This is a genomic window from Amycolatopsis dendrobii, assembly GCF_014145675.1.
Taxonomy (GTDB): Bacteria; Actinomycetota; Actinomycetes; order Mycobacteriales; family Pseudonocardiaceae; genus Amycolatopsis; species Amycolatopsis dendrobii.
Genome location: NZ_JACGZW010000002.1, coordinates 623,837 through 680,521, shown reverse-complemented (window position 1 = coordinate 680,521; position 56,685 = coordinate 623,837). Strand labels below are relative to the sequence as shown.

Here is a 56,685-nt window from a genome sequence, read left to right as displayed (position 1 = left end):
TGACGATCGACGTCACCGGCTGGTGTTCGGCGAACGCGCGCACCGGTCCGGGCATCGTGCCGGTCGGCACGAAGGCCGAGCTGACGAACGGCAGGAAGATGAGCGGGTACGAGAACGCACTCGCGCCGTCCGCGGATTTGGCGGTCAGGCCCGGGATCACCGCGATCCAGGTCAGCGCCAGGGTGAACAGCACCAGTATGCCGAGCACCGCGAGCCACGCCAGCGGTCCCGCGCTGGTGCGGAATCCCATCGCGAACGCCACGAGCACCACGACGGCCACCGAGATCAGGTTCGCGATCACCGAGGTGAGCACGTGCGCCCACAGCACCGCCGAGCGCGCGATCGGCATGGACTGGAAACGCTCGAAAATGCCGCCCTTCATGTCCAGGAAGAGCCGGAACGCGGTGTAGGCGATCCCGGAGGCGATGGTGATCAGGAGAATGCCGGGCAGCAGGTAGGTCACGTACGACTCGGAGCCGGAGTTGATCGCGCCGCCGAAGACGTAGGTGAAGAGCAGCAGCATCGCGATCGGCGTGACCGTCGTCGTGATGATCGTGTCCAGGCTGCGGGTGATGTGCCGCAGTGACCGTCCTAACAGGACCGAACTGTCGGCGACGAAGTGGCCGCTCATTGCCCGTCCCCCTTGCTTCCGGTGCCGACGAGGGAAAAGAAGACGTCTTCCAGCGTCGGCTGCTTCTCGACGTACTCGACCTTGGCGGGCGGAAGAAGCTGCTTCAACTCGTCCAGCGTGCCGTTGACGAGCACCCGCCCCTCGTGCAGGATCGCGATCCGGTCGGCGAGGTGTTCGGCCTCGTCCAGGTACTGGGTGGTGAGCAGCACTGTCGCGCCCTGCTCAGCGAGTTCCTCGACCGCGCGCCAGACGTCGTTGCGCGCCTGCGGATCGAGCCCCGTCGTCGGCTCGTCGAGAAAGATGACCCGCGGGTCCCCGATCAGGCTCATCGCGATGTCAAGACGACGGCGCATGCCACCGGAGTACGTCGACACCTTGCGCGATCCAGCGTCGGTCAACGCGAACCTCCGCAACAACCCGTCCGCGATCACGCCCGGATCCTTGAGATGCCGCAACTTGGCCACCAGCACCAGATTTTCGCGTCCGGTAAGGATTTCATCGACGGCCGCGAACTGACCGGTGAGACTGATCGACTCGCGGACGTCCGCCCCCTGGCTCGCCACCGCGAACCCGTTGACCTCCGCCTCTCCCGCGTCAGCCTTGAGCAACGTGGACAAGATCCGCACGACCGTCGTCTTGCCCGCCCCGTTCGACCCGAGCAACGCGAAAATACTGCCGCGCCCTACCTCGAAATCCACGCCGCGCAACACTTCCAGCTTGCCGTAGGACTTTCGCAAGCCCCGCACTCGTATCGCCGGCGCCGTCATACCGCACCGCCCGCCGCGCGGTCGATGGATTCGGTCAGCCGCGTCCGCTCTCGGGAAATCCAGTTCCCCTCGGGATAACTCCGGAGAAACTCCTCCGCGAATTCGACCGGCTCGTCACCGACAATGCCGCGAACCGAAGTCCCGTTCGCCACGCTCTGCTCGAACAGGTCGATGAGATCGTCCAGCATCCGCAGGTGGCTCTCCGCCGTCCCCGGCCCGAAGTACTGCAGATACCGGTGCAACGCCTTGATCGCCGTCCGATAGTCCGGCGGCAGCTCCTCGACGCGCGCCTTGTACCGCCGGTACCGCTTCTTGTCCTCCAGCGGCCCGGTGACTACTTCCAGATAATGCAGATACTTGCTTTTTCCGTCATTCCCCATGATCGATTCCCTCCTTGCGCAGCTGTTCGAGCCGGTCCGAGAGAAACCGCCAGTTCCGCCAGAACTCGGCAAGACTCGCGCGCCCCGGCTCGTTCAGCGTGTAAACCTTCCGCGGCGGCCCTTTCTCGGACGGCACTTTCTCGACGTCGACGAGCCCGCGCTGCTCGATCCGCACGAGCAGCGCGTAAACGGTGCCCTCGGCGAGATCGGTGAACCCCCGCTCGCGCAGCCAGGAGGTGATCTCGTACCCGTAGGCGGGCCGCCCGGCAAGAATCGCGAGGACGATGCCCTCCAAGGTCCCCTTGAGCATCTCCGTCGCCTGCTTGCCCATCGAACGCCCTTCAGCTAGTCAGTGTTGCTGAGTACCGGTAGATAGTAACACTGACTACCGGCGACAGCGAGGGGCTTCGGCGACTCCCCCTTGACAGGAAGGCGAGCGGGACCGCACTCACGCACCTGGGCGCGGCTCAGCCCCGCTGATCCGTTCGACGAGCTTGTCGCGGCACTCCCCGCCGCTGGGAACTTCGGTTCGTCGCCGTGCGCGTCTGCCTGACGCGCCACTCTATGGGCGAGCCGGAAAACCCCGCGATCTCCGAGGATCCGCGCCGGCGCGGTTCAGGGCAGTTCGCGCCAGCGGAGGTCGCCCCAGCCGACGGAGGCGACGTCGGCCAGTTCGGCCCAGCGGGTGGTCCCGGGTCGGACGTGCGTGTCCGAGCCGATGGACCACTCGGGCGCTTCCGGCTCGACGTGCTCGAACTCCTCGATGCAGGACGGGGTCCGCCACACCGCGGTGCAGGAATCGCACATCAGGACGACCTTGCCGTGTTCGGTGACAAGCGGGCGGATCAAACCCTGGTCCCAGAACGACGGACATTCGACCAGCCACATCGCGTCACCACCGCCTCGCGCCTCGAAAATCGCTGCGGCCGGGTGAGGCCGCAGCCTTTCGACAGCACAACACCGGTCAGTGAACGAGTCGCTACGCAGATCCCAACTCAGCCGTAACAGGCGCGGACGTCCTTGCACCGCGCCGCCCAAGCGAGTGGCCTGGGCCGCTGCCTGCCGCGGTTGCCGCTCACCGGCTCGCCCGGAAAGCACCCGCGCGCCCAATTGCCGCCCGGCAAGCCCTCGGCGCGAAACCTGTTACGCCGCACCCGGCACACCACCCCGCCACGCGAGCCGGAGCCGCCCGCCTAGCTAGACGGCCACCCTCACCCGCAGTACCCCGCCGTCTCCAACGCTTTCCGGCAGGCAGCCACCGCAGCCAGATCAGCGTCCGGACCTCCAGCCCGCGCAGGCAGCATCGCCAGCACCGAAGCTTCCTTCGCGCGCACCGTCGGGTGGATGCGTGCCGCCTTGGCCAGCAACTGCGACGGCCCCGTCTCCACCAGCACCCGCCGTCCCTCAATCGGGAGTGGTGACTCCGGGCCCAGCAGCGTGCCCAAAGCCGGCCAGAACCGCACTGGTTCGACGGGGTGAGAAGCCCAGTAGGAAGGGTCCGTCGCCTCCGAATCGCTGAGCACGCGGCCGGTATAGCCCGAGACCATCGGGATCTTCGGGGGCGACGGCTGCGCGGCGGCAACTGACGGGAGGCACCGGGCGGCAGCCTCGGCCAAGGCGGGGCTGTGGAAGGCCGACGTCGCGGGGACACGGAGGCAAGTCCGTCCGTCGGCGCGCAACTTCGCCGAGGCCTCCGCCAAGGGGGCTTCCGGGCCGGAGAGGATCAACTGGCGCGGGGCGTTGATCGCGCCGATCACGACTTCATCCGTGAGGACCGCGGCGACATCGTCGACGGTCGCGGCCACGGCGAGCATTCCGCCTGCGGGGGCGGACGCCAGTTCCTGCACCCGGTTCCACATCAGTTCGGCCGCGGCGGGGACTTCGAAGACGCCGGCGAGAGTCGCGGCGGCTACCTCGCCGACGCTGTGACCCAGCAGGGCGGCCGGTTCCACGCCCCAGGAAAGGATCATCCGGCCCAGCGCGTGGCCCACGGTGAACAGCAGGATTTGCGAGCGGGTGACGTGGTCCAGGGCAACAGCGGGCGAGTCGGTCAGCCAGTCGGCGCGGATGGCGGGGCCGTCGGGGCCCAACGCGGCGAAGACTTCGTCGACGGCATCGGTGAACGCCTCGTCGTGACCGTACAGGCCGGCGGCCATTCGGACATGCTGCGAACCCTGGCCCGGGAACAGCAGTGCGACCTCGGTCATTGACGAAACTCCTTCCGCCGGGAAGCACCGGAACCGAACCGGATCGTCGGGCACGGCGGTCGACGGCTGCTCGACCCCTGCTGGACCGCCAGGTCGAGTCCGTTCCCACAGGCTGTCGAGAGCCCGCCGGAAGGGTGGCGGCATGAGATTCGACGGGCTGTACCTCGCCGGGCTCGGCAGTTGGCTGCCACCGGCGACGACGACCGCCGAAGCGGTGCGGAGCGGGCAGTGCTCGGCCGAGACGGCGCGCAAAAGCGAGATGGAATCGGTCCTTGTCGCGCCCGAAGGGATCGCGCCGCCGGAGATGGCGGCTCGGGCCGCGCGAGTCGCCTTGGAGCGGTCCGGGGTGGCGCGCGGGGACATCGCGGTGCTGCTGCACGCGACGTTGTTCCATCAAGGCTACGACTTGTGGTCGCCGGCCGCGTACGTCCAGCGGGCAGCGGTCGGCGGGACCTGTCCGGCGATCGAGGTGCGGCAGGTTTCCAACGGCGGCATGGCAGCACTCGACCTCGCGGCCAGTTACCTTCTCGCGGACCCGGCGCGGCAGGCGGCGTTGATCACCGCGGCGGACCGCTTTGACGGGCCCGATTTCGACCGCTGGCACAGCGACCCGGGCACGGCGTACGCAGATGGCGGAACGGCGATGGTGCTGTCCAGCGTCGGCGGATTCGCGCGGTTGCGCAGCCTGGCGGTGGTCGGCGGGCCGGAACTGGAAGGCATGCACCGTGCGGGAGCGGCGTTCGGTGAGGTCGAGATGAGCACTCGGCAGCTGGTCGATCTGGACGCGCACAAACGATCATACGTGGCTGAGGCCGGAATGTCCCAGACGCTCGCGGCCATTCTCGACGGGCAGCGCGAGGCGTTGAAACGCGCGCTGAGCGACGCCGAACTGGAACTGTCCGATGTGGACCGGCTGGTGCTGCCGCACTTCGGGAGGCGGCGGCTGGTGTCGAACTACCTGCGGCACATGGACGTTCCGCTCGAACGGACCACGTGGGATTTCGACAGCAAGATCGGCCATCTCGGCGCGGGCGACCACATCGTCAGCTTGGAACACCTGGTGCGAACCGGCGGGTTGCGGCCCGGACAGACGTGTCTGCTGATGGGCGTCGGCGCGGGATTCTCGTGGAGCAGTGCGGTGATCGAGCTGATCGAAAAACCCGAGTGGGCTGACTAGAGCAAACGAGGAAAGGCCCCGCGAGAGGAGGAGTCGCGGGGCCTTTTCTCGTGCGGAAGCTACTCGACGATAGCGACCGCGCGAGCCCATCCGGCACCGGCGCCGGCCAGTTTCACCGGGAAGCACGACAGCGTGAAACCGTGCGCCCGCGGCAGTTCGGCGAGATTCGCCAGCCGTTCGATCTGGCAATACTCCCGGTCGCGGCCGCGCATGTGCGCCGGCCACAGCACCGACTTGTCGCCGGTCCGCTGGTAGGTCTCGATGATGTGCGTGAAGGGCGCGTCGAGGCTGAACGCGTCCGTGCCGATCACGCGGACGCCGAAGTCCAGCAACAGATCCAGCCCGGACTGGTCGAGGCCGACGAACTCGGTGAAGTACTTCGGCGTACCGGCGTGCTGGTCGGCTCCGGTGTGGAGCAGGACGATGTCCAGTTCCTTCGGCTGATAGTCGACCCGGGACAGTTCCGCGCGCACATCGTCGGCGGTGATGACCCCCGGCGCGCGGCCGGTGAAGTCCAGGACCACGGCGGGACGGTGGAACCAGTCGACCGGCATCTGGTCGATCGTGCGCGGGGCCGAACCGTACGACGTGGCGTCGCCGTAGTGCGCCGGCGCGTCGATGTGCGTGCCGGTGTGCGTGGTCAGCGACACCGTGTCGTTCGTCAGGAACTCGGCGTCCCGCAGCACTTCCGGGTCGAGGTCCATGCCGAAGTGCTCGCGCATTTCCGACACCAGGTGCTTGGCCCCGTCCTGTGCGGACATGGTGACCAGCGACAGCGGCTCGGGCTCCCAGCCTTCCGGGTCGATCGGGGAGGACAGGTCAATCAGCTGCAACGGAGTTCTCCTTCTCAGTCAAGAACGCAGGCCGAGGCCGCCGTCCGCGGTGATCACCTGGCCGTGGATCCAGCCGGCTTCGGGTGCGCTCAGCAGCGCGACGACATCGGCGACGTCGGCGGGCGTGCTCAGCCGGCCGGCGGGGGTGCGGGCCGCCAGCACCTGCACCATCTCGGGCTGGGTGGTCTCGTCGCCCTTGTCCAGCTTCGCGGTCGTGACGGCGTTGACCGTGATCCCGCGCGGGGCCAGCTCAACCGCCAGGTAGCGCACCAGCGATTCGAGCGCGGCCTTCGCGACGCCGAGCGCGACATAGCGCGGGATGACGCGCTGCGCACCAGAGCTGGAAACGGCGAGCACCCGGCTGCCCGGCTTCAAGTGTTCGAGAAGCGCGGGAACCAAGCGCAGCAACGGATCCAGTGCGGCGGCCACGTCGGTGTGCAGGTCGGCGACCGACGCTCCGGCAGCGGGCATCGGATGCCACGACGCGGCGTTGTGCACCAAGACGTCCAGGCCCCGGCCGGCCGCCGAAACAGCGGCGGCCAGCTGCGCGGCACCGTCCTCAGTGGACGGATCGGCGCGGATCAGGGACGCCGAACCGGGCAGTCCCTCCAGGCTCGCGAGGGCGGCTTTGGCGGCTTCGTCGTCGTGCGCGTAGTCGAGCAGCACGTACGCGCCGCTCTCGCAGAACTTCCGGGCGATGGCCAGCCCCAGCCCCTTGGTGGCGCCGACCACCAGGACGCTGCGGCCGGCCAGGCCGAGATCGCTCACGCCGACGCCTCGGAGACCGTCGAGTACAGGTCCGCCTCGACGTCGACCAGCTCGACGAACTTCTTCACGTGTGCCTGGAACTCGGGGCTGGTCACGACGGCCTTGTGCGCGTTCGCGTCGACCCACTGGCCGATGTTCAGGTACACCTTGGGATCACGCAGCGACCGCACCATCTGGTAGGCGACGAACCCGGGCTGCTCGGCCATGTACTGCGCGTGCTCGGTGAAGACCTTCTCGAACTCTTCCGGCTCGCCCTTGACGGTGAACTTGCTGATGAACGTGACCACGGTATCGGCTCCTAGCAGTGCGGTTCCGGGATTCTGGGCGCCGCGCACGGAGGACAGCGCCTCGCGCAGCTCGCGGCGGACGAGCTTGCCGTTGGGCGAACGCGGGATCGCCCTGGTCAGCTCGACGTGCTCGATGTGCTTGTAGTACGGCTGGGCGGCGTTGATCTCCGCGGCGATCTCGCCCGCACGCGGAACCCATTCGTCGCCCGCCGGGACGATCAGCGCGGCCGCCACCGCGCCGGCGAACTCGTCCGGCTGATCGACCACCGCGCAGTCGGCCACGCCGGGGTGACGCAGCAGCTCGGCCTCGATCTCGGTGGGCGAGATCAGCCAGTTGTCGCGTTTGAAGACGTCCTTGATGCGGTCGGCCAGGAACAGGTACCCGTCCTCGTCCAGGCAGCCGACGTCGCCGGTCGGCAGCCAGCCCTCCGCGCCGATGCCGTCGCCGTCCGGGCGGCCGAGATAGCCGCGCATCACCTGCGGGCCGCGCACCTCGACCTCGCCGCGTTCGCCGACCGGAAGCGGCTCCCGGGTCGACAGATCGACGACGCGCACCTCGGTGTCGCGCACGACCTGGCCGACCGAGCCCGGACGCGGCGCCGCCGGACCGTCGGAGAGGACCAGCGGTGCGGTTTCGGCGAGGCCGTAACCCTGCACGACCGGGATGCCGAACTGCGCGCGGAGGATTTCCGCGTGCACCGGGGACAACGCCGAGCCACCGGACAGGATGACCTCGCAGCCGGGCAGCTTCAGGTCCGCCAGCCGCGGGTCGGTGGCGAGCCGGGCCAGGCGGAACGGCATCGAGTAGTAGTGCGTCACGCCCGCCGCGAGAGCGATCGTGGCCACCGGGTCCGGCGCCAGGCAGAGCACCTGGGTGGCTCCGGCGATCAGCCCGGAGTTCAGGTGCATCGGGTGGTAGCTGGGCAGGTGGTTGAACGTCACCGACGTTCCGGTCACCCCGTGCGCCTCGGCGACCTGCACCGCGTTGACCGCGATGTTGCGGTGGGTGAGCCGCACGCCCTTCGACTGTCCGGTCGTGCCGCTGGTGAAGTGGATGCACGCGACGGCGTCCGGCTCCAGCTCCACCGGCTCGCCGGCCGGGCCCGCCGCCAATGCGGCAACCGAGGCAGCCCGGTCCGGGTTCCCGAAGCACAGCAGGTGTTCCGGCGTCGCGGAGGCCCGAGCGACCGCCGCGGTCATCGAATCGTTCAGCACCGCGGCCGCGGCCGAAGACTCGGTCAGCACCCGGCCGAGGTCGCCTTCCCGCAGCAGCGGGCTCAACGGCAGCACGACGTTTCCGCTGCGCAAAGTGCCGTAGTAGGCGATCGCGAATTCCGGGTGCAGCACCGACGACATCGCGACGACCGAACCAGCCGACCCGATCCGATCCGCCAGCGCCGCAGCGAACCCGGATGCGGCACGGTCGAGTTCGGCGAACGTCAGGACCGCCTCGCCGAGCCGTACCGCGACCTGGTTCGGGCTGTTCTCCGCGAGGATGCGCAACGCGTCCGGCAGCAGCGGTGTGTCGAGCAGCGACGCGACCGGGAGGACACCGTCAGCCATCGGCCCGTTCCTCCGCCCAAGCCTTGGCGAGGTTCAGCGTCGCGGTGCTGTTGGTGCCCAGCGCATTGCGCACGAACGCCTTCGCGTCCTCGACGGTCTTGCCTTCGCCGAGGATCTTCTCCACCGCGTCGCGCTTGATCACCACGGTGTGCTCGGACGTCGCCCGCACCCCGCCGCCCGGCTGCGGCACGATCGTCCACAGTCCGTTGTGGACGGTCAGGAGCGCGGGCAGCACCTGCTGCTTGTACGCGATGGCGTGCTCGTCGTCGAAGCACACGCGCACCGACTTCGTGGTGTGCACGGCGCCGGTCGCGGTCTTGGTGTCCATCTCCATGACCTGCAGACCCGGGGTTTCCTCAGTCAGGTCGAGCCGCTGGACGTGCGGCAGCCGTTCCGGCCACAGGTCCGACCGGTAGAGGAACTCGTAAACCACCGCCGCGTCCCCATTGATGTCGACGCTGTCGGCGAACACCGTGGTGAGTTCTTCGGTCTCGGCGAGGCCTTCCGCGATGCCGCGGAGGTTCTCCAGTTCGTGCTCGCTGTTGCGGTCGACCGCCTTGCTCACCCACTCGACGTTCTCCGGCAGGTCGCGCACCGCGCTGAACGCGTGTTCCAGGACGACGGTGCACGAGTCCGGGCCGCCGGGCTGGATGTTCCACGCCCCGGTCATCGACGCGACCGGATGCTGCGAGACCTCCTGGCGGAAGTCGATGCGCAGGCCGTCCTCGTCGAGGTCCCGGCGCGAGGTCCAGGTCTTGGGCTCGTCGTTCGCGGTGGCCCACAACCGGATGCGCTCGGTGGTGCCGTCGCGTTCGAGCTGGCGCGCGTGAACCGTCGGTCCGAAGTAGACCGGCCAGCGGGTCACGTCGGCCAGCAGCGCGTACACGGCCGAGGCGGGCGCGGCGACGTCGATCTTGTGTTCGGTCTCGTAGATCCGGAGTGGTGCAGCCACGTGCTCGGTCCTCTCAGTAGTTGCCAAGCCCGCCGCAGACGTTGATCGCCTGCCCGGTCATGGACGCCGCGGTGTCGGTGACGAGGTAGCCGACGAGGCCCGCCACCTCCTCCGGAGTGGAGTACCGGCCGAGCGGGATCTTCGCGGTGAACTTCTCCAGCACGGCTTCCTCGGTGGTGTTCCAGGCCGCCGCGTACCGGCCGCGGATCGCCTGCGCCATCGGGGTTTCCACGTAACCGGGGCACACCGCGTTGACCGTCACGCCGGTCTTGCCGAGCTCGAATCCGAGTGCCTTGGTGAAGCCGACGACACCGTGCTTGGACGCCGAGTACGGCGCGCCGAGCACCACGCCCTGTTTGCCCGCGGTGGACGCGATGTTGATGACCCGGCCCTTGTCCTTGGCCAGCATGCCGCCCTTGGTGAGCACCTCGCGGGTCATCAGGAACACGCTGTTGAGGTTCGTGTTGATCACGTCGAACCACAGCTCGTCCGGGATCTCCGCGGTCTGCCCGCCGCCGCTGCGGCCCGCGTTGTTGACCAGGACGTCGATCGGGCCGTACCGGTCGACCGCGGCCGCGACCAGCGCCTGGATGTCGTCCTTCTCCCGGACGTCGCAGGTGCTGCCGTCCACGTCCAAGCCCTCGGCGCGCAGGTCCCGCACCGTGTCGTCGACGGATCCCTGGGTGCGGGCGCAGAAGTACACCTGGTAGCCCTGCTGCGCCAGCGATCGGGTCACCGCGAGCCCGATCCCGCTGGTGCCGCCGGTGACCAGCGCTACGCCCCGGCTCTGTTCGGTCATCGTGTCCCTCCTGGGTTGCTCGGCGCGCGGAACAGGTCCGCGCGCACGTCGCGCGGGCGAGCTCCGAACGCGACGAGATTGAGGATCTTGCGGAAGATCGGGGTGTGCGGCAGCAGCTTCGCGAGCACCGGCCGCACGGCGTCCACGACCCGGCCGGAGGACAGCATTCCCTTGTTCTGCCTCGACTGGAGCGTGAACACGGTGTCCACCGCGGCGCGTCGCTCGGCCTCGAAGCCGGCGAGCGCGGCGGGCCTGTTGTCTTTCGCGGCTACGGCCGCGACCAGCTCGGGGTGCAGCGCGACGGCGTCCGCGATGGCCAGGTTGATGCCCTGCGCGCCGATCGGGCTGTGCGTGTGCGCCGCGTCGCCGATGAGCACGAGCCCCGGCCGGACCCATTCCCGCGCACGGCCGGAAAACACGTCCAGCGGCGACAGTTCGGACAACGCGGTCACTTGCTCGCGAATCAGGTCGGCGTGCTGCGGGACCGCGGCGATCAGCTGTGCCCGGATGTGCTCGATGCCCTTGGCGGCCACCGTTTTGTAGCTGCCCTTCGCCAGCGTCCAGCCGATCTGGACGCGGTCCGGGTAGGAATCGTGCACCAGCACCGGATCGGCGGCGGTGCGGTGGATGCGGACCGCGTTGGTGCGCCGCTCCGGGGCGATCAGCTTGAACCACACGACGTCGTGCTCGAACTTCTCGAACTTGTCGTAGCCGATCCCGGCGAGCGAACGAGTCTTCGAATACCGGCCGTCCGCGGCGACCACCCAGCGGGCGCGCACCTGCGTCTCGCCGTCGCCGGAACCGCAGCGGATCCCGGTCACCGCGCCGTCCTCCTCCAGCAGCGCCCGGGTCGAGCAGCCGCTGAGCAGCCGGAAGCCTGGTGTCGCCTTGCATTCGTCGAGCAGGCGCTCCAGCAGCAGCCGCTGCGGCAGGCTGAGCAAATGGTCGTACGGCGCGGGAAGCGTCGTGTAGTCGATGTCCAGCAGCGTGCGTTCCCCTTGCACCAGCTGGAAATGCCGCATCGGGTACCCGCCGATGCCGTCGAGCACGCCGAGCTGGTCAAGCGTGCGCAGCGCACCGGGCTGGATGATCTCGCCGCGGTACTCACGGTCCAGTGACGCGCTCCGCTCCGCGACGACGACGTCCACTCCGGACCGGGCGAGCAGCAGCGCCAGCACCAGACCCGCCGGTCCGCCGCCGGACACGCACACGTCCGCTTCGATCTCGCGCACTCGATCCCTCCCGCCGTCGCACCGCCTCGGCACACCCTCCAGCGGACCGGTCCAAAACGGCTCGACGCACAGTCGGCCGTCCCGCGCGAGTGGTCCACGAGGGGACTTTGAGCCGGCCGCGCGACTGTCGGACGACACGCGGCCGACGAGGAGGAAACGGTGGCGACAACCGCGCACCCGCGGGTGGGAATGGAGCTGTACCACCAGGTGCAGGCCTTTTACGCCAAGCAGATGCAGCTGATGGACGACGGCGAAGTGGAACCGTGGGCGGAGACGTTCACCGCGGACGCCACTATCGCGAACAACGCCAACCCGGCGCCGGCTACCGGGCGGGAGCTGATTTTGAAGGTGGCTCGGAAGCTAGCCGCCGACGTTGTTTCGCGAGGGGTTCAGCATCGGCATTGGACTGGGATGCTGGTGGTCACAGAGGACAGTGCGGATCAGGTGCGGACGCAGTTGTACGCGATGGTCGCCGAGATTCCCGCTGGGGGCGAGGCCCGGTTGTGGCGTAGCACGTTTTGCCGGGACACGTTGGTTCGCGGCGACGACGGGTGGCAGGTCGCCCGGCGTGTGGTGACTCATGACGATATTCAGGGTTCTGGAGCGGAGGAGCAAGCGTGACTGTGTCGGGCGAGTTGTATCAGGAGATTCAGCAGTACTACGCGTGGCAGATGCAGTTGCTTGACCAGGCTCGGACTGACGAGTGGGCGGAGACGTTCACTGAGGACGGGGTTTTCGCGGCTAATGCCGCGCCGGCGCCGGTTAAGGGGCGGGCTGCGATTGCGGCGGCTTCGGCGGCTACGCATCGGCAGTTGGCTGAGGTGCATGAGTTGCGGCGGCATTGGTTGGGGATGTTGACTGTTTCCCCTGGGGCTACCGCGGATGAATTGTCTACTCGGTGTTATGCGTTGATTATTGCTACGCGTAAGGGTGGGGAGCCTCGGATTCACTGCAGCACGTTGTGTGAGGATCAGCTGGTGCGGGTGGGAGACACTTGGCAGGTTAAGTACCGGACTGTGTCCCGGGACGATATTCGGTGAGCTGACCGGCCTACGGGCGGAAAAAGAGAAGAGGGTTGCGTTGGGGCACCCCGAAGCTTGAGTGCGACTACGCGCGGAGAGGCTTGTCGAGGCTGGAAAGATGCCTTTGACAAGCCTCTCCGTGCGTGTTTTTGGCTTCGTATCGGGGTGTGGGCGCCTTAGCTGAATGAGCGCCCGGCGCGGCTGCGCGTACTGGTTGCGGAGCGGGGGCGCACGACCTGAGCAGTGGATGCGCCGGGCTCGCGGTCGCCGGGTTAGCGCCCCAATGTGGCATTGGGTGCATGCGACGCACCGAACGCCACATTGGGTGCGTCTGACGCACCCAATGCCACATTGGGGCGCGCCGGAGGCGGCGAGCAGGGGTGTCGTGAGGGGAACCCTGAGGGAATCAGAGTCCGGGTGGGTTCCACTCACGGACTTCTCGACAGTGGGAGCTAGCGGGTCATGTCTGAGCCGCCGTTGACCGAAACTACCGTGCCTGCGATGTAGCCTGCTTCTTTGCTGGTGAAGAAGGCGACCATCGCGGCTACGTCTTCCGGTTCCGCTGCGCGGCCTGCGGGGATTCGCTTTTCGAAGGCGGAGAACCAGTCCGGCGGGGCCTCGCCCAAGGCGTCGGTGCGGGTCAGGCCTGGGGAGACCACGTTCGCCACGACGCCGTTGGGTGCGCCTTCGCGGGCGGTGAACTTCGCGTAGGAGATCAGGGCCGACTTCGCTGCCGCGTGTGCGACCACGTCTGCGCCCACTGGGCCCTTGCTCGCTTCCGCGGCCAGGTAGACGATGCGGCCGTAGCCCTGGTCCTTCATCAGCTGCCACACCGCGCGGGTGGGGTGGAAGGCAGCCGCCAGCTCGTCGTTCACCTTCGCGGAGAACGTTTCCCAGGGGATTTCCGCGACCGAGCCCTGGGCCAATCCGACGTTCGCGTTGCAGACGAGTGCGTCTACGCGGCCGTATGCCTCGACGGTCGCGGCCACCAGCGCTTGCGCGCCCTCCTCGTTGCGGACGTCCGCTCCTGCTGCGATTGCTTCGCCGCCGGCCGCGGTGATCGCTGCTACCGCCTCTTCCGCGGCCTCTTTGGACGTCAGGTAGTTGATCACCACCCGGTCGCCTCGTGCGGCCAGCCGTTCCGCGATGCCGCGGCCGATTCCGCGTGCCGCACCGGTCACCACCGCGACGCGGCGTACCTGGTCTTCCACCCGCTGCTCCTCGGTTTCGGGCTTCCGGCCTCTCCGGATGCCGTTTCTGCCAATCTATCGGCTGAAACCGTTGCCGCGACACCGCCTTCAGAGATCTTCGAGAACCTTTTGAACGGCGGCAGCGAGCATCGGACGACTACCCGAAACGGCCGAGGAGACAACCCGGATGTCCGACGATCCCGCGCGCGCGAAAACACCGCAGCTCGAGCTGATGAATCTCATCATCGGCGATTGGAAAGCCCGCGCCGTCTACACGGCCGCCGAACTCGGCTGGCCCGACCGGCTGGCCGACGGGCCCCGCACGGCCGCTCAGGTTGCCGCCGAATCAGGCACCGATCCCGTTGCCACCCAACGATTCCTGCGGTACCTCGCCGCACTGGGCGTGTTCCGCGAGGAGAACGGCTCGTTCTCCCTCGCCGGACTCGGCGAGCTGCTGCGCAGCGACCGGGAAGACTCCCTGCGGCCGTACACGCTCATCGCGGGCTCCGAATTTCATCGCGCCTGGACTGACATCGCCTCCGCCGTGCGAACCGGACAAAATGCTTTTGAAGGCGCATTTCAGTCTAGCTTCTTCGAGTACCTCTCCGCAAACCCCGAACGCGGAAAACTTTTCGACCGCGCGATGGCGGGCAACACGGCGTTGTTCGACGCGCTGCCCGGCGCCTACGACTTCGGTGCGCACGAGCGATTTGTCGACGTCGGCGGCGGCAGCGGCGAACTGGCGGTCCGGCTGCTCGCCGCGCACGAACAACTCCACGGCACGGTCTACGACGCCGAACAGTCCGCTGAGGCCGCGAAAAAGGCCATCGCGGACGCTGGCCTCACCGAACGCTGCGCGGTGGCGTCCGGGGACTTCCTGGAGTCCGTTCCCGAGGGCGGCGACATCTACCTGCTCGCTCGAGTGCTGGTGAACTGGCCGGACGAGGACTGTGCGCGGATCCTGGCGAACTGCGCGGCGGCGGCCGCTCCGGGGGCGCGGTTGTTGCTGGTGGAGCGAGTGTCCGGGCCGGGGGTCGACAACGCGCTGCTGCTGTCCCACGACACCCTGATGTACGTGCTCTTCGGCGGGGGCGGGATCCGTTCCAGCGCGGAAGTGACCCGGCTGCTCGAGGAAGCCGGGTTCGCGCTGGACGCGATCACTCCGCTGCCGCAGGAGTTCTCGCTGATCTCCGCCACCCGCCGAAGCTAAGCGCTCCAGGCCCGGGAACGCGTCAGGACACCTCAGCCGCCCGCCGTTCCCGGGCCGGCACCACCACGAGAACCACGATCGCCGCCAGCACCGCGGCACCGGCAGCAGCGAGAGCCGTCGCGCGCATCGCGACCGAGAACGCGTCCGCGCCCGCGGCGAACAGGTCAGCACCCTGGGTGCCGCCCAGACCCGCCGCGGCGGCCTTCGTCGCTTCGATCGAATCTCCCGCCGCGGCGCGCGATTGAGACGGCAGCACCGACAGCGCGGGCTCGACCCCGTTGCGGTACACGACAGTCAGCAGCGAACCCAGCACCGCGATGCCGATCGCGCCGCCGATGCTGCGGCCCATGTTCGTCAGCGCCGACCCGACGCCCGCGCGCTCGCGCGGCACCGCGGACATGATCGTGGTGGTCGCGGGCGGCATCACGTTGGCCATCGCCAAACCGACCAGGAAGTCGGCGACGAACACCGGCCACAACGGACTGTGCTGGTCCAGCAGCGCGAAAATCGCCACGCCCACGGCCAGCAGCGACAAGCCGCCGACGAGCACGTTCTTGGGCCCGAACTTCGCCGACAGCGCCGCCGAGCGCGGCGAGAACACCGCCAGGGCCAGCGCCAGCGGGAGAATCGCCAACCCGGTCATCAGCGGGCTCACGCCGAGCACGCTCTGCAGGTAGAAGATCAGGAAGAACGGCACGCCGAAGTTCACGAAGAACGCGAGCGTCACCGCACTGGTCGCGCCGGCGACCCGGCGGTCCGACACCAGCCGCAGATCCAGCGCGGGCGCCGCGGACCGCAGTTCCACCAGGATGAACACGACCAGCAGCACTACGCCGAGCACCAGCGGGACATACACCCGCGGATCGGCGATCGTGGCCAGGTTGCCCGCCTGGATGATGCCGTAGACGAGCGCGGTGCTCCACGCGACCGACAGCACCACGCCGGGCACGTCGAGCTTGCGCGCGGTCGAAGTGGACTCCGGGACCATCAGCACGGTCAGCACGATCGCGGCGAGCACGATCGGGCCGTTCACCAGGAAAATCGAGCCCCACCAAGCGAACTGGATGAGGAAGCCGCCGAGCACCGGGGCCACCACGGCCGCGATGCCGGCGGCGGACACCCAGTACCCGATGGCGCGCGGGCGTTCCTTGTCGCCGAACACGTGCGAGATGGTCGCGAGCGTGGTCGGCGGGATCGCCGCGCCGCCCGCGCCCATCACGACGCGCCACAGCACCAGTTCGCCGGGCGAGTGCGCGAACGCCGCCAGCACGCTGGAAACGCCGAACACCACAAGCCCGATCAGGAGCACCTTCCGGTGCCCGAGCCGGTCCCCCAGCACGCCCCACGCCAGCAGCAAACCGGCGTACACGAGCGTGAACCCGTTGACCACCCACTGCAGCTGGTCCGCGGACGCGCCGAGCCCGTCGACCGGATCGGCGAGCGCGCGGAAGGCGATCGTCACGATCGTCGCGTCCAGCACGGTGAGCAAAAAGGACGTCAGCAGCACCGCGAGGATCGCCCAGCGGCGCGGGTTCAGGGCAGGCTCGGACACCTGTCCTCCTTCGGAAGGCTTGGCGGAATTCCCCTTAGCTGTCGGCGAACTTGCCGTTGGACGATGTCGCGCGGGCAGACGATCGCGAGCCGCTGTGCCGGTTCTGGCCGGCACAGCCACTCACGACACCTGACCAGGCGCGATACCGAACAACAGACCCCCTCGCCAACAGGCACTTACACCGCGGAACCGAGCCTGCTGTTCACCAGTTCGACCAGAGCGCGCGGCGTGTCGATGTCGACCACCGTTTCGTCCGGCAGCTCGACTCCGTAGTCGCGCTGGAGCATACTCGCGGTCTCCATTAGCGCGAGCGAGTCATAGCCCAATTCGGCGAACGGAATGTCGCGCGCGTCGGTGGTTTGTGCCATTTCGTCGCTCTCTCCGGCGCAGCGGCGGATGATCTCCATCAGATCTTCGTAGGTCAGCTCGCGCATGATCGCTCCTCCTGCCGCGCGAAAGCGGCTGTCAGTGGGTTCTTCTTGCTGGACAAGGCTTTGCGGTTCGGCCGTTCGGGTGATCTTGAAAACTCTTTCCTCACGCTCCGCGCAACACCAGCGCGGCATTGTGCCCGCCGATGCCGCGGGCGAGGACGACCGCGGCGCGCACCGGCGTTTCCCGCGCGGCACCGGTGACCAGGTCGATCCCGTGCTCCGGCACCGGATCCGAGACGTTCGGCGTCGGCGGCAGCACGCCGTGCCGGATCGCCAGCGCCGCACACGCGACGTCCAGCGCGGCCCCGCCCGCGGCCAATCGGCCCACTCCGGACTTGGGCGCGGTGACCGGGACACCGCGTTCGCCGAACACCGCGCTGATCGCTTCGGCTTCTTCGCGGTCGAGCTTCGGATCCCCGGCCGCGTCGGCGAAAACGACGTCGACCTCGGCGGCGGAAATACCCGCGTCCGTCAGGGCGAGTTCGATCGCGCGCCGCAGTCCCGGCGGACGGCCGCTGCCCGGTTTCGGGTCGAAAGTGGACGCGTACCCGGCGATCTCGGCGTACGGCGGCTGCCGGTCCCGCGACGAGTCCGCCGGTTCCAGCACGAGCACCGCACCGCCCTCGCCGGGAACGTACCCGGCGGCGGACTGGTCGAACGGCAGATAGGCCGACGCCGGTTCGCTGCTCCTGCTGAGCCGTCCGGACGTGAGCATCGCCGCCCAGCCCCACGGGCACAGCGCGCTGTCGATGCCGCCGGTCAACGCGACCGCGGTCCCGGAACGCACCGCGCGCCGGGCCTTTCCGATCGCGTCCAGCCCGCCTGCTTGTTCGGACACCACCACCGCGCCCGGACCGCGCATGCCGTGCCGGATGGAGATCTGCCCGGTGTTGACCGCGTAGAACCACGCGAACGACTGGTACGCGCTGACGTACTTGCCGCCCTTGCTCCACATGTTCTGCAGTTCGCGCTGCCCGAACTCGTAGCCGCCCGCCGAACTGGCGGTGATCACCGCGAGATCGAATCCGTCGTGCGCCTCCGGGTCGACCCCGGCGTCGGCCAGCGCCCATTCCGCGCCCACGAGCGACATTCGGGTGGAATGGTCGGTCTGCGGCAGCAACCGGCTGGGCAGGATGCCCTTCGCGCTGAACCCGGCTACCTCGCCGGCGAGCGTGCTGGGATAGCCCGAAGCGTCGAACCGGGTCACCGGGCCGATCCCGCTGGCCCCTTCGAGGGTGGCTTCCCAGAACTGCTTGACCCCGCTTCCGGTCGGCGCGAGCACGCCGAGGCCGGTGATCACCGCGTTCATGCCGGACCGCCGACGTTGCTCGTGAGCACCATGGCGCTCTGGAAACCGCCGAACCCGCTGCCGACCGTCAGCACCGTGTCCACCGCGGCTTCTCGTGCCACCAAAGGAATGTAGTCCAAGTCGAGCTCCGGGTCGGGTTCGTTGAGGTTGGCCGTCGGCGGCAGCAGCCCGTCGCGCATCGCGAGCAGGCTGGCGGCGATCTCGATCGAGCCGATCGCGCCGAGCGAATGCCCGACCATCGACTTGATCGAGCTCACCGGGACGCGATAAGCGTGTTCTCCCAGCGAATTCTTGAACGCCTGCGTCTCGTGCCGGTCGTTCTGCTTCGTGCCCGAGCCGTGCGCGTTGACGTAGCCGATCGCTTCCGGCGTCACCCGCGCCTGGCCCATCGCCTGCCGGATCGCCTCGGTCATTTCCACGCCGTCCGCGCGCAGGCCGGTCATGTGGTAGGCGTTGCACCGCGTGGCGAATCCGGCGATCTCGCCGTAGATCCGGGCCCCTCGGGCGAGCGCCCGGCCCAGTTCCTCCACCACGAACACCGCCGCGCCCTCGCCGAGCACGAACCCGTTGCGGGTGTTGTCGAACGGGCGCGACGCCGTCGCCGCTTCGTCGTTGCGCGGCGAGGTCGCCTTGATCGCGTCGAAGCACGCCACGGTGATCGGCGAGATCGGCGCGTCCGAACCGCCCGCGAGGACGACGTCCGCGCTGCCCTCGGCGATCAGGTCCCGCGCGTGGCCCACCGAGTCCAATCCGGACGTGCACCCGGTGGAGATGACCTGCACCGACCCTTCCGCGCCCGCTTCCCAGGCCACTTCCTTGGCCATCGAACTCGGCACGAACTGGTCGAACAGATGCGGCACCGCGTAGTCCGCGTCGACCTCCCACTTCTTGCCGCCGTCGCTCACCACGACGTACTCGCGTTCGAGGCTCATCGTGGCCCCGACCGCGCTGCCGATCGAAACCCCGGTCCGGTACGGGTCCACATCGGACGGTGCGAGCCCCGCGTCGGCCAGCGCCTCCCGCGTGCACACCACCGCGAACTGGGCCACCCGGTCCATCCGCCGCACCTGCTGCGGACCGAGTCCGGCCGCCTCCGGATCGAAATCGCATTCGGCTGCTATTCGCGAGCGGAACTGGGAGGCGTCGAAAAAGGACACCGGCCGGGTCGCGGTCCGTCCGCCCGACACCATGTCCCAGAACGGTTCGCGCCCCGGTTTCCCCGGCGCGACAACACCTATCCCGGTGATGACCGCTCGCCGCGGACCTCCGCTGCCGTGCCGCGCCGGCACTCCCGCTGCCCCGGGGTGCCCCGCACTCGTACTCACTCCGTCTGCACCTGCCCTTCGCGCTCCGAGCGCCCGACGTCGCTGATGTCGAGTCTGGGCCCGGGGTGTCCAAGACGGATCGAAGCGGGGTCGAACGCGCTCCAGCCGGATTCGACCCCGCCTCGTTCTCAGCCGGTGGCGACCGCGGCTTCGCGCGCCGCGGGCTCGGCTTCCCTTGCCAGCAGGCGGCCCGCGAAAGACGGAAGCCGGGGAACGCAGTAGACCGCGTCCGAGGTCGCCGGGCGCAGAACGTCTACATTGGACTCCGCGTCGCGGTACCGGTGCGGCCCCGAACCGCCGCGTTCGCCGATTTCCTCGGCCAGCCCGGCGGATTCGAGGTCCTCGAGCACTTCGCGCACCAGTTCTCCAGGGCTGCCAAGGAGCTTGACCGCATCCGGCACGGTGAACTCGTCGACACTCGCCAATCGCCGGAACGCCTCCTGCGCCGGTCCGCACAGCGTCCGGTAGCTCGCCCGGACACTCGCGTCGACCGTGCCTTCCCCGCACGGCAACCGAAGCACCGCACCGGGATCGCGGGACAACCGGTCGTGCATCCGGCGCAGCGACCAGGTCGGCCGGTAAGCCAGATACCCGCCGACCGCGGCGACGGCCAGCGGCAACCGGCCGCACATCCGCACCAGTGCGCTGGCGCAGTCGAGGTCCTCCAGCATCCGCCGCCGCCCGATGAACTGGCCGAGCAGCTCCAGCGATTCGTTGACCGTCAGCGGCGGCAGGTTCACCGGCGCGACCACGCCGCGCAGGTACAGCCGCCGCCTGCTCGCGACCAGCAGCAGACTGCCGGAACCGCTGGGGCGCAACAGATCCACCTCAGCGGAGCGGGACGCGTCGTCCACGACGACCAGCAGCCGCCGGGTGGCGGTGTAGTCGCGGTAGACGTTCACCAGTTCGGACATCGACGGCGCGGGCGACAGCGGAACCCCGCACGCGCGCAGGCAGCCGGCGAGCACGTCGGCCATCGTCTCCTCGCCGCGGTGCACCGGCGTCAGCGACGCGAAGATCTGCCCGTCCGGGAACGTCGCGCGGACCCGGTGCGCGACGTGTACGAGCAGCGAGGTCTTGCCCGCGCCCGGCCCGCCGGTGATCTCCACGACGGCGCTGCCGCCGGTGAGCTTGGTGCGCGCCGCCGAACACCGCCGCACCAGTTCGCGGATCTCCTCGTCCCGGCCGACGAAGTCGGTCACGTCGGAGGGGAGGTGATTCGGCCCCAGCGCCTCCGGTGCCGCGGGCCGCAGCGGGACCAGATCACCCTCCGCATCCGCACGCACGACGGAAACCACCTCGACGACACTGCTCTCAGTCACGGTGTCGTTGTCGTCGATACTCCGGACGACTACTTCCGCAGAGCGCTCGTTTTGCGTCGTCTGCCCGGTTTGCCCGTTGTCTAGACCAGTTGTGGCTTCACTCACACCGGTCCCGCGCGGGGCCGGAAGGGTGAGCGCGGGATCGTCCACCAGGATCTGCTGGTGCACCGAACGCAGCGTCGCCGACGGCTCGATGCCCAGCTGTGCGATGAAATCGCTGCGCACCCGGTGGTAGACGTCGAGCGCCTCGACCCGGCGGCCGCACCGGTAGAGCGCGACCATCAGCTTCGCCGAGTACGCCTCGTGCGTCGGATTCGCCTTGACCACTCCGGCCAGTTCGTCCACGACGCGACGGTGCCTGCCCAGCGCAAGCTCGGCCTCGAACCGCAGGTCAAGCGCCGCCTTGCGGCTTTCCTCCAGCTGAGTCGCCCGCGCGGCGAGGGTCGGGCCGAGCGGAAGATCGGAAAGCGCGGCCCCGCGCCACAGTGCGAGCGCCTGTCTCGCCAGTTCGGCGCACGCTTCGAGATCGCCCGCGTCGTGCCGGTCGCGGGCTTGGTCGAGCAGCGCCGAATAGCGCACCGCGTCCACCACGTCCGCCCGCGGCACCTGCAGTTCGTAGCCGTGCGGGCGGGTCAGCAGAACTGTCGCGCCCTCCTCGGCCGAACCGGCCAGCCGCAGCGATTTGCGCAGCTGGTAGACGTAGGTCTGCAACGTCGTGGCCGCGCTCGCCGGAGGGTTGTTCTCCCACAGCTCCTCGACGAACTGCTCGAAGTGCACTGCCCGGTTGGCGTTCAGCGCGAGCATGGCCAGCACGGTGCGGAGCTTCGGCGCGGACGGCGTCTTGCCCACTCCGTCCGCGCGTACGGCCAGCGGTCCCAATATTGCGATCTGCATCCGACCCCCAGATACCTGCCGAAAGAGCACGCCAGGCAGCGGCCTCGCGTGCTTCGCTTTCCCCCAGTGAGACGCCAGCGACGCTAGCAGAGAAACGGCTTCCTGATCCCGGGCGGGAAAAACTTAACGTCCGCCTGATACTTCTGCGAACTGCCCGTTCGTATTGCCGTTGGCGGCCGAACACAGGAACACTGCCAGTTGCGCGACATCACCCGGACAGCTCAATCGGCCACTGGGCGTGATGGCTCGCTCGCGCTCCAGAATGTCGGCCGGAACCTGTTCCGCAACACGGGGAGTGACGGTCAGGCCAGGAAGAATGGTGTTGACCAGCACTCCGTCGCGGCCGACGTCCCAGGCGAGGCTCGTGGCGAAACCGTGCAATGCGGACTTCACCGCACCGTAAGCCTCGCGACCCGGCTTGCCCGCGGTCGCCGCGCGCGAGGAAATAAATGCGATCCGTCCCCATTTCTTCTCGCGCATACCGGGCAGCACCTTCGCCACCGTGTGGAACACCGGCGCGATATTCACATTGATGAACGAAGCGCAATCCTCCGTAGGTAGTTCTTCGAACAATGTGCCCGGCTTGCGCAGTGCGCCGGGGCTGATCGCATTCGCGACCAGCACGTCTACCGGACCCCAGTGCCGCTCCACGTGTTCAACCGCGGAGTCCACACTGGCCAGTTCGGTCAGGTCGTAGCGCACGGCGAGACCGCGGTCCGGACCGCAGGCGCGCGCGACCTCTTCGGCTGCTTCGCGGTTGGCCCGGTAGGTCACCGCGACCTTGGCCCCCTCCGCGGCGAACGTTCGCGCGAGTTCGGCCCCGATCCCGCCACTGCCGCCGGTCACCAGCACGACCTTGCCGGTCAGCCCCAGATCCACCTTCGCTCCTCAGTGCTCTCTCAGTAGTAAGTGCAGTGCCCGACAGACGCGGCGAAAGTCCGTGAGGGGAACCCTCACGGACTTCCGCGGGGGGCGTCAGACAGAGATGTGCGCGTGCCGCAGGACCGCGCGGACGGCGGCAGCGGACATCCGGTCGCCGCGGTCGGCCACGTAGCCGTCCGGGCGCGTGAGGATCCAGCCCGTCGCCGAAAGGCCGAGCGCCCGCCGCAACGCGCCGTCGGCGTCCGGCAGGTCCCCGACAGGACCCGCCGTCTGCGGCACCAGCCAACCGCCCACGGACGGCAACTCGGCTCGATCCGCTTCCGGGCCGAGCACCAGCGTCCAGCCCGGTTCGCGCAACTGCGCCAGCAACGCTTGCCACGCCGGGGTTTCCGCGTCCGCACCGGCGACGACCGACAGCCGCTCGCCCGGTCGCGGTCCAGGTCCGGCCGGCGCGGGACCGTCGCCGTAGGACAGGCCCAGCGCGGACATTCCGCCCATGATCTTGCGTTCCAGCTTGCCGCGCAGCGCCGAAACGTTGCGCATCACGCCGAACGCCACCGGCAGGATCGCGGCGACGTACGGATTTTTCAGCTGTACCAGGAAAGTCGCCTTCTTCGTGGTGCGCAGCAGCTCCGCGCCCACCGGTACGCGCTCGCGCGAGTAGCTGTCGAGCAGCTGCTCGTCGGCGCGTCCGTCGATGACCATCGCCAGCTTCCACGCGAGGTTGTACGCGTCCTGGACGCCGGTGTTCATGCCTTGCCCGGACGCCGGGCTGTGCACGTGTGCGGCGTCGCCGGCGACCAGACAGCGACCGGACCGCATGGCAGGCACCATCCGCTGCTGGATGGAGAACACCGAAACCCACGTCGGCGGGGACACCACAGTCGGCACACCGGTCGCCGCGGACACTTTCTCCGAGAACCGCCGCGCCACCGCCGCGTCGTCGCCGGAGCCGGAGTACTCGACGTCTCGGGTATCGAGCAGCCGCCATTTGCCCTCGTCCGGGAACGGCACCAGCATCACCGAACCGCCCGGGGTCCGGATCAGGTGAATACTGTCGCGCGGCAACGCCGTGTCCGCCTGCGCGTCGGCGATCAGCCAGGTCTCCGACGAGTCGCCTTCGAGCTTCAGCCCCAGCTTCTTGCGCACCGCGCTGTGCCCGCCGTCGCAGCCGACCAGCCAGTCCGCCGAGGTCTCCTCGACCTGTCCGTCGCGTTCGAGCCGCACCTGCACGCCGTCTCCGGTGTCGGTGAAGTCGGCCAGCGCGACGCCCCATTCGACCTCGACGCCCTGCTTGGCCAACGCGGTCCGCAGCACCTCCTCGGTGATGACCTGGTCGACCATCAACGTGAACGGCAGCCGCGTCGGCAGCCGCGAGTAGTCCGCCCGGAGGCCGACCATTCGCTTGCCGCGCATGTGAATCGTGAACGCGCGCACCTGCTGCCCGCGCGGCAGCAAGTCGTCGAGCACACCCATCTGATCGTAGATCTCCAGCGAACGCGGATGCGTCGCCAGCGCCCGGCTGGTCACCGCCGGACCCGCTGCCCGGTCCACGATCCGCACCCGCACGCCGCGCCGGGCCAGTTCGTGCGCCGCGGTCAGCCCGACCGGGCCGGCGCCGACCACCAGGGCTTGCGCACTCACGGTTTCACCGCGACCACAACGGTGTCGTTGCCCTTCGGCAGAGTGGTGGCGGCCCGGAACTCCAATCCGGCTTCGTCCAGCCATTCGCGCAGCTGCGGCACGGTGTACTCGGAACCGCCGTCGGTGATCAGGCCGACGTTGATGCTGCCGACCAGGCTGCGCAGATCCGGGTTCTCGGCGTCGAGGATCTGGTCGTACACCACGACCGCACCGCCGCTCGGAACCGCGTTTTTGGCCCGTGCCAACAGTTCCACGCGACGCTGCGGATCCCAGTCGTGCAGCACGTGGCCGAACACGACGACGTCGGTCTCCGGCAGCGGCGTCTCGAAGAAGTCGCCGGCGTGGAACGTGACCCGGTCCGCGACGCCCAGTTCCGCCATCAGTTCGTCGAAGTGCGGTTCGATCGGCGGCAGCTCGAACACGCCGCCGTGCAGATGCGGGTGCGCGAGGCACAACTGCGCCGCGACATTGCCTCGAGCGCCGCCGACGTCGACGAAGGTCTTGTACGAAGACCAGTCCACGTGCTCGGCCAGCTGCGGCGCGACCAACGCGTTGTTCGCGTCCATGTGCACCAGGAAAGCCTTGGCGCGCACCGGATCCTCGTACAGCTTCGCGAACGCGCCGGGTCCGCCGATGTCCGCCTTCGGCTCGCCGTCGCGCAGCGCCTCGGACAACTTGCCCCACATCGCATAGTGCCGCTGCGACGTCGTGCGGACCCGCGCGCCGAGGTAGCCGCCGCCGGGCGCGCCCGGCACCAGCACCGCCGCGGCCGCCGGCGCGTTGCTGAACTTCTCGCCGTCCCGTTCCAGCAGCCCGAGCGCGGCGAGCGCCTGGACGAAGTCGCCGGTGAACCGTTGGTGCAGCCCGAGTTCCCGGCGGATCTCGTCGATCGTCCGCGGCGCCGACGCCAGCAGTTCGAACACTCCCAGCTCGACCGCGCTGTGCAGGATCTTCGACTGGGTGAACAGCATGTTGAGGCGGGCGATCGCCTGTGCGTCCACGGTGGTGTGGGCAGTCATCCCGGGTCGTACCTGCCTTCCGTTTCGGTGGTCCGCGCGCACGGCAGCCGCGGAAACCTTCGTGTGCGGCGATGCTTCCGGCCGGGTCTCGAAGGCCCCTCAACACGCTCTCGACCTCCGCCGACGCCCCGCTGGGGCCGTCTCCGGCACCGTCCAAGACCGCTCGGCGAGCGCTGAATCCCCAGCACAGCGCGTATAGCCGCGGACCAGCACGGTGCTACAGGCTTGACCGTGCCGAGAACAGACCGACAACAGGCATGGACACATGGGGAGCACCGGGATGGATGTCGAGTACGACGTGGTGATCGTGGGCGGCGGCCCGGTCGGGCTGATGCTCGCGAGCGAACTCGGGCTGCGGCCCGGCCGGGTGCTCGTGCTCGAGCGGCTCGCCGAGCCGAGCGGGCAGTCCCGCGCGCTCGGCCTGCACTCGCGCACCGTCGAGGTGCTCGACCAGCGCGGTCTGCTGCCCCGCTTCAGCGAGGGCGCGCCGGTGTGGCCGAAGGGGCACTTCGCCGGCATGCGGCTGCTCGACCTCAGCAAACTCAACGGGCGCCACACCTACGCGCTGATGGTCCCGCAGTCGCGCACCGAGGCGATCCTCGAAGAGCGCGCGCGGGAACTGGACGTCGAGATCCGCCGCGGGCACCGGCTCACCGAACTGGAGAACGGGCCCGACGCGGTGGTCGCCACCGTGACCGGCCCGGACGGCGAGTACCGCATCCGCTCGCGCTACCTCGTCGGCTGCGACGGCGGCAGCAGCCTGGTCCGCAAACTGGCGGGCATCGATTTCCCCGGCACCGCGTCCAACATCGACGCGATGCTCGCCGACGTCCACCTCGACCAGGTGCCCGACGGCCCGCACCTCGCCCGCTGCAAGGGCGGCGTGTTCGGCACCGTCCCGCTCGGCGGCGACCTCTACCGCGTCGTGTCGGTCGAGTTCCGGCCGCCCACCGCGCACCGCGACGACCCGGTCGAACTGGAAGAACTCGCCGCCTCGGTCAAACGGGTCACCGACCAGGAACTCCAGATGCGCGACCCGGTGTGGCTGTCGCGCTTCGGCGACGCGACCCGGCAGGCCGCGCAGTACCGCAAGGGCCGCGTCATGCTCGCCGGCGACGCCGCGCACGTGCACTTCCCGGCGGGCGGACAGGGCCTCAACACCGGCATCCAGGACGTGGTGAACCTCGGCTGGAAGCTCGCCGCGGTCGTCAACGGCAGCCCGGACGCCCTGCTCGACACCTACCACGACGAACGCCACCCGGTCGGCGCGCGCGTCTGCTTCAACACCCAGGCCCAGCTCGCGCTGATGGACCCGCGCCCGGAGATCGGCCCGCTGCGCGAGCTGTTCGGGACGCTCATGGAGTTCGACGAGGTCAACCGCTACCTCGCGGAGATGATCACCGCGCTCGACGTGCGCTACCCGACCTTCCCCGCCTCGGACCACCCGCTGGCCGGGACCCGCGTTCCGGAGTGGTCGATCGTCGTCGACGGCGCCGCGACGACCACGATGAAGCTGCTGCACTCCGGCCGCGGCGTGCTCGTCGACCTCACCGACGGCCCCGCCGTCGCCCGCACCGCCGCGCCGTGGCTCGACCGGCTCGACCTCGTCTCCGGCACCCCGTGCACCAGCGAGGTCCCCGCCGCGTTCCTGCTCCGCCCGGACGGGCACGTCGCCTGGCTCGCCGAAAGCCCGGACACCGATCCCGCCGATCTGCGCGAAGCCCTGCGCGCGTGGTTCGGACCAGCACCGGTGCGCTCGCTGCCCGCCGCGGCGAGCTGACCCCGGCCGCGCCGCGGCGCAAGCTGCGGCCGTGTTGTGGCCGTGTTGTGGCCGAGGTCACCCCAAACCGGCCGAGGTGACGGCATTCGGCCCTTGCGACGCGTACGGTGGTCCCTGCTGTCTGTCAGGCTGGGCCTCTCAACCGATCCAGACAATGACCTGTCTCACGAGCGTCCAGGTGGCGTGTTTCGGGCCACCGGCAGGGGACTAGCCTGGCGGTCAGCAGATGCTTGTGATATCGGATCGAGAATGGATAGAGGCGAGAGCCAGCCGTGGCCAGCAGCAGTCCCGCATCGCAGTTCGGTGCCAATGAGTGGCTCGTCGAAGAAATGTACGAGCGGTTTCTCGCGGACCCCCAGTCGGTAGACGCCGCCTGGCACGATTTCTTCGCCGACTACAAGCCCACTCCGGGCGGCAACGGTACGCAGGAAGGGAACGGGGAAGCCAAGGCCGCCGCGTCCGCTCCCGCCGCCAAGCCCGCCGCCCCCGCCGCGAAGGCCCCGGCAGCACCGGCCGCCAAGGCCGCTCCGGCCCCGGCGGCCAAGGCTCCGGCCAAGCCCGCCCCGGCCGCGAAGGCCGCGGCTTCCGCGCCCGCCAAGTCCGCTCCGGCGAAGGACGCCGAGCCGGAGTCCAAGCAACTGCGCGGCGCCGCGGCGGCGATCGCCAAGAACATGGACGCCTCGCTTTCCGTGCCCACCGCGACCAGCGTGCGCGCGGTCCCGGCGAAGCTGATGGCGGACAACCGCATCGTCATCAACAACCACCTCAAGCGCACCCGCGGCGGCAAGATCTCCTTCACGCACCTCATCGGCTACGCCATGGTGCGGGCGCTGAAGGACTTCCCGAACATGAACCGGCACTACCAGCTGATCGACGGGAAGCCGTTCGCGATCACGCCGGAGCACGTCAACTTCGGGCTTGCCATCGACATGAAGGGCAAGGACGACTCCCGCACGCTCGTCGTGGCCTCCATCAAGGCCACCGAGAACATGACCTTCATGCAGTTCTGGCAGGCCTACGAGGAGATCGTCAAGAAGGCCCGCACGAACAAGCTCACCGCGGACGACTTCGCGGGCACCACCATCTCGCTCACCAACCCGGGCGGCATCGGCACGAACCACTCGGTGCCGCGGCTGCAGGCGGGCCAGGGCGCGATCATCGGCGTCGGCGCGATGCAGTACCCGGCGTCGTTCGAGGGCACCAGCGAGAAGACCCTGGTCGACCTCGCGGTCAGCAAGATCATGACGCTGACCTCGACCTATGACCACCGCATCATCCAGGGCGCGGAGTCCGGCGAGTTCCTGAAGCGCATTCACGAACTGCTGCTCGGCGAGGACGGCTTCTACGACGACGTCTTCACCAGCCTGCGGCTGCCGTACGAGCCGATCCGCTGGGTCGCCGACATCCCGGACGGCCCGGTCGACAAGACCGCGCGCGTCATGGAACTGATCGAGGCGTTCCGGATGCGCGGCCACCTGATGGCCGACACCGACCCGCTGAACTACCGCCAGCGCAGCCACCACGACCTTGACGTGCTCAGCCACGGCCTGACCCTGTGGGACCTGGACCGCGAGTTCGCCGTCGGCGACTTCTCCAGCCGCGAGCGGATGAAGCTGCGCGACATCCTCGGCGTGCTGCGCGACTCGTACTGCCGCACGGTCGGCATCGAGTACACGCACATCCTCGACCCCGAGGAGCGGCGCTGGATCCAGGAGCGCGTCGAGGTCCGGCACACCAAGCCGGAGCCGTCCGCGCAGAAGTACATCCTGTCGAAGCTCAACGCCGCCGAGGCGTTCGAGACCTTCCTGCAGACCAAGTACGTCGGCCAGCGGCGGTTCTCCCTGGAAGGCGGCGAGACCCTGGTCCCGCTGCTGGACACGGTGCTCGACAAGGCCGCCGAGGCGGAACTGGACGAGGTCGTCATCGGCATGCCGCACCGCGGCCGGCTGAACGTGCTGGCGAACATCGTCGGCAAGCCGATCAGCCAGATCTTCCAGGAGTTCGAGGGCAACCTCGACCCGGGCCAGGCGCACGGCTCCGGCGACGTGAAGTACCACCTCGGAGCCGAGGGCAAGTACTTCCGGATGTTCGGCGACGGGGAGACCCGGGTGTCGCTGGCGTCCAACCCGTCGCACCTGGAGACCGTCGACCCGGTGCTCGAGGGCATCGTCCGCGCCAAGCAGGACGTCCTCGACAAGGGCGGCGAGGGCTACACCGTGCTGCCGGTCCTGATGCACGGCGACGCGGCCTTCGCCGGCCAGGGCGTCGTGGCCGAGACCCTGAACCTGGCGCTGCTGCGCGGCTACCGCACCGGCGGCACCGTGCACGTGGTCGTCAACAACCAGGTCGGCTTCACCACCGCGCCGGAGCACTCGCGGTCCAGCCAGTACGCCACGGACGTCGCGAAGATGATCGGCGCGCCGGTCTTCCACGTGAACGGCGACGACCCCGAGGCCGCGCACTGGGTCGCGAAGCTGGCGGTCGACTACCGCCAGGCGTTCCACAAGGACGTCGTGATCGACCTGATCTGCTACCGCCGCCGCGGCCACAACGAGGGCGACGACCCCTCGATGACGCAGCCGGCGATGTACGACATCATCGACACGAAGCGTTCGGTCCGGAAGATCTACACCGAATCGCTGATCGGCCGGGGCGACATCTCGGTCGAAGAGGCCGAGGCCGCGCTGCGCGACTTCTCCAGCCAGCTCGAGCACGTCTTCAACGAGGTGCGCGAACTGGAGAAGCACCCGGCGAAGGCGAGCCCCTCGGTCGAGGGCGAGCAGCAGATCCCGGCGAAGGTCACCACCGCCGTGTCGCGCGAGGTCGTCGAGAAGATCGGCGACGCGTTCGTCAACCTGCCCGAGGGCTTCACCCCGCACCCGCGGGTCAAGCCGGTCATGGAGCGCCGCCACAAGATGTCGCGCGAGGGCGGCGTCGACTGGGCGTTCGGCGAACTGCTGGCCTTCGGGTCGCTGGCGCTGGAAGGCCGCCTCGTGCGGCTGTCCGGCCAGGACTCCCGGCGCGGCACCTTCACCCAGCGGCACTCGGTGTTCATCGACCGCAAGAACGGCCAGGAGTACTCGCCGCTGCAGCACCTGGCCGACGGCCAGGGCCGCGTGATGATCTACGACTCGGCGCTGTCGGAGTACGCGGCCGTCGGCTTCGAGTACGGCTACTCGGTGGCGAACTCCGAGGCGCTGGTGATGTGGGAAGCGCAGTTCGGCGACTTCGTCAACGGCGCGCAGACCGTGATCGACGAGTACATCTCCTCCGGCGAGGCCAAGTGGGGCCAGCGCTCGGACGTCGTGCTGCTGCTGCCGCACGGCCACGAGGGCCAGGGCCCGGACCACACGTCCGGCCGGATCGAGCGGTTCCTGTCGCTGTGCGCGGAAGCGTCGATGACCGTCGCGGTGCCGTCCACCCCGGCGAACTACTTCCACCTGCTGCGCCGCCACGCCCTCGACGGCATCCAGCGTCCGCTGATCGTCTTCACCCCGAAGTCGATGCTGCGCAACAAGGCGGCGACGTCGACGGTCGAGGACTTCACCGGCCAGAGCCGCTTCATGTCGGTGATCGACGACGCCACCCAGGACCCGGCGAAGGTCCGCAAGGTGCTGCTGACCTCGGGCAAGCTCTACTGGGAGCTGGTGGCCGAACGCGAGAAGCGCGGCGCGGACGACGTCGCGATCGTGCGGATCGAGCAGTACTACCCGCTGCCGAAGAAGAAGCTGCTGGCCGCGGTGGAGCGCTACTCGAACGCCAGCCAGATCGCGTGGGTCCAGGAGGAGCCGGAAAACCAGGGCGCGTGGCCGTTCTTCGGCCTCAACCTGCCCCGGAAGTTCCCGGAGTTCTTCACCGGCCTCGACGTGGTGGCGCGCCGCCCGATGGCCGCCCCGTCGGCCGGTTCGTCGAAGGTGCACGACGTCGAGCAGAAGGCGCTGATCGCCAAGGCGTTCGACTGATTCGGCTCGTTTTGCGTGGAGGCCGCCGCGGGATTCGTTCCGCGGCGGCCTTCGCCGTTGTGGGGGTCGTGAGTGGCTATGCCGGTTAGAACCGGCATAGCCACTCACGACCGCTACCCCGCGGCCTCCACCCGGAACACCGCGATCCTCCCCGCGGCCGCGGCCGCCGCCACCCCGTCCGGCGTCGGCGACTCCGCCAGCCCCGTCGTCACGTAACGCCGCCCCACGCTCGGCGGCCCGCTCGCGACCACCTCTCGCAACACCGGCCCCCGTTCCGCGACCGGCAGTTCCACGAACCGCACCCGTCGCGACCGCCGTCCCCGCGACAGCGTGCCCTCCTTCGCCGCGCGGATGTTCGCCACCCAGGCCGCCTTCGGGAACGCCTGGATGAGGTACTCGCCGCCCTGGACTTTCAATACTGCCAACGGAAACGTCCTCGGCTCGCCGCTGCGCCGTCCGGGGACGGTGAGCAGTTCCATCGGCCCGAACGCCAGCCCCGCACGCTGCAGGGCGGTGATGACCCGGTTGATCGTGTTGACCTTGCGCCGGTATCCGGCTGCCTTGGTGTCCATGGCCTCGAGCGTACGCCAACTTGTATGAGTTTCATACTTTCTGGAATCCATAGATATACCTTCCGGGTATGCCCGGGGTGCCGGAAAGGCAGTGGCGACGTCCCGGCCGGACCCAGTTCACTGGGTGCCAAACACCCGAGGAGGGCTGGAAGTGCACTACGACGTCGTCGTAGTCGGAGGCGGTGCTGGGGGTATCGCCTCCGCGGCCGGGGCGGCGCGGACCGGGGCGCGGGTGCTGCTGGTCGAGCAGTACCCGTACCTTGGCGGCGCGGCGACGATCAGTTCCGTGCTGACCCTCTGCGGTTTCTTCGACCAGACCGGGCAGCAGGTCGTCGCGGGCGTCGGCGAGGAGGTGCTGCAGCGGCTGCGCCACCGCGGCGCCTACGAAGAGAAGACGATGGGATGGACCGGCAACAAGATCGTCTTGCTCGACCTGGAAACCACCAAGCTGGTGTACGACGAACTGGCCGCCGACGCCGGCGTGGACGTCCTCCTGCACACCAAACTCATCGGAGCGCGGCGGACGCACGGCGTCGTCACCGAAGTCGAACTGCACCACCGCGGCGGCCTGGAACGGGTCACCGCCGGTGCGTTCATCGACGCCAGCGGCGACGGCGCACTCCTCGCCGCCGCTGGAGCCGCCGTCCGCGTCGCCCCGTTGCACGAGCGGCAAACCAGCACGCTCGTCTGCCGATTCTCCGGCGTCCCCGAGGATGCCGACCTTTCGCGCGAGGGTCTGCGCGCCGCCGTCGCCGCGTACCAACGGGAAACCGGCATCCAGCTGTCCCGCGATTACGGCATCGCCGTGCACCTTCCGTTGACCCGCAACGTAATCGCGCTGCTGGTAGACGAACAGACCGACGTACTGGACGCCGCCTCGCTGAGCCGCGACGAGGCCAACGCGCGACGCCAGGCGTGGCGATACCTGGACGCACTGCGCAAACACCTCTCCGGCTGGTCGTCGGCGCGCCTCGAAGAAACCGGCCCCCAGCTGGGCATCCGCGAAGGCCGTCACCTGGTAGGCCGCGAACAGCTCACCGGCCGCGACGTCCTGACCGCCCGCAAACGCCCCGACGCGTCCATCGGCCGCTGCGGCTGGCCGATCGAAGACCACGCGGGCCCGGGCATCACCCGCTACGAACCGATCGCCGAGCGCGGCTGGTACGACCTCCCCTACGGCGCGATCTGCTCCGCCGACACCGCGAACCTCTGGGCAGCCGGCCGCCTGACCAGCTCCGACGACGACGCGTACGCCTCCGTCCGCGTCATGGGCACCGCCTTCGCCACCGGCCACGCCGCCGGGGTCGCCGCCGCACAGTACGTCGGCGGCCGAGCCCACGACGTCCGCGCGATCCGGGCCGAGTTGCACCGTCAGGATGCCTTGGCTTGACCCGCTGCCGCCGGTAACGGGAACCTTCCCTGATCATCCGCCAGGTCGAAGGAGCCCCCATGCCGAGCCGCTATCGCTGGGTCGTCCTGCTGCTCTGCTGGGCAGTGTTCACGATGACCTCGGTAGACCGGTCGACCTGGGGCCCGGCGTCGTCGGCGGTCAGCGATTCGCTCGGCGTCCCGCTGGCCGCGCTCGGGATCTTCGCCACCTGCTACTACATCGGCTACGTCGTCTCCAACACCGCCGGCGGCTTCCTCTCCGACTGGCTGGGCAGTCGCGCGATCCTCGGCGTCAGCTCCTTTGTCGCGGGCGTGCTGATGATCCTCTTCGGCTCGACCACGTCCATCGCCTGGGGCCTCGTGCTGCAAGCCCTGCTGGGCCTCTTCGCCGGAGTCGATTTCTCCGCCGGGCTGAAGCTGATCACCACCTGGTTCCGCCCGGAGGAGCACGGCCTCGCGAGCGGCATCTTCATGACCGCGACGTCGCTGGGCACCGTCGTGGCCAACGCCGTCGTGCCCACGCTAGTGAAAAACAGCGGCTGGCCAGTGTCGTACCACCTCTTCGGCGGAGTCACCGTCGTACTCGGCCTGCTGTGCCTGGCCTTCATCCGCAACGGCGCTGTGTCCGCTTCCCCCCGCCGCGTCTTGCCGAACCCGCGCCCCCTCTTCCGCAACCGCGACCTGTTGTTGCTGGGCTTAGCCGGTTTCGGCGGTCTGTGGGGCACCTACGGTTTCGTCACGTGGTCCAACACCCTGATGATCCGCGGCGAACACATCGACCCCGTGCGGGCCGGCGTGGTCCTGGTCATCTTCTCCGGCACAGCGGTAGTGATCAAACCGCTGATCGGCTGGCTCACCGACAAAGTCGGCCTAGGCAGGCGAATCCCGATCATCGCCGTCCTCATCCTCTTCGGCGGCGCTCTCCTGGTCTTCGGCTCCCTGAGCAGCTACCCCGCTTTCCTAGTGGTAGCCCCGATTCTCGGCATCGGCGCCTACGCCTACAGCCCGCTGACCGCCGCCATGATCCCCGCCCTGACCGGTGCCCGCCTAGCCGGTTCCGCCGCCGGTGCGGTGAACGCCTTCTGGCAACTGGGCAGCGTCATCGTGCCCGCCGTCGTAGGCCCGGTCTTCCACGCGACCGGTTCGTTCTACTCCGCGTTCCTCACCCTGGCCGCCGGACCGCTCGTGGGAGCCGCGGTGCTCCTCTTCATGCGCGACGACCGCCCGGCCCGGGTTGCTCCGGAGGCAGCTGCGGCCTGATCAACGCTCGCCAACCCCCGGAAACTCCGCCTCGATCGAAGCGAGCCCATCGAGGACCTGCGGCAGCTCAGACTGATCAAGCTCGCCGATCCGAAACGACAGCCTGTTCCCCCCGCCCGTCGATCGCCGCTCCCTCGACCTCATCCCTTCCGGATTTGGCCACGGTGGCCGTCAGATCGAGCCGCTCCTCCATCGACGTCAGCCGGGCGAGGCCACCGAAGCCGGCGTACGCCTTCGCCAGTTGCTCCCGGAAGCTCCGCAACTCCTCGGCCCGCAACCCAGCGGGCACCCGAGCGCTGAACCCGCCGGCCACCAGGTCAACCGGACTGAAAAGCCAGTTGCCGTCCCAGAAGTCGGCCGCCCCCGCGGGCATCCGCCCCCGCACGCGGATCACCAGCCGATCGCCACCGACTCGCTCATCGCTCCCCCTGGTTCCTCTCTGACGCGGTCCGCCGAAATCAATTTCCGCACAAACCGCCGCTCAGGGAAACTGGGCGCATGCAGATCCGCCAGTCGACCGCCGACGACGCACCCGCCATCCACGCCGTGCACACCGCCGCGTTCCGCGTCCACAACCCCGACGTCACCGGCGAAATGCCGGAAGCGAAACTAGTCACCGAACTCACCGCCGACGGCGATCTGCTCCCCGCGCTGTCCCTTGTCGCCCTCCGCGACGGAGAGGTCATCGGCCACGCCTGCTCCAGCCCAGGCCGCCTCGACGACGACCCAGACTCCGCCATCGGCTTCGGCCCGTTAGGCGTTCTCCCAGACCACCACCGCGGCGGCACCGGATCGGCTTTGGTCCACGCGACGATCGGCGCCGCCAACGCCCTCGGCTACGGCCTGATCGTGCTCCTGGGCGACCCGGGTTATTACTCCCGCTTCGGATTCGTCCTGGCCGAGAAGCTCGGCGTCACGCCTCCGGTGCCGGAATGGGCACCGCACTTCCAGGCCCTCCCGCTGGCGGCGTACCACCCGGGGAACCGCGGAGCGTTCCGCTACGCGGCGGCCTTTGACCGGCTCTGAGCGGTAGCCCTCGTGAGTGGCAATCCCGGTTAGAACCGGGATTGCCACTCACGAGGCCGCCAACCCGTTCCGCTGCAAGAACTCCTCAGCGATATCCTTGGCATTCCGCTTCTCGTCCGTGTACTGCACGTTCAACTCAGTCAACTGCTCCGTAGTCAACGCCGCCGAAACCCGGTTCAACGCAGCCGTCTCGGCGTCATTCAACGTCCCTCGCGACACGAGCGGCACGATGTTCTGCGCCGGGAACATGTGCTTGTCGTCCTCCAGTGGCACAAAGCCATTGGACGCGATCGTCGCCGACGTGCTGAACAGGTCCGCCACCTGCACATCACCGGACTTCAAGGCCGCCACCGTCACCGGTCCGCCAGTGTCCGTCGTGCGGATTTCCTTGAATTCGCACCCGTACAACTGCTTGATCCGGTCCTTCCACCGGCTGCTCCACTGCCCCGGCCCGCCCATCACCAGGTCTTTGCAGCGCGGTCCGAGGTCGGAGAACGTCTTCACCCCGGTGGCGGCGAGCTCCTTGCCCACTACGAGCAAATCTTTGTCCTGCGCGGGCGACTGGTCGAGAACGGTGAAGCCCGCCGGGATTTTCTGCTTGAGCTGAGCGTAAACATCTGCCGAAGTAGTCGCCGCGGTATTCTTGTCGAAGTACCGCAGCAAGTTCCCGGAGTAGTCCGGCACCACCGACAAAGACTTGTCCTGCAACGCCTTGACCACGACCTCGCGGCTGCCGACCGGCGGCCGCACCGTCACCTTGTGCGCGCCGACATTCCGCAAAGCCCCGGCATAAATCTGGGCCAGCAAAGAACTTTCCCCGACGTCCGACGCACCAATGATGATCCCGCCGGCACTGCCGCCCTCACCGCCGCCGGACAGCGGGTTTCCGCATGCCGACGCCAGCAGCGCCAGTCCGGCCACCAGGATCCCCCACCGTTTCACGCTGCTCCTCCCGCGGCCGCTGTCCGGCCGGACGCTGCCTGCGCGGCCAGCCGGACTCCCTTGGGCACCAAGGCTCGCTGCGCGGCGGCGAGCAGCAGGTCGACCACGATCGCCAGCAACGCGGTGAGAATCGCGCCCGCGACGACCTCGGTGTAGTCCAAAATGGCCAGTCCGTCGAGCAGGAACCGGCCGAGGCCGCCGAGGCCGACATAGGCGGCTACCGCGGCGGTCGCGATCAACTGCAGGACGGCGTTGCGGATACCGCCCAGCACCAACGGAAACGCGATCGGCACCTCGACTTGCCACAGCCGTTGCCAGCCGGTCATCCCGATGCCTTGCGCGGCGTCGACGACATCGTGCTCGGCCGCTTGCAGACCGGCGTACGTGCCCGCCAGCACCGGCGGGATCGCCAGCACGACCAGGCCGATGATGGTCGCCGTGGTGCTTTCGGTGAAGAGCAGGAACAGGAACGTGACAAGCCCGAGCGTCGGCAGTGCGCGGATCGCGTTGCCGACGCCGACCAGGACAACACCGCCGCGGCCGGTGTGGCCGACGAACAGTCCAATCGGGATCGCGATCACCAGCGCGATGACGAGGGCAAGAGCGACGTAGCCGACGTGCTGGGCCAGCCGGGCGAGGATGCCGCCCGGGCCCTGCCAGTTCGCGGCGGTGGTGAACCAGGTGAAGACGTCGCCGATCATCCCGCCACCTCCGCGGCAGGCGCGCGACCCGCTCTCTCCCAAGGCGTCAGCAGATTGCGCAGCAACACCAGCAGCAGGTCGACGATCAACGCGAGCAGCATCGTCAGCACGATCCCGACCACGATCGGCGAGAAGTATTCCCGCTGGAATCCGTCGGTGAACAGCACGCCGAGCGCGCCGGTCCCGATCAGCGCACCGACGCTGACCAGGCTGATGTTGCTCACCGACGCCACCCGGACCCCTGCCGCGAGCACCGGTACCGCGAGCGGCAGTTCGACGCTGAAGAACCGGCGCGGCCCGCGATATCCGATCGCCGTGGCCGCCGCGACGATGTGCGGCGGCACGGCTTCCAGCGCGTCGAGCACCGGACGCACCAGCAGCGCGGTGGTGTAGACAGTCAGCGCGACGATCACGTTGACACTGTCGAGGATCTTCGTGCCGATAATGCCGGGAATCACCACGAAAAGCGCCAGCGACGGAATCGTGTACAGCAGATTCCCCACGACCAGCAGCACACTGCGCGCGGGCCGCCAGCGATGCGCGAGCCAGCCGAGCAGGATCGCCAGCACGATGCCCGCGACCAGCGGCACCAGCGCGAGATAGATGTTCTCGAGCAGGTTGGCGAGGATTTCGCCGCGATTGTTGGAACTCGACAGGTACCGGCCGAGTTCGCCGAAGAAGTCGCCCATCAGGACGCCTGCGGGGAAGCCTCGATTACATCCAGAACCTGGTGCGCGAGCACCGTCCCGAGCACGCGGTTCTCGTCGTCCACCACGACGCCGAGACTGGCCGGCGACGAGAGCGCCGCGTCGAGCGCCCCGCGGATCGGCGTGCCCTGCACGTACAGCGATCCGCCTGCGACGAGGTCGGTTTCCGCCAATGGGCCGTCCACTGTGGAGCCTGGTGGCAGCCAGCCCCGCGGCTGCTTCTCGTCGTTCACCGCGAGCAGCCAGCCGTCCGACGGACCGTCGATCTTGCTGCCAAGGTCAACGGTGCGAGCCGGCGAAACCTCAACGCCGCTCGCCGGCAGGAACGAAAGCCCGCGATACCCCCGGTCCCGGCCGACGAACGACGCGACGAAGTCGTCCACCGGATGCCGCAGCACCTCGGCCGGCGTCCCGTACTGCGCGAGCTTCCCGCCGACACGCATCACCGCGACCTTGTCCCCGAGCCGCACCGCCTCGTCGATGTCGTGCGTGACGAACACGATTGTCTTGCCCAGCTGGGATTGCAGCCGCAGCAACTCGTCCTGCAGTCCTTCCCGGACAACCGGGTCGACCGCGGAGAACGGCTCGTCCATCAGCAGCACCGGCGAATCCGCGGCGAGCGCGCGAGCCACGCCGACGCGCTGCTGCTGCCCGCCGGACAGCTGTGCCGGATAACGCTTCCCGAGTTCTGTCGGCAGGCCGACCGTCTCGAGCAGCTCGGCCGCCCGGGCGCGTGCCTTCCGTTTGTCCCATCCGGACAGCAGCGGCACGGTCGCGATGTTGTCGAGCACTGTCCGGTGTGGAAAGAGCCCGGCGTGCTGGATCACATAGCCGATGCCGCGGCGCAGCACCGCCGGGTCGCCTTCGCTGACGTCCTTGCCGTCAAGCAGCACCGCGCCGGAGGTAGGCTCGACCATGCGGTTGATCATCCGCAGCGAGGTCGTCTTGCCGCATCCGGACGGACCGACGAACACCGTGATCGTGCCGTCTTCCACGGTGAGCGAGAGGCCGTCGACCGCGACCGTGCCGTCCGGATAGCGCTTGACGACGTCTCGGAATTCGATGGTCACAGACTTCTCCCCACGTGCTGGTGCAGAGTCCGACGGTAGCCCACTCGCGCGCCCTTGGCAGCCTGTCCCGCAGCGTGGCCGACTACCCTCGGACCCCGTGACCGCCCTAGACGACGTCCTCGCCGCACACGGCGCCGCCGTCCGCCCGCTCTACGAAGTGCTCACCCTGCTGCGCAGCGGCTCGTACGAGTTGGCCGACCTAGTGCGGCTCACCGCCGCCCCACGCCGAAGCGTCGAAGACCTTCTCGCGGCCCTGGAACCGGACCTGGAACGCTCCGCCGCCGGCGTCCGCATCGCACCTCACGCACGCGACACCTACGCGTCGTACTCCTTGCCGCCCCTGCCCGACCCGCTCGACGCGGCAGTCGCCGCCCAACCGGCCCTGCTCACCATGCTGGCCGAACGCATCGCCGCCGTCCCGCCCCCGCTCGCCGCACTGGACCACGTGCAAGCGACCCCGGAGACCGTGCTGCGCCGCGCGTTGTGGCTGAACTCGCGCTACGACCTCCGCCGCAGCAAGGTGCTCTTCCTCGGCGACCACGACCTGACATCGCTGGCCGTGCGCGCGGTGTGCCCGGAAGCCGAACTGTCCGTAGTGGACCTGGACGAACGCGTCCTGTCCTACCTGGACACCACCGGCGAACGCACCATCTTCACCGCACACGCCGACCTGCGCGTCGGCCTGCCCCCGGCCCTGACCGGCAAAGCCGACCTGGTCTTCAGCGACCCGCCCTACACGCCGGAAGGCATGGGCCTCTTCGCCGCCCGCGCGGTGCAAGCGTTGCGCGAACCCACCGAAGGCCGGATCCTCCTGGCCTACGGCTACAGCCCGCGCCACCCCGCCCTAGGCGCACAAGTGCAGCGCTCGCTGGCCACCCTGGGCCTGACCTACGAAGCGATCCTCCCGGACTTCAACCGCTACACCGGTGCCCAAGCAATCGGCAGCGCGGCGGACCTGTATGTCTGCCAACCCACCGCGAAGGCGAAGAAATCGTTCGCCCGCAAGGGAAGCTCCGCCATCTACACGCACGGCCCGCAATCAGTCGAATCAGCCGGAACGAAACCAGGCCTCTTGGCCGCCGCCCGGGAAATCGCCTCCGAAGGCGGCCTGGCCCTGGAAACCCGCCCGGTCGGCTGGGCCACGTCCGGCCCCGAAGGCGACGCCGTCGCGATGGACCTCACCGCCGATCCCGGCCCCTGGCTCCTGCGCACCCTGCTGGGCACGAACGCCCGCCGCCTGGCGCTGCTGCTGCCGAACAACCACCCCGACCTAGCGGACGCCGCCGCACAGGCCTCGCTCACCGCTCTGGTCGCCGACAAGTACCGCCTTCGCCTGCTCCGCAGCACCCCCGACAACCGCCACGCCATCGTCGCCGCCGACCTGGTCGACCATCCGTCCGAACTGCTGACTCGCGCCCATGCCCGACTAGCCAACGCCGCGCTGAACGTCCCGGCAGACCTGGCCGACCTACGCCTGGTGGACGTCCCGCGACACCGTCTGGCAGAACTACTCCCCGACTGACCCTCGCGCGCCGCTGGCCGGCCAGCTCGATCACCGCACCCGGCAACTGGTCGTGAGGGGAGCCTCACGACCCGCCGCCGTCCGTGAGGGCCCCTCAACGGACTTGGATTCCCTTCACGGCCCACCCACGCCACCACCACTGAGATGCACCCCAATGCGGCATTCGGTGCATGCGACGCACCCAATGCGGCGTTCGGTGCGTCAGACGCACCCAATGCCACATTGGGGCGCGAGCCCCGCTCACCTACGACACCGCAGCCGCTGCACCCAACCAGCGAGGCACCCAGCCCCTCCCCCCACACCCCGATACAAAGCCGCTCTGCGGTTCGGGGGTGCTTGTCAAGGCATCTTTCCCGCCTTGACAAGCACCCCCGAACCGTCAGCACAATCAACCTTCGGGGTGCCCCACGCCACCACCGCAGCAATGTCGCCGCCAGGCGACGAGCCACCCCCCGGAAAACCTAAAACACCCCCGCCGCCAACTCCCGGTAAACCCTCACCACCTCATCGTCATAAACCTGCAACCGCACCCCCGGCAACGCAGGATGCATCTGGTACTTCTCCGTAATCACCTGCACCACAACATGATCCGCCCCAGCCGCCCGATGCTCCTCCAACCGAGCAGCGACCGCGGAAACATCCCCCACCGCCACCAGATCGTCGATCAACCGATCAGACCCAGCCAAATCCTCATCGGTATACCCCAGCCGCCGCAAATTGCTGGTGTAATTCACCAACCCCAAATAAGGATTCTCCACCCGCCCCCGAGCCACCTCACGCCCCCGAACCACATCCGAGGTCACCACAACCTTCTGCTCCGGCGCGACAAAACCAGAAGCACCCAACGCCGCCCGAGCTACCCGAGTATGCCGAGGCGGAACCAGATACGGCACCACCCCGCCAGCCCGCTCCGCGGCCAGTTCCAGCATCTTCGGCCCCAACGCGGCCAGCACTCGCCCAGAAACCGGCACCCCGCCGGCATCCAGCGCATCGAGGAACCGCTGAACCGCGTCCATCGGCCGCTCATACCCCTGAGACTGCTCCCGATGCCCAGCCCCGATCCCGAGCACAAACCGCCCGGGGAACCTCGAAGCCACCCGCTGATACGAGCGAGCCAGCACCGCCGGATCCCCCGACCACACATTGACGATGCTCGACCCCACCACCAACGACTCGGTAGCCGCCAGCAACTCGTCAATCCCGGCCAGATCCACCCCGGGACCGCCGAGCCACAACCCCGAATACCCCAGCTGCTCGATCTCGGCAGCCATCGCCGGAGTCGTCAACGCCCCGACCTGCCACACGCCGTATCCGCGCAATCCGATCTTCATGAAACCCACCGTGCCGACCAAAAAATGGACCAGCAAGTCCAAAAAGAGCGCACAAAGAAGGGCTCCCCGGCAACCAAAGCCGGAGAGCCCTTCCCAGAGAGCGATCAGCCAGTCACGCCGTCCTGCTCAGCCGCCTTGGCGACCGCGGCCGCCACCTCGGGCGCGACCCGCGGGTCCAGCGGGCTGGGCACGATCCGGTCCCGGCCGAGATCGTCCGAAGCCACCGCCACGATCGCGTCCGCGGCGGCCAGCTTCATGTTCTCCGTGATCGCCCGCGCCCCAGCGTCCAGGGCACCGCGGAACACGCCGGGGAACGCCAGCACGTTGTTGATCTGGTTCGGGAAGTCGCTCCGGCCGGTCGCGACGATCGCGGCGTGCTGTGCGGCGACCGCCGGGTGCACCTCCGGGTCCGGATTGGACAGCGCGAACACGATCGAATCGTCCGCCATCGTCGACAGCAACGACGGGTCGATCGTCGCCCCGGACAGTCCGAGGAAGACGTCCGCCCCGCGCAGCGCCTCGGCGAGACCGCCGGTGAGCCCTGCCTTGTTCGTGGTCTCCACCAGCTGCCGCTTGATCGGGTTCAGGTCGTCGCGCCCGGCGTGCACGATGCCGCGCGAGTCGAGCACCGTCACGTCCGCGACCCCGGCCGCGAGCAGGATCTTCGCGCAGGCCACCCCAGCCGCGCCCGCCCCGGAGACCACGACCCGCTCGCCGGCGATGTCGCGGTCGAGCACCAGGTTCGCCCCGCGCAGAGCGGCGAGAGTGACGATCGCGGTGCCGTGCTGGTCGTCGTGCATGACCGGGCAGTCCAGCGCCTCCTTGAGCTTGTCCTCCAGCTCGAAGCAGCGCGGCGCGGAAATGTCCTCGAGGTTGACCGCGCCGAACGACGGGCGCAGCCGCACCAGGGTCTCGACGATCTCGTCGACGTCGGTGGTGTCGAGCACCAGCGGGATCGAGTCCAGCCCGCCGAAGGTCTTGAAGAGGACCGATTTCCCCTCCATGACCGGCAGCGACGCGCTCGCGCCGATGTCCCCGAGGCCGAGCACCGCGGTGCCGTCGCTGACCACTGCCACGAGCCGGTCCGCCCAGGTGTACCGCTTCGCCTTGGCCGCGTCCTCGGCGATCGCGCGGCTCACCTTCGCCACGCCGGGCGTGTAGGCGATCGAGAGGTCGCGCGGGTCGGAGATCGGCCGGGTCGCCGCCACGGAGAGCTTGCCGCCCTCGTGCCCGGTGAAGATCTCGGCGTCGGTCACGGCCGCGACGGTGCTGGCCTGGTCGGTCATCGGGGTTCCTGTCGTGGGAATGACGGAAGCGGGCGGATGGGTCTGGGTCATCGAACGTACTCCTGGGACTGCGAGCGGGGGACCACCTGGTCGACGGGCGAACACGCCCGTCGCGTGTGGGAACTCGTCCTCCGGACGGCAGCCCAGCGCGGTAGCGCCGGCCTGTCGGCGAGGCGTCTGCACGGCCATCCGATCCGTGGGGTGTGGCGATGGCCGCCGACGCTGCGGTCCGTCAATCATGACAGGCCCCCGGCCGGCCCCGACCCCTCGGTGCGGCTCATGTCACAGATTCGCGATTCCCAAGACGTCCGTCCGGTTTCGGAAGCAGTTCCGTTCCGGGTCCGGAAAACGCACTCGATAGGGTGGCGGGCATGGACTTCCGCCCGCTCAAGGTCTCCGGCGCTTTCGAGTTCGTCCCGCGTGTCTTCCCCGACGAACGCGGACTGTTCGTCGCACCGTTCCAGGAGGAAGCGATCGTCCGCGCGGCCGGGCATCCGCTGCGCGTCGCACAGACGAACCACAGCGTTTCCCGCGCGGGCTCGATCCGCGGCGTGCACTTCGCCGACACCCCGCCCGGACAGGCGAAATACGTCTACTGCCCGATCGGCTCGCTGCTGGACGTGGTGGTGGACCTGCGCGTCGGCTCGCCGACGTTCGGCGAATGGGATTCGGTGCGGCTCGACGCGGCCGAGTTCCACGCGGTGTACGTGGCCGAAGGAATCGGGCACGCCTTCATCGCACTGGAAGACGACACCGTGATGTCGTACCTCTGCTCGGAGCCGTACGCACCGGCGCGCGAGCACGGCATCAGCCCGCTCGACCCGGCGCTCGGCCTGCCCTGGCCCGCCGGACTGCCGCCGATTGTGTCCGAAAAGGACAAAGCAGCGCCGACCCTGGCCGAAGCGCTCGACCAGGGCCTGCTGCCGTCCTACGCCGATTGTGTGGCGTACTACGAAAAGCTGCGGTCAGCGCACCGCTAGGCGCGTACGCCGTCCTCGGCGATGACCCGTTCGATATTGCGCTCGGCCAGCGCGGTGATCGTCACGAACGGGTTCACGCCGGTGCTGCCCGGAATCAGCGAACCGTCCATGACGTACAGGTTCCGGTACCCCTTGACGCGCCCGTAGTCGTCGGTCGCCTCGCCGAGCACCAATCCGCCGAGCGGGTGGTAGGTGAAGCGGTTCTCGAACGCCCGCGTGTCGCCGAAGAGGTCGTAGCGGTAGATCGTGGAGTTCGCCTTGTTGATCCGGTCGAACAGCGATTTCGCCGCGTCGATCGACGGCTGCCCCTGATCCGGCGACCACTGCAGTTTCGCCGAATCGCTCGCGGCGTCGTAGGTGAAGTGGCCGCGTTCGGGATTCTTGGTGATCGCCAGGTACAGGCTCGCCCACGTCTCGAGCCCGGCGGGCACCGGCGCGATCTCGGCGAACACCGGATGCGTCGGGTTGTCCCAGTCGTCGATGCCGAGCGCGGGCATTCCCGCTTCGAGGCTGCCGGTCGTGTCCCACACGTGGTTGGCGCGGCCGAGCATCACGTTGCCGTTGGTGCCCCAGCCCTGTCCGACAGCCTCGGACAGCCGCGGCAGCCGTCCGGTGTCGCGGGCGCGCACCAGCAGTTCGGTCGAGCCGAGGCTGCCCGCGCCGAGGAACAGGTACTTCGTGGACAAGTGCTTGGTGGACAGCACATTTCCGAGCGCGTCGGACTCGCGCACCACGAGCGTGTACGTGCCGTCCTGCTGCTGAATGATCTCGCGGACCTCGTGCAGCGTCTGGATCGTCACGTGCCCGGTGCCGAGCGCGGCGGCGAGATACGTCTTGTCCAGCGAGCGTTTGCCGTGGTTGTTGCCGTAGATGACCTCGGACGCGAGCGCCGAGCGTTCGACCGTGCCCGCCTCTTCCTTCTTCAGGTAGTCGAAGTCGTAGACGCTCGGCACGAACGTCGTCTTCAGCCCGGTTTTCTGCGCGGCTTTCCGGGAAACGCGCGCGAACTGATACGACTTGCAGGTCTCGAACCAGGCCTCGTCGATGTGGTTCACGCCAAGGCCCGCGTTGGCGCGCGGGTAGTACTTGCCATACATCTCGTCTGCGTTCACCCGCGGCAGGATTTCCTCGAAGTACGAACGCTTCGGCTGCACCGCCATCGCGCCGTTCACCAGCGATCCGCCGCCGACGCCGCGTCCGACGTACACCGACATCCCGCCGTAGTTCACCCGGTCAAGCACCCCGGCGTACGGATCGATGTCGTGGTTCGCGACGTCCAGCCACAGGAACGACGCGAGCGGCGCTTCCGTGCGCTTCTTGAACCACATCGACCGCCGGTCCGGCTTCAGCATGTCGCAGAAGACCTTGCCGTCCGGACCCGGTTCGTTCCACAGCTGGCCCATTTCGAGCATCACCGTGGGCACGCCCGCCTCGCCGAGCCGCAACGCGGTGACCGCCGCGCCGTAGCCGGTGCCGATAACCACAGCGGGCGAATACTCCGGCAGCGGCGCAACGGTCGCGGCACGCGCGGTCGTCGCCGAAATGCTGGTCAGTCCGAGGGCCGCGGCGGAGTTCAGCGCGGCGAGGCCGAGAAATCGGCGACGGTTGAGGGAGGCCATGCCCGGCATGCTGACGTGGCGCGGAGCACCCTGGCAAGGCTAAAACGAACGCTATTCGCATTTGCCCAGTAAACGGTGTTAAGTTTCACTCGGCCGGGGTAACGGGAAGTACAGGTTTCGCCGGTCAGGCGGCTTTCCGGGGCGTGACCCACACCGTGATCGTCGCGGTGACCACCTCGGTCCCGCGCGAGTCCACGATCCGCACCGGAACCGGAAGATCGAATCCCTCGGGACCGAACTCGGGAAGCTCCGGCAATTCGGCGATCGCGCGCAGCCCCGTTCCGGCCTTCGCGACGTAACTCACTTCCATGCCCTTGGGCAGCCACCGGTGCGTAGCCGGAACAGTGGCCTCGGCCAGCATGCCCATCGCGATCTCGGCGAGATTGCAGGCGGCGATCGCGTGGAAGGTCCGGATGTGGTTGTGCACACCCCACCACTTCGGCGCGGTCACCGAACAGTGCCCGGGCCGGATCTCCCGGATGGTCGGCAGCACGGTGCCGAAGTAGGGCACGCGCAGGCACATCGCGGCGGAAAACAGCTGCTTGCCGCCCGGTTTGGCGGCCAGCTTGCGCCACAGCCCGTACGTCGACGGCGTACCCATCGGCACCTCCCAGGTGAAGTTACTCACCAGTAGCCTCGCACACGACGAACCTGCCGGGCAAACCCGCCCCGGCTATATTCGGCCGCGTGGCACATCGGCTCTTTCTTCTCCGGCACGGCCAGACCGAATGGTCGTCGAACGGCAAGCACACCGGGCGCACCGACATCCCGCTGACCCCGGCGGGCGAGGAACAGGCGCGCGCGGCGGGCGGCACCCTGCGGACCTTGCTCGGCGGACCCGGGCTGGTGCTCTCCAGCCCCCGCGGCCGCGCGCTGCGCACCGCGGAACTCGCCGGCCTGCGCGTGGACGAGGTCACCGACGACCTGGCCGAATGGGACTACGGCGACTACGAAGGCGTCACCACGCCGGCGATCCGCGAGACGGTTCCGGACTGGACGGTCTGGACCCACCCCGTCCCCGGCGGCGAAAGCGCCGACGACGTGCAGGCCCGCGCGGACAAGGTGCTCGACCGCGCCCGGCGCGAGATCGAGAACGGCGACGTCGTCCTCGTCGGACACGGGCACTTCAGCCGTGTGCTCGTCGCGCGCTGGCTCGGCCTTCCCGGCACCGCGGGTGTCCACTTCGGACTGGACCCGGCCGGTCTCGCGGTGCTCGGCGACGAGCGCGGCGAACCGCAGATCGAGCACCTGAACCTGCTGCCCGCCTTGGAGGGATGAAGTGACCGACCCCCGCGTACGGCGGATCCGGCCGGAAGACGTCGACACCGTCGTGGAACTCGTCTACGCACTGGCCGAGTACGAACGCGCGCCGCAGGAATGCCATCTCACCTCCGAGCAGCTGCACGGCGCGCTGTTCGGCGAGGCTCCGGCGCTGTTCGGCCACGTGGCCGAAGCGGACGGTGAAATCGCCGGATTCACCTTGTGGTTCTTGAACTTCTCCACCTGGCGCGGCACGCACGGGATCTATCTGGAAGACCTCTACGTACGCGAGGAACAGCGCGGTTCGGGGCTCGGCAAGGTGTTGCTGGCGACGCTGGCCGCGGAGTGCGTCGACAAGGGCTACCACCGGCTGGAGTGGTCGGTGCTGAACTGGAACCCGGCGGTCGGGTTCTACCGGGCGCTCGGCGCATTGCCGCAGGACGAGTGGTCGGTGTATCGGCTGACCGACGAGCCGTTGAAGGTGCTGGCCAAGGAGGCATGAGTCGTGAGTGCTGATCGCGGTTAGAACCGCGATCAGCACTCACGAGCTTTACGGCGTCGGCAACGGCAGCCCCGGCAGGCTCTGGTCCCGCGGCACGATCCCGTCCACCAGATAGTCGTCGACGACCTTGTCCACCGCCTGGTTCCCGCCGATCCCGTAGATGCCGTGGTCGCCTTCCCCGGTGACGGTCAGCATCCGCGAGTTCTGGAACGCCGCGTGGGCCCGCCGCGCACCCTCGATCGGCGTGGCCGGGTCGTGCTCGGACTGGACGATCACCACCGGCGGCACGCCTTTGCCGTTCAGCACCGGCATCGGCCGCGGCTGGCCCGGCCAGAACGCGCAGACCTGCAGCCCCATCCACAACGAACTGTGCAGGGTCACGCCCCGGTCGAGGTATTCCTGCGACCGGCGGATCAGCGATCGCCGATCGCCCTTCCACGGCCCGTCATTGCACAGGGTGGTGATCAACGTGGACACCATCGCGTCATCCGCACCGGCCTGGGCCGCTACGCCCATCGGACCGGCCTTCTTCGCCTCCGCCAACGTCTTGCCGAGCGCCGCGCGAGCGTTGTCCTTGACCTCCGCCGAAGACCGCGCGTCGGTCAGCGTTTTGACCCGGACCAGCACGGAGGCGATCGTCGGGAACTGGCTCTTCGCCTTGAGCGCGCCGACGAGGAAGGAGTCCAGCGCCACCGCCCCGAGCTTCGTGCCGTTCACCTCGACCGGCTCGCGAGTCAGCGCGTAGCGGACGCTCTCATAGGTCTGCCGGGCCGCTTCGCCACTGGCGCCGAAGTGGAACTTCGCGTCGTAGCGAGCCAGCCACGGCAGGAAATCCTGCCGCCAGCGGCGTTCGTAACCCGCTGGCTGGAAGTCGAACGACTGCTGCCAGCTGCCGGTGAACTGGGTCGAGGAATCCAGCACGAACCGGCCGGTGTGCCGCGGGAACTGCTGGGCGTAGTGCGCGCCGAGCCAGGTGCCCGCCGAGTACCCGATCCAGTTGATCCGCTCGCGGCCGAGCAGGGTGCGCAGCAGGTCCAGGTCCCGGACGTTCTGGAAGGTGCTGACCAGCTCTCCCAGCTCGCCCGCGGCCTGGTGGCAGGCGGTCGCCACGTACTGGACCGCGTCGACGATCTGGTTCAGATTGCGCGGATCGCGGTCGCGCGGGTCGAGATCGGCTCCGGTGCTGGACGCGCCCCCGCAGGTGACGGTGGCGCTGCGGCCGGTGCCGCGGGTGTCGATGCCGATGATTTCCTGGTGCTCGCGCAGTTTCTTCTGACCCCGCAGCAGCACCGGGAACCAGCGGCCCGCGGCGCCGGGTCCGCCCGGGTTGGTGAGCACCGACGCCGTCGTGGCGCCGGTCGACTTGAGCCTGCTGATCGCGATGGTGAGGTACTGCCCGTCGTCCGGACGGTCCCAGTCCCGGGGCGTGCGGTAGGCGGCGCATTCGAGCCCCGAGATATCGGCGCCTGGTGGCAGGTCGGCCAGCTCGCCCGGCGCGCAGGCGTGCCAGTCCAGCGTCTGCCCGGTGTAGCGGGCCGGGATCGTGGCGGTGCCCGCGGCTGCCGGCAGTGCCCCGGCAAGCAGCCCGCACACCACTGCGGTGGTGGTCACGACGAGACGCAGTCTCCTCATGGGTTCCCCTCTTCGGAATTCGGGTGAATTCGGTTGCGCAGTCCCGATTCCATCGGCTGAGGGGTGCCGCTACCAGTGCCGCCGCGTCACCTGTCCGCTATGACGTGACGTCACTGTCGCTCAATCCTGTTCGCGCCGCTCCCGCTCGGCACGCCGTCCCGCGAGACCGCCGCGTTCGGCCGCCTCTTCCTCGGTCTCGTCGTCGTGCATTCCGAGCGCCCACGCCCGCGACGGGCGGCGGAACAGCAGCACCAGCGCCGCCAGCCCGCACAACCCGATCGGCACGCCCCACAGCGGCTGCCCGGACGGCCCGAGCAGGTACCAGCCGACCCCGATCAGCAGCAGCGCCACGACGACGCCGGGCGAGCGTGCCCACGTCTGGCCGAGCAGCAGCCCGACGGAGGCGGCGAGGAAGATCAGCGCCAGTACCGCGTAGGTGCCGAACTCGGCCCACACGTTGTTGCCCGGGATCGGCGGGTTCCGCAGCCCGTGCACCAGCAGCACCACGCCGAAGACCAGCAGGCCGAGGCCGGGCAGTCCGGTCAGGACGCCGGCGAGGCGGACCTCGAACGGGGTGGGCGGCGGGTTCTCGGGATGCGACACGGGCGCGGCCCTTTCAGCTGCTGTGCGGGAACCTTGCGGAGGAGCTTTGCCGGGGCACAGCCACCCGACCAGCGCGAGTCACCGTGCGTGAGCACTACTGATCGTATGCCACCCGGTCGGCCGTTTTCCGGGGCGGCGGCCGCGGAGAAAATCGGGGTAGTCGTCGATGAGCGGGCGGTCGGCCCGGGTGCACTTGTCACGACGCGCGGAGTTTTCGCCGTCTGCAGAGGAGGACCGCCCGCCACAGGGTCGCCACAGGTCACCGAGCCGGGACGGCGCGCGCAAGCGGCTGAGCTTCGCGTCACCATGTGGCGCTGGAGGTACGTCTGCCGGGCGAAAAGCACTTACCCTGCGGTAGTGCGCGCCATCCTCGTCGTGAACCCCCAGGCCACCTCGACCACCGCGGGTGGCCGGGACGTGCTGGCGCACGCGCTGGCCAGCCAGGTGAAGCTCGACGTCGTCGAAACCGATTACCGCGGGCACGCGCTCGCGGTGGCCCGTTCGGCGGCTCGCGACGGTTTCGACCTGGTCGTGGCGCACGGCGGCGACGGCACGGTCAACGAGGTCGTCAACGGTCTCCTCGCCGATTCCGCGGGCGCTCCCGGACGCTCCGGGTCCGTGCCGATGCTCGGCGTCGTGCCGGGCGGCTCGGCCAACGTCTTCGCCCGCGCGGCCGGCCTTCCCGCCGATCCGGTCGAGGCGACCCACCAACTGCTCACCGCGCTGGAAACCGAACGGACCCGGCGGATCGGCCTCGGACTGGCCGACGGGCACTGGTTCACCTTCAACGCGGGCCTCGGCTGGGACGCCGACGTCGTCGGCCGCGTCGCGAAACGACGCGGCAAGCAAACCAGCGCCAGCCTCTATCTGCGTGCCGCGGTGCGCTCCTACTTCCGTCCTCCGCTCGGTCGGCCGACGCTGACCGTCCGGATCCCGGGCGAGGAACCGGCCGAGGCGGTGACCGCGTTCGTGTCGAACACCGATCCGTGGACTTACCTCGGGGAACGTCCGGTCCACCTCAACTCCGGCTGCTCGTTCGAGACCGGATTGGGCTTGTTCGCGTTGAACGGTCTGCGATTGCCCACCGTGTTCACGCATGTACGGCAAGCTCTGCTCACGGAGAGCGATCAGCACGGCCGCCGTCTGCTCCGCCGCGACGATGTGCCGCTGATCCGCATCGACGCAGCTGAACCGGTCAACTTCCAGGTCGACGGGGACCTCGTCGGGCAACGCACCCGGGTCGAGTTCCAGAGCGTCCCGGATGCACTCACCGTAGTCGGATAGCCGAGTGACCGCTGATCGCCCGCGGCAAAGTGCGTTCTGCCGCTCGGCGACGCAAACCCTCCGTTCACCGCACCGGCCTTCCGGCGAGCGGAGCTTTTCAGAACGAAACCGCAGGTCAGAGGCATAGCTCGGCCGGGTGAGCTGACTCACCGATCTTGTCGAAACCCTTGTCGAACGCGGTGCTTCGTGAAAGCATTCACAAGCACCCAAAAACACGACCGCCACTACTGTGGCGCGGCCCTCCCGCGTCACTGTGAAGGAGCTCACGAACATGGACTGGCGCCACGACGCGGCCTGCCGAGACGAGGACCCCGAGCTGTTCTTCCCGGTGGGAACCAGCGGTCCGGCTCTGTTGCAGGTCTCCGAGGCGAAGGCCGTGTGCCACCGCTGCCCCGCGGCTTCCGACTGCCTGGCCTGGGCTCTGGCCAGCGGCCAGGACGCAGGCGTCTGGGGCGGAATGAGCGAAGACGAGCGACGCGCGCTCAAGCGCCGCCGTACGCACATCGGCACGCGTACCACCGCCTGAGTCTTTTCGACTCAGCTGCAGCACCCAGAATCGCAAGCACCACCACTTCGGACCGGACTTTCGCCCGGCGGGCATTCGCGTGCCCGTGCCGCACATGGCGACACATACCCGGTTCGAGCGTAACAACCGAGGTCGGCCACCCCGCATCCGGGTACCGCCTCGCCAAGGACTATCCCAGTCCTCCCGCGGAACGTTGAACGGGCCGGTACCGCCAAGCTTCACTGGTACCGGCCCTTCAACGCGTCTGGGGTCCGATGTGGACTCCTCAGCCTTCCCGTGCCCAGCGCACGTACCGCATCTTCGCGGTGAACCCGGCACGCTCGAAGACTCGGGGAGCACCGGACGCGCTCGCCGAATCGACGACGAGGCTGGCTTGGTCGTATCCGTGCTCGGCGGCGGCCCGCAGCGCGTGGGCGATGACCGCGCTGGCAAGGCCGCGTTTCCGGTAGCCGGGAATGGTGCCGATCACCATGAAGTGCGCGTCGCGAACGCCGGTCACCTCGGTGTCGGCGGCCCAGGACAGCGTCAGCACGAGACTCGCCGGAGTGCCGGTTGCCTTGTCCCGCAGCAGGAAACTGATCTCGGGCTGAACATTGTGGTTGGTGAACTTGTTCTGCCACGCGGACGAGTCCAGCGGCGGTGCGGCCCAGTGGTCCTGAAAGGACTCGTTGCGGACGAGCCGGAACTCCTCGTCGATGTCCCGTGTCCACTGCCGCACCTGGAATCCGGCCGGGATCGCCGCTTCGCCGACTGTCCCGAGTGGATGTTCCATGCGCTGGAAGTAACGGGCGGGCGAAAATCCTTGCGCGGCAAAGAGTTCTTTCGTCCCGGCGATGTGCTCGGCCTTGTGGATGTCGATGGCGAGCTTCAGCGTCGGGTGGTGCAGTTCGTGCACCGTCTTCGCCCCGGCGATCCCGGCTTCCACCAGCCTGGCGCCGATCCCCTGGCGGCGATAGTCCGGATGGACACCGCCGTCGAGGAAAACCCGGTGGACCTCGTCGGGGTTCTGCTTGTACCGGGTCTTCACGTAGCCGACCATGCGGTCGCCGTCGAACGCGGCGAGGCTCGCGCGTTCGAGATCGGAGAACGGGTCGTTCAGTTCTTGGAGAGTGTCGGCGGCGGTGTAGTTCTCGCCGATCCGGTCGGCCGTTTCGATGGCGTTGAGCAGATCGGCCGAGGACTGGGCGTCCGCTTTCGTGAGCGGCCGCCACACAAGGGCAGGCATACGCCGGACAGTAATCCGGCGCGAACAGGCTGTCGCCGGATTTTCTAGAGCCGCCGGGACAACGGAATCCGCAGTGCCGCCTCGGTACCCGGTACGCGATTGCCCGCCTCGTCGGTCCGGACCTGACGCAGCGAGAGCGACCCGCGCAGCTCCGACTCCACCAGGGTTCGCACGATCTGCAGGCCGAGCCCGTCGCTGCGTTCCAGCGAGAACCCGGACGGCAGGCCCCGGCCGTTGTCCCGGATCAGGATGTCCAGCCAGCGCGCCGACCGCTCCACGATCAGCTCGACCTTGCCCGGCCGTCCCTGCGGGAACGCGTGCTCGATCGCGTTCTGCACGAGTTCGGCGAGCACCATCACCAGCGGCGTCGCGATCTCGGCCACGACCACGCCGAACGAGCCCTTGCGGGTGAGCCCGACCTGCGATTCCGCCGTGGCGACCTCGCCGACCATCGGGAGCACGTTGTCGAGCAGCTTGTCCAGGTCCACGCGCTCGTCGACGGAGATCGACAGCGCCTCGTGCACCATCGCGATCGACGACACCCGGCGCACCGATTCGCCCAGCGCGAGCCGGGCCTCCTCGCTCGTGGTGCGCCGCGATTGCAGCCGCAGCAGCGCGGCCACGGTCTGCAGGTTGTTCTTCACCCGGTGGTGAATCTCGCGGATCGTGGCGTCCTTCGACATCAGCGCGCGGTCGCGGCGCTTGACCTCGGTGACGTCGCGGACCAGCACCAACGCGCCCGCGGGCTGTCCGGCCGGACGCAGCGGCAGCGCACGGAACAGCACGACCGCGCCGCGCTTCGAGTCGGCCTCGGTGCGCGTGGACGGCTTGCCGTCGAGGGCCTCGATGATCCGATGCGACACCTCGGTGGCGTCGAACGGGTCGCGGATCAGCGACCGGGTGAGCGGGGCCAGCCGCTGCCCGACGAGGTCGGATTCGTGCCCCATCCGGTGGTAGGCGGACAGGCCGTTGGGGCTGGCGAACACGACGGTGCCGGCCTGGTCGAGCCGGACGAGACCGTCGCCGACGCGCGGGCTGGTGTGCGTGTCGGTCTGGTTGCCGCCGGCGGGCGGGAAGGTGCCGTCCACGATCATCTGGCACAGGTCGCCCGCGCTGCCGAGGTACGCGATCTCCAGCGGGCTCGGCACGCGCGGCGCGGCGAGGTTGGTCTCGCGGCTCAGCACGGCGATCACCTCGCCGCCGAAGCTCACCGGCACCGCTTCGCGGCGCATCGGCAGGTCGCGGTACCAATGCGGGTCTTCCTCGCGGCAGATCTTGACCTCGCGCATGGCCTTGGCCAGCTGCGGGTGCTCGTCCACGGTGAACCGGGTGCCGACGACGTCCTCGGGATGCGCGGTGGGCGCGGTGGTCGGCCGGGCGTGCGCGACGCACACGAAATCGCCGCCGTCGGGCTGGTGCTCGGCGGACACCGGGACCCACAGCAGGAAGTCGGCGAACGAAAGGTCGGCCAGCAACTGCCACTCCGCGACGACGGTCTGCAGGTGGTCGGCCGCTTCGCCGGGGAGGCCGGTGTTCTCGGCGAGCAGGTCGGAAAGGGTCGACACGGCTACCGGCCGCCCTCGAATGCGGTGGGTTCGTTCATGCCTGCGCACCTCCTGAGTTCATCCAACCAGAGCGTAGGCGCGGGTGCCGCCGAGGAGCCCGGCGGCCGCATGACACACTGGAACGGTTGACCCGTTCCCGGTCGGTGTGTCGAACCCCGCCCCGGGACATTCAGCGGACACCCGAGGAGAGAACATGTCGAAGCGCGCCCGCAAGCGTCGCGACCGCAAGAAGAACGGCGCCAACCACGGCAAGAAGCCCAACGCCTGAGTCCGCGCCCGGACGTGACACGGCCCCCGCACCGGATCGGTACGGGGGCCGTTGTCGTGTGGTGGTCAGTCGCTGGTGGTGCGCTGTTCCACGGTGATCTCGGTGCGCTCCACGGTGACACCGCCCTGGGTGGCGACGGTCTGCCGGATGGAGGCGCGCAGCCTGCTCTTCAGCTCCGCCGGGGCGAGGTCGCCGCCGCACTTGCGGGCGAGCAGGTGCTTGATCTGCTCGTCGATGCCGTACTCCTCGAGGCACGGCGGGCAGTCCTCGATGTGCCTGCGCAGTTCCGCGTCCCGCTCCGGACTGCATTCGCGATCCAGCAGCAGGTAGATCTCCGCGAGCGCGTCCTCGCAGGGCATCTTCTCCGCGGGCACGTCTTCCGAGCTCATCGTTTCGCCACCTCCTCGCGGTTCCCCCGGATGAAGCCGCGCTCGCGCGCGACGTCGGCCAGCAGGTCGCGCAGCTGGGCGCGGCCGCGGTGCAGCCTGGACATCACGGTGCCGATCGGAGTGTCCATGATCTCGGCGATCTCCTTGTACGCGAAGCCCTCGACGTCGGCGAGGTAGACCGCGAGCCGGAACTCCTCGGGCAGCTTCTGCAGAGCGGCCTTGACGTCGGTGTCCGGGAGGTTGTCCATCGCCTCGACCTCGGCCGAGCGAAGGCCGCTCGAGGTGTGGCTTTCCGCACGGGCGATCTGCCAGTCGCTGATCTCGTCCGTCGGCTGCTGCACCGGCTGCCGCTGACGCTTGCGGTAGCCGTTGATGTAGGTGTTGGTGAGGATGCGGTACATCCACGCCTTGAGGTTCGTGCCCGCCTTGAAGGACGCGAACGCCGCGTACGCCTTCAGGTAGGTCTCCTGGACCAGGTCCTCGGCGTCGGACGGGTTGCGGGTCATCCGCATCGCGGCCGCGTATAGCTGGTCGAGCAGGGGCATCGCGTCGCGCTCGAAGCGCTCGGCGAGCTCCAGTTCGTCGGCCGCCGTCTCCGGCGCGGAGTTGGGGGTGCTCGGCAAACCGTTCCCTTCCCGTTCGGCGTCGATGCGCGTCTGCGCATACGGCAGCACCGAGTTTACGCGGGGATTCGGAAAGCCGGTCCCGGGACGGCTCCTTGCGGGGCGGGGGGTGGCGAGCGTGGTGGTCACGCTCTCTTCAACAGAGTGTGCCGACCAGGCATTCCCGAGCTGTTTCGTAGACTCGCCGCCATGGCGGGCAAGGGCACTCCGGCGACGGCGCTGCTGCAAAAGCAGAAGGTGGCGCACACCGTGCACACCTACGACCACGATCCCCGGGCGGAGTCGTTCGGCCTGGAGGCGGTGGAAGCGCTGGGCCTGGAGCCCGGCCGGGTGTTCAAAACGCTGGTCGCGGACGTGGACGGGAAGCTGGTCGTCGGCGTGGTGCCGGTCACCGGCCAGCTGGACCTGAAGGCTCTCGCCGCGGCGGCCGGGGGCAAAAAGGCGAAGATGGCCGACCCGGCCGCGGCGCAGCGAGCGACCGGCTACGTGCTCGGCGGAATTTCCCCGCTCGGCCACCGGAGCCGCCTGCCCGTGGTCCTGGACGGCTCGGCGCTGGACCACCCGACGATGTTCTGCTCCGGCGGCCGGCGCGGGCTCGAAGTGGAGCTGGACCCGGCCGAACTGGTCCGGCTGACCGGCGCGGTCGTGGCCGGGATCGCGGCGGGTTAAGCGGCTTCCAGCACGAAGAACAGGAAGCAGAGGAAAGCTTCCTTGCCCTGCATTTCCTCGGGGAACTTCTCCTTCGCGCCCTCGGCCGGATACGGCTCGCTGACCACTGAAATCCGGAAACCGGCTTTGGCGAAGTCGTCCGTCATCGCGTGCAACGGACGGTGCCAGTACGCGAGCACGCCCTTTTGCCCGTTGAAGGTGTACTCCTCGGACCATTGTTCGACGGCGAAGTAGTTGCCCTCGGGGTGGATGAATTTGTAGAGGAGCGGGTGGTTGACGGCCAGGATCAGCCGTCCGCCGGGCCGGATGATCCGCCGCAGCTCGGCCAGCGGCGCGGTCCAGTCCTCCAGGTAGTGCAGCACCAGAGCCGCGACGACGTCGTCGAACCGCTGGTCGGCGTAGGGAAGCGGCTGGCTGATGTCGGCGACCCGGAGGTCCGCGTCCTCGCCGAGCCTTTTCCGGGCGAGCTCCACCATGGTGGCGCTGAAATCGAACCCGCTCACGTGCGCGCCGCGGTCCCGCAGCGAGGCGGACAGCGGTCCGGCGCCGCAGCCCGCGTCGAGGATCTTCCGGCCTGCCACGTCACCGGCGAGGTC

55 protein-coding genes (2 of these 55 only partly in view) are annotated in these 56,685 nt (G+C 68.8%); 17 read left to right on the top strand and 38 right to left on the bottom strand.

Annotated features, from left to right (window positions below):
- The 6 genes from H4281_RS07280 to H4281_RS07255 all read right to left on the bottom strand — a co-directional run.
- Window positions 1–631 carry the 5' portion of an ABC transporter permease gene (locus H4281_RS07280; protein WP_182890054.1) on the bottom strand. The gene continues 131 nt to the left of window position 1, outside the view, so 631 of the gene's 762 nt are visible here — the first part of the coding sequence; the start codon lies at window positions 629–631; the stop codon falls past the left edge of the window.
- The gene (locus H4281_RS07275) at window positions 628–1,398 is read right to left on the bottom strand and encodes an ABC transporter ATP-binding protein (RefSeq protein ID WP_182890053.1); all 771 of its coding nucleotides are present in this window, start codon (window positions 1,396–1,398) and stop codon (window positions 628–630) included. Before H4281_RS07275 ends, H4281_RS07280 begins: the two co-directional genes overlap by 4 nt.
- Window positions 1,395–1,778 (bottom strand): DUF1048 domain-containing protein, encoded by a 384-nt coding sequence (locus tag H4281_RS07270; RefSeq protein ID WP_182890052.1) that lies wholly within the window; start codon window positions 1,776–1,778, stop codon window positions 1,395–1,397. Before H4281_RS07270 ends, H4281_RS07275 begins: the two co-directional genes overlap by 4 nt.
- A complete protein-coding gene (locus H4281_RS07265; RefSeq protein ID WP_182890051.1) occupies window positions 1,768–2,109 on the bottom strand; it encodes a PadR family transcriptional regulator in 342 nt (113 codons plus the stop codon). The genes H4281_RS07270 and H4281_RS07265 overlap by 11 nt, the downstream gene beginning before the upstream one ends.
- Before the next feature lie 284 nt (window positions 2,110–2,393).
- Complete coding sequence (locus H4281_RS07260) at window positions 2,394–2,666, bottom strand: hypothetical protein (protein WP_182890050.1); 273 nt, start codon at window positions 2,664–2,666, stop codon at window positions 2,394–2,396.
- Window positions 2,667–2,989: 323 nt separating this feature from the next.
- Window positions 2,990–3,985 carry an acyltransferase domain-containing protein gene (locus tag H4281_RS07255; protein WP_182890049.1) on the bottom strand — a complete coding sequence of 332 codons (996 nt, stop codon included), beginning with the start codon at window positions 3,983–3,985 and terminating at the stop codon, window positions 2,990–2,992.
- A 142-nt stretch (window positions 3,986–4,127) separates the two neighbouring features.
- Between H4281_RS07255 and H4281_RS07250 the strand changes: the two genes are divergently transcribed.
- The gene (locus H4281_RS07250; protein WP_182890048.1) at window positions 4,128–5,162 is read left to right on the top strand and encodes a ketoacyl-ACP synthase III family protein; all 1,035 of its coding nucleotides are present in this window, start codon (window positions 4,128–4,130) and stop codon (window positions 5,160–5,162) included.
- Between the two features lie 59 nt (window positions 5,163–5,221).
- On the opposite strand, the gene H4281_RS07245 is transcribed toward H4281_RS07250, so the two are convergent.
- From H4281_RS07245 to H4281_RS07220, 6 genes are read right to left on the bottom strand one after another with little or no spacing between them, the layout of a single operon-like run.
- On the bottom strand, window positions 5,222–5,995 hold the full coding sequence (locus H4281_RS07245) for a cyclase family protein (RefSeq protein WP_037817183.1): 774 nt from the start codon (window positions 5,993–5,995) through the stop codon (window positions 5,222–5,224).
- Between the two features lie 18 nt (window positions 5,996–6,013).
- Complete coding sequence (locus H4281_RS07240; RefSeq protein WP_182890047.1) at window positions 6,014–6,763, bottom strand: SDR family oxidoreductase; 750 nt, start codon at window positions 6,761–6,763, stop codon at window positions 6,014–6,016.
- Window positions 6,760–8,613 (bottom strand): AMP-binding protein, encoded by a 1,854-nt coding sequence (locus H4281_RS07235; RefSeq protein WP_182890046.1) that lies wholly within the window; start codon window positions 8,611–8,613, stop codon window positions 6,760–6,762. The genes H4281_RS07240 and H4281_RS07235 overlap by 4 nt, the downstream gene beginning before the upstream one ends.
- Window positions 8,606–9,565: an aromatase/cyclase gene (locus H4281_RS07230; RefSeq protein WP_237597164.1), complete on the bottom strand. Its 960-nt coding sequence runs from the start codon at window positions 9,563–9,565 to the stop codon at window positions 8,606–8,608. The genes H4281_RS07235 and H4281_RS07230 overlap by 8 nt, the downstream gene beginning before the upstream one ends.
- Window positions 9,566–9,578: 13 nt before the next feature.
- Window positions 9,579–10,364, bottom strand: coding sequence for a 3-oxoacyl-ACP reductase FabG (gene fabG, locus H4281_RS07225; protein WP_043832838.1), 786 nt, complete (start codon window positions 10,362–10,364; stop codon window positions 9,579–9,581).
- The gene (locus H4281_RS07220) at window positions 10,361–11,596 is read right to left on the bottom strand and encodes an FAD-dependent monooxygenase (RefSeq protein WP_182890045.1); all 1,236 of its coding nucleotides are present in this window, start codon (window positions 11,594–11,596) and stop codon (window positions 10,361–10,363) included. The genes fabG and H4281_RS07220 overlap by 4 nt, the downstream gene beginning before the upstream one ends.
- A 159-nt stretch (window positions 11,597–11,755) precedes the next feature.
- Here H4281_RS07220 and H4281_RS07215 point away from each other — a divergent pair, with 159 nt between their 5' ends.
- Window positions 11,756–12,217 carry a nuclear transport factor 2 family protein gene (locus H4281_RS07215; protein ID WP_220506779.1) on the top strand — a complete coding sequence of 154 codons (462 nt, stop codon included), beginning with the start codon at window positions 11,756–11,758 and terminating at the stop codon, window positions 12,215–12,217.
- The gene (locus H4281_RS46780; protein ID WP_220506778.1) at window positions 12,214–12,636 is read left to right on the top strand and encodes a nuclear transport factor 2 family protein; all 423 of its coding nucleotides are present in this window, start codon (window positions 12,214–12,216) and stop codon (window positions 12,634–12,636) included. The genes H4281_RS07215 and H4281_RS46780 overlap by 4 nt, the downstream gene beginning before the upstream one ends.
- Before the next feature lie 434 nt (window positions 12,637–13,070).
- Here H4281_RS46780 and H4281_RS07205 read toward each other — a convergent pair whose 3' ends face one another.
- A complete protein-coding gene (locus H4281_RS07205; RefSeq protein ID WP_182890044.1) occupies window positions 13,071–13,829 on the bottom strand; it encodes an SDR family NAD(P)-dependent oxidoreductase in 759 nt (252 codons plus the stop codon).
- Window positions 13,830–13,995: 166 nt separating this feature from the next.
- On the opposite strand from H4281_RS07205, the gene H4281_RS07200 reads away from it, so the two are divergent.
- Complete coding sequence (locus H4281_RS07200) at window positions 13,996–15,018, top strand: methyltransferase (protein ID WP_182890043.1); 1,023 nt, start codon at window positions 13,996–13,998, stop codon at window positions 15,016–15,018.
- A gap of 22 nt (window positions 15,019–15,040) precedes the next feature.
- On the opposite strand, the gene H4281_RS07195 is transcribed toward H4281_RS07200, so the two are convergent.
- From H4281_RS07195 to H4281_RS07160, 8 genes are all read right to left on the bottom strand, one after another.
- On the bottom strand, window positions 15,041–16,570 hold the full coding sequence (locus H4281_RS07195) for an MFS transporter (RefSeq protein WP_182890042.1): 1,530 nt from the start codon (window positions 16,568–16,570) through the stop codon (window positions 15,041–15,043).
- 176 nt (window positions 16,571–16,746) lie between these two features.
- Window positions 16,747–17,004, bottom strand: a complete 258-nt coding sequence (locus H4281_RS07190) for an acyl carrier protein (RefSeq protein ID WP_037817205.1) — start codon at window positions 17,002–17,004, stop codon at window positions 16,747–16,749.
- A gap of 100 nt (window positions 17,005–17,104) precedes the next feature.
- Window positions 17,105–18,310 carry a ketosynthase chain-length factor gene (locus H4281_RS07185; protein ID WP_182890041.1) on the bottom strand — a complete coding sequence of 402 codons (1,206 nt, stop codon included), beginning with the start codon at window positions 18,308–18,310 and terminating at the stop codon, window positions 17,105–17,107.
- Entirely contained in the window at window positions 18,307–19,599 is a 1,293-nt protein-coding gene (locus H4281_RS07180; protein WP_182890265.1) for a beta-ketoacyl-[acyl-carrier-protein] synthase family protein, read from the bottom strand. The genes H4281_RS07185 and H4281_RS07180 overlap by 4 nt, the downstream gene beginning before the upstream one ends.
- 164 nt (window positions 19,600–19,763) lie before the next feature.
- Window positions 19,764–21,851 (bottom strand): AfsR/SARP family transcriptional regulator, encoded by a 2,088-nt coding sequence (locus H4281_RS07175; protein WP_182890040.1) that lies wholly within the window; start codon window positions 21,849–21,851, stop codon window positions 19,764–19,766.
- 123 nt (window positions 21,852–21,974) lie between these two features.
- On the bottom strand, window positions 21,975–22,730 hold the full coding sequence (locus H4281_RS07170; RefSeq protein WP_182890039.1) for an SDR family NAD(P)-dependent oxidoreductase: 756 nt from the start codon (window positions 22,728–22,730) through the stop codon (window positions 21,975–21,977).
- Window positions 22,731–22,826: 96 nt separating this feature from the next.
- Window positions 22,827–24,377 carry an FAD-dependent oxidoreductase gene (locus H4281_RS07165; RefSeq protein WP_220506777.1) on the bottom strand — a complete coding sequence of 517 codons (1,551 nt, stop codon included), beginning with the start codon at window positions 24,375–24,377 and terminating at the stop codon, window positions 22,827–22,829.
- Window positions 24,374–25,396 carry a methyltransferase gene (locus H4281_RS07160; protein ID WP_182890037.1) on the bottom strand — a complete coding sequence of 341 codons (1,023 nt, stop codon included), beginning with the start codon at window positions 25,394–25,396 and terminating at the stop codon, window positions 24,374–24,376. Before H4281_RS07160 ends, H4281_RS07165 begins: the two co-directional genes overlap by 4 nt.
- Window positions 25,397–25,661: 265 nt before the next feature.
- On the opposite strand from H4281_RS07160, the gene H4281_RS07155 reads away from it, so the two are divergent.
- Entirely contained in the window at window positions 25,662–27,176 is a 1,515-nt protein-coding gene (locus tag H4281_RS07155) for an FAD-dependent monooxygenase (protein ID WP_182890036.1), read from the top strand.
- Window positions 27,177–27,448: 272 nt separating this feature from the next.
- Window positions 27,449–31,138 (top strand): multifunctional oxoglutarate decarboxylase/oxoglutarate dehydrogenase thiamine pyrophosphate-binding subunit/dihydrolipoyllysine-residue succinyltransferase subunit, encoded by a 3,690-nt coding sequence (locus H4281_RS07150; RefSeq protein ID WP_182890035.1) that lies wholly within the window; start codon window positions 27,449–27,451, stop codon window positions 31,136–31,138.
- Between the two features lie 113 nt (window positions 31,139–31,251).
- On the opposite strand, the gene H4281_RS07145 is transcribed toward H4281_RS07150, so the two are convergent.
- On the bottom strand, window positions 31,252–31,710 hold the full coding sequence (locus H4281_RS07145; protein ID WP_182890034.1) for a nitroreductase family deazaflavin-dependent oxidoreductase: 459 nt from the start codon (window positions 31,708–31,710) through the stop codon (window positions 31,252–31,254).
- 151 nt (window positions 31,711–31,861) lie between these two features.
- On the opposite strand from H4281_RS07145, the gene H4281_RS07140 reads away from it, so the two are divergent.
- A complete protein-coding gene (locus H4281_RS07140) occupies window positions 31,862–33,100 on the top strand; it encodes an FAD-dependent oxidoreductase (protein ID WP_312872074.1) in 1,239 nt (412 codons plus the stop codon).
- 59 nt (window positions 33,101–33,159) lie between these two features.
- Window positions 33,160–34,359, top strand: coding sequence for an MFS transporter (locus tag H4281_RS07135; RefSeq protein WP_182890033.1), 1,200 nt, complete (start codon window positions 33,160–33,162; stop codon window positions 34,357–34,359).
- Between the two features lie 76 nt (window positions 34,360–34,435).
- Here H4281_RS07135 and H4281_RS07130 read toward each other — a convergent pair whose 3' ends face one another.
- Entirely contained in the window at window positions 34,436–34,753 is a 318-nt protein-coding gene (locus tag H4281_RS07130; protein ID WP_220506776.1) for a WapI family immunity protein, read from the bottom strand.
- Between the two features lie 104 nt (window positions 34,754–34,857).
- On the opposite strand from H4281_RS07130, the gene H4281_RS07125 reads away from it, so the two are divergent.
- A complete protein-coding gene (locus tag H4281_RS07125) occupies window positions 34,858–35,385 on the top strand; it encodes a GNAT family N-acetyltransferase (RefSeq protein ID WP_182890032.1) in 528 nt (175 codons plus the stop codon).
- 48 nt (window positions 35,386–35,433) lie between these two features.
- Here the strand turns inward: H4281_RS07125 and H4281_RS07120 are convergent, their stop codons facing one another.
- The 4 genes from H4281_RS07120 to H4281_RS07105 are packed head-to-tail and all read right to left on the bottom strand — an operon-like array spanning window position 35,434 to window position 38,805.
- Window positions 35,434–36,327: an ABC transporter substrate-binding protein gene (locus tag H4281_RS07120; protein WP_182890031.1), complete on the bottom strand. Its 894-nt coding sequence runs from the start codon at window positions 36,325–36,327 to the stop codon at window positions 35,434–35,436.
- Window positions 36,324–37,028, bottom strand: a complete 705-nt coding sequence (locus H4281_RS07115) for an ABC transporter permease (protein ID WP_182890030.1) — start codon at window positions 37,026–37,028, stop codon at window positions 36,324–36,326. Before H4281_RS07115 ends, H4281_RS07120 begins: the two co-directional genes overlap by 4 nt.
- Window positions 37,025–37,717, bottom strand: coding sequence for an ABC transporter permease (locus H4281_RS07110; RefSeq protein ID WP_182890029.1), 693 nt, complete (start codon window positions 37,715–37,717; stop codon window positions 37,025–37,027). Before H4281_RS07110 ends, H4281_RS07115 begins: the two co-directional genes overlap by 4 nt.
- Window positions 37,717–38,805, bottom strand: a complete 1,089-nt coding sequence (locus H4281_RS07105) for an ABC transporter ATP-binding protein (RefSeq protein WP_182890028.1) — start codon at window positions 38,803–38,805, stop codon at window positions 37,717–37,719. Before H4281_RS07105 ends, H4281_RS07110 begins: the two co-directional genes overlap by 1 nt.
- A gap of 97 nt (window positions 38,806–38,902) precedes the next feature.
- Here H4281_RS07105 and H4281_RS07100 point away from each other — a divergent pair, with 97 nt between their 5' ends.
- Window positions 38,903–40,327, top strand: coding sequence for a bis-aminopropyl spermidine synthase family protein (locus tag H4281_RS07100; RefSeq protein ID WP_182890027.1), 1,425 nt, complete (start codon window positions 38,903–38,905; stop codon window positions 40,325–40,327).
- A gap of 461 nt (window positions 40,328–40,788) precedes the next feature.
- Here the strand turns inward: H4281_RS07100 and H4281_RS07095 are convergent, their stop codons facing one another.
- The gene (locus tag H4281_RS07095) at window positions 40,789–41,658 is read right to left on the bottom strand and encodes a TIGR03620 family F420-dependent LLM class oxidoreductase (RefSeq protein ID WP_182890026.1); all 870 of its coding nucleotides are present in this window, start codon (window positions 41,656–41,658) and stop codon (window positions 40,789–40,791) included.
- 104 nt (window positions 41,659–41,762) lie between these two features.
- Window positions 41,763–42,944 (bottom strand): NAD(P)-dependent malic enzyme, encoded by a 1,182-nt coding sequence (locus tag H4281_RS07090; protein WP_182890025.1) that lies wholly within the window; start codon window positions 42,942–42,944, stop codon window positions 41,763–41,765.
- 371 nt (window positions 42,945–43,315) lie between these two features.
- On the opposite strand from H4281_RS07090, the gene H4281_RS07085 reads away from it, so the two are divergent.
- The gene (locus H4281_RS07085) at window positions 43,316–43,924 is read left to right on the top strand and encodes a dTDP-4-dehydrorhamnose 3,5-epimerase family protein (RefSeq protein ID WP_182890024.1); all 609 of its coding nucleotides are present in this window, start codon (window positions 43,316–43,318) and stop codon (window positions 43,922–43,924) included.
- Here H4281_RS07085 and H4281_RS07080 read toward each other — a convergent pair.
- Entirely contained in the window at window positions 43,921–45,543 is a 1,623-nt protein-coding gene (locus tag H4281_RS07080; RefSeq protein ID WP_182890023.1) for a GMC oxidoreductase, read from the bottom strand. The genes H4281_RS07085 and H4281_RS07080 overlap by 4 nt on opposite strands.
- A 124-nt stretch (window positions 45,544–45,667) precedes the next feature.
- Window positions 45,668–46,144 (bottom strand): hotdog fold domain-containing protein, encoded by a 477-nt coding sequence (locus H4281_RS07075; RefSeq protein ID WP_182890263.1) that lies wholly within the window; start codon window positions 46,142–46,144, stop codon window positions 45,668–45,670.
- Between the two features lie 86 nt (window positions 46,145–46,230).
- On the opposite strand from H4281_RS07075, the gene H4281_RS07070 reads away from it, so the two are divergent.
- Both H4281_RS07070 and H4281_RS07065 read left to right on the top strand, forming a co-directional pair.
- Window positions 46,231–46,821: an acid phosphatase gene (locus tag H4281_RS07070; RefSeq protein ID WP_182890022.1), complete on the top strand. Its 591-nt coding sequence runs from the start codon at window positions 46,231–46,233 to the stop codon at window positions 46,819–46,821.
- A 1-nt stretch (window position 46,822) separates the two neighbouring features.
- Window positions 46,823–47,305 carry a GNAT family N-acetyltransferase gene (locus H4281_RS07065; protein ID WP_182890021.1) on the top strand — a complete coding sequence of 161 codons (483 nt, stop codon included), beginning with the start codon at window positions 46,823–46,825 and terminating at the stop codon, window positions 47,303–47,305.
- Window positions 47,306–47,353: 48 nt separating this feature from the next.
- On the opposite strand, the gene H4281_RS07060 is transcribed toward H4281_RS07065, so the two are convergent.
- Complete coding sequence (locus H4281_RS07060; protein WP_182890020.1) at window positions 47,354–48,937, bottom strand: alpha/beta hydrolase; 1,584 nt, start codon at window positions 48,935–48,937, stop codon at window positions 47,354–47,356.
- Window positions 48,938–49,057: 120 nt separating this feature from the next.
- Entirely contained in the window at window positions 49,058–49,540 is a 483-nt protein-coding gene (locus H4281_RS07055; protein WP_182890019.1) for a hypothetical protein, read from the bottom strand.
- Window positions 49,541–49,897: 357 nt separating this feature from the next.
- Here H4281_RS07055 and H4281_RS07050 point away from each other — a divergent pair, with 357 nt between their 5' ends.
- Window positions 49,898–50,824, top strand: coding sequence for a diacylglycerol/lipid kinase family protein (locus H4281_RS07050; RefSeq protein ID WP_182890018.1), 927 nt, complete (start codon window positions 49,898–49,900; stop codon window positions 50,822–50,824).
- Between the two features lie 271 nt (window positions 50,825–51,095).
- Complete coding sequence (locus H4281_RS07045; RefSeq protein WP_009082948.1) at window positions 51,096–51,350, top strand: WhiB family transcriptional regulator; 255 nt, start codon at window positions 51,096–51,098, stop codon at window positions 51,348–51,350.
- A gap of 265 nt (window positions 51,351–51,615) precedes the next feature.
- Here H4281_RS07045 and H4281_RS07040 read toward each other — a convergent pair whose 3' ends face one another.
- Window positions 51,616–52,575: a GNAT family N-acetyltransferase gene (locus tag H4281_RS07040; RefSeq protein WP_182890017.1), complete on the bottom strand. Its 960-nt coding sequence runs from the start codon at window positions 52,573–52,575 to the stop codon at window positions 51,616–51,618.
- Window positions 52,576–52,619: 44 nt separating this feature from the next.
- Entirely contained in the window at window positions 52,620–54,140 is a 1,521-nt protein-coding gene (locus H4281_RS07035) for a sensor histidine kinase (RefSeq protein ID WP_182890016.1), read from the bottom strand.
- 193 nt (window positions 54,141–54,333) lie between these two features.
- Here H4281_RS07035 and H4281_RS46775 point away from each other — a divergent pair, with 193 nt between their 5' ends.
- Window positions 54,334–54,408, top strand: a complete 75-nt coding sequence (locus H4281_RS46775; RefSeq protein WP_098515123.1) for a 50S ribosomal protein bL37 — start codon at window positions 54,334–54,336, stop codon at window positions 54,406–54,408.
- 65 nt (window positions 54,409–54,473) lie between these two features.
- Here H4281_RS46775 and rsrA read toward each other — a convergent pair whose 3' ends face one another.
- A complete protein-coding gene (gene rsrA / locus H4281_RS07030) occupies window positions 54,474–54,797 on the bottom strand; it encodes a mycothiol system anti-sigma-R factor (protein WP_067576056.1) in 324 nt (107 codons plus the stop codon).
- A complete protein-coding gene (locus tag H4281_RS07025; RefSeq protein ID WP_037355674.1) occupies window positions 54,794–55,420 on the bottom strand; it encodes a sigma-70 family RNA polymerase sigma factor in 627 nt (208 codons plus the stop codon). Before H4281_RS07025 ends, rsrA begins: the two co-directional genes overlap by 4 nt.
- Window positions 55,421–55,609: 189 nt before the next feature.
- Between H4281_RS07025 and ybaK the strand changes: the two genes are divergently transcribed.
- Window positions 55,610–56,089: a Cys-tRNA(Pro) deacylase gene (gene ybaK / locus H4281_RS07020; protein WP_037816530.1), complete on the top strand. Its 480-nt coding sequence runs from the start codon at window positions 55,610–55,612 to the stop codon at window positions 56,087–56,089.
- Here ybaK and H4281_RS07015 read toward each other — a convergent pair.
- Window positions 56,086–56,685, bottom strand: the 3' portion of a protein-coding gene (locus tag H4281_RS07015) for a class I SAM-dependent methyltransferase (RefSeq protein ID WP_182890015.1). 96 nt of this gene lie beyond the right edge of the window; the window shows 600 of its 696 coding nt (coding positions 97–696); its start codon lies off the right edge, out of view; it ends in the stop codon at window positions 56,086–56,088. The two genes, ybaK and H4281_RS07015, sit on opposite strands and share 4 nt — an antisense overlap.

Bases quoted from the DNA above. Each gene is read 5' to 3' on its own strand.
- H4281_RS07275 (WP_182890053.1), bottom strand. From the start codon at position 1,398: ATGACGGCGCCGGCGATACGAGTGCGGGGCTTGCGAAAGTCCTACGGC.
- H4281_RS07270 (WP_182890052.1), bottom strand. From the start codon at position 1,778: ATGGGGAATGACGGAAAAAGCAAGTATCTGCATTATCTGGAAGTAGTC.
- H4281_RS07265 (WP_182890051.1), bottom strand. From the start codon at position 2,109: ATGGGCAAGCAGGCGACGGAGATGCTCAAGGGGACCTTGGAGGGCATC.
- H4281_RS07260 (WP_182890050.1), bottom strand. From the start codon at position 2,666: ATGTGGCTGGTCGAATGTCCGTCGTTCTGGGACCAGGGTTTGATCCGC.
- H4281_RS07255 (WP_182890049.1), bottom strand. From the start codon at position 3,985: ATGACCGAGGTCGCACTGCTGTTCCCGGGCCAGGGTTCGCAGCATGTC.
- H4281_RS07250 (WP_182890048.1), top strand. From the start codon at position 4,128: ATGAGATTCGACGGGCTGTACCTCGCCGGGCTCGGCAGTTGGCTGCCA.
- H4281_RS07235 (WP_182890046.1), bottom strand. From the start codon at position 8,613: ATGGCTGACGGTGTCCTCCCGGTCGCGTCGCTGCTCGACACACCGCTG.
- fabG (WP_043832838.1), bottom strand. From the start codon at position 10,364: ATGACCGAACAGAGCCGGGGCGTAGCGCTGGTCACCGGCGGCACCAGC.
- H4281_RS07200 (WP_182890043.1), top strand. From the start codon at position 13,996: ATGTCCGACGATCCCGCGCGCGCGAAAACACCGCAGCTCGAGCTGATG.
- H4281_RS07190 (WP_037817205.1), bottom strand. From the start codon at position 17,004: ATGCGCGAGCTGACCTACGAAGATCTGATGGAGATCATCCGCCGCTGC.
- H4281_RS07185 (WP_182890041.1), bottom strand. From the start codon at position 18,310: ATGAACGCGGTGATCACCGGCCTCGGCGTGCTCGCGCCGACCGGAAGC.
- H4281_RS07175 (WP_182890040.1), bottom strand. From the start codon at position 21,851: ATGCAGATCGCAATATTGGGACCGCTGGCCGTACGCGCGGACGGAGTG.
- H4281_RS07160 (WP_182890037.1), bottom strand. From the start codon at position 25,396: ATGACTGCCCACACCACCGTGGACGCACAGGCGATCGCCCGCCTCAAC.
- H4281_RS07155 (WP_182890036.1), top strand. From the start codon at position 25,662: ATGGGGAGCACCGGGATGGATGTCGAGTACGACGTGGTGATCGTGGGC.
- H4281_RS07145 (WP_182890034.1), bottom strand. From the start codon at position 31,710: ATGGACACCAAGGCAGCCGGATACCGGCGCAAGGTCAACACGATCAAC.
- H4281_RS07135 (WP_182890033.1), top strand. From the start codon at position 33,160: ATGCCGAGCCGCTATCGCTGGGTCGTCCTGCTGCTCTGCTGGGCAGTG.
- H4281_RS07125 (WP_182890032.1), top strand. From the start codon at position 34,858: ATGCAGATCCGCCAGTCGACCGCCGACGACGCACCCGCCATCCACGCC.
- H4281_RS07115 (WP_182890030.1), bottom strand. From the start codon at position 37,028: ATGATCGGCGACGTCTTCACCTGGTTCACCACCGCCGCGAACTGGCAG.
- H4281_RS07110 (WP_182890029.1), bottom strand. From the start codon at position 37,717: ATGGGCGACTTCTTCGGCGAACTCGGCCGGTACCTGTCGAGTTCCAAC.
- H4281_RS07095 (WP_182890026.1), bottom strand. From the start codon at position 41,658: ATGAAGATCGGATTGCGCGGATACGGCGTGTGGCAGGTCGGGGCGTTG.
- H4281_RS07090 (WP_182890025.1), bottom strand. From the start codon at position 42,944: ATGACCGACCAGGCCAGCACCGTCGCGGCCGTGACCGACGCCGAGATC.
- H4281_RS07085 (WP_182890024.1), top strand. From the start codon at position 43,316: ATGGACTTCCGCCCGCTCAAGGTCTCCGGCGCTTTCGAGTTCGTCCCG.
- H4281_RS07080 (WP_182890023.1), bottom strand. From the start codon at position 45,543: ATGGCCTCCCTCAACCGTCGCCGATTTCTCGGCCTCGCCGCGCTGAAC.
- H4281_RS07075 (WP_182890263.1), bottom strand. From the start codon at position 46,144: ATGGGTACGCCGTCGACGTACGGGCTGTGGCGCAAGCTGGCCGCCAAA.
- H4281_RS07060 (WP_182890020.1), bottom strand. From the start codon at position 48,937: ATGAGGAGACTGCGTCTCGTCGTGACCACCACCGCAGTGGTGTGCGGG.
- H4281_RS07045 (WP_009082948.1), top strand. From the start codon at position 51,096: ATGGACTGGCGCCACGACGCGGCCTGCCGAGACGAGGACCCCGAGCTG.
- H4281_RS07040 (WP_182890017.1), bottom strand. From the start codon at position 52,575: ATGCCTGCCCTTGTGTGGCGGCCGCTCACGAAAGCGGACGCCCAGTCC.
- rsrA (WP_067576056.1), bottom strand. From the start codon at position 54,797: ATGAGCTCGGAAGACGTGCCCGCGGAGAAGATGCCCTGCGAGGACGCG.
- ybaK (WP_037816530.1), top strand. From the start codon at position 55,610: ATGGCGGGCAAGGGCACTCCGGCGACGGCGCTGCTGCAAAAGCAGAAG.